54 protein-coding genes, 1 pseudogene and 1 riboswitch (1 of these 56 only partly in view) are annotated in these 55449 nt (G+C 64.8%); of the genes and pseudogenes, 30 read left to right on the forward strand and 25 right to left on the reverse strand.

What is annotated here, in order from left to right; translation table 11 throughout:
* Positions 1 to 233 precede the first annotated feature (233 nt).
* On the reverse strand, positions 234 to 1139 hold the full coding sequence (locus ACLV74_RS20180) for an AEC family transporter (protein ID WP_411881201.1): 906 nt from the start codon (positions 1137 to 1139) through the stop codon (positions 234 to 236).
* Between the two features lie 113 nt (positions 1140 to 1252).
* Here ACLV74_RS20180 and ACLV74_RS20185 point away from each other — a divergent pair, with 113 nt between their 5' ends.
* The 3 genes from ACLV74_RS20185 to ACLV74_RS20195 all read left to right on the forward strand — a co-directional run bounded on the left by ACLV74_RS20185 (position 1253) and on the right by ACLV74_RS20195 (position 4228).
* Entirely contained in the window at positions 1253 to 2233 is a 981-nt protein-coding gene (locus ACLV74_RS20185; RefSeq protein WP_411881202.1) for a tripartite tricarboxylate transporter substrate binding protein BugE, read from the forward strand.
* A 73-nt stretch (positions 2234 to 2306) separates the two neighbouring features.
* Positions 2307 to 3209 carry a site-specific tyrosine recombinase XerD gene (gene xerD / locus ACLV74_RS20190; RefSeq protein ID WP_411881203.1) on the forward strand — a complete coding sequence of 301 codons (903 nt, stop codon included), beginning with the start codon at positions 2307 to 2309 and terminating at the stop codon, positions 3207 to 3209.
* 35 nt (positions 3210 to 3244) lie between these two features.
* Positions 3245 to 4228, forward strand: coding sequence for a Bug family tripartite tricarboxylate transporter substrate binding protein (locus ACLV74_RS20195; RefSeq protein WP_411881204.1), 984 nt, complete (start codon positions 3245 to 3247; stop codon positions 4226 to 4228).
* A gap of 18 nt (positions 4229 to 4246) precedes the next feature.
* Here ACLV74_RS20195 and ACLV74_RS20200 read toward each other — a convergent pair whose 3' ends face one another.
* Positions 4247 to 5530, reverse strand: a complete 1284-nt coding sequence (locus ACLV74_RS20200) for a class I SAM-dependent methyltransferase (RefSeq protein WP_411881205.1) — start codon at positions 5528 to 5530, stop codon at positions 4247 to 4249.
* Positions 5531 to 5969: 439 nt separating this feature from the next.
* Here ACLV74_RS20200 and ACLV74_RS20205 point away from each other — a divergent pair, with 439 nt between their 5' ends.
* Together ACLV74_RS20205 and ACLV74_RS20210 are read left to right on the forward strand one after the other, a co-directional pair.
* Positions 5970 to 6410 carry a hypothetical protein gene (locus ACLV74_RS20205; protein ID WP_411881206.1) on the forward strand — a complete coding sequence of 147 codons (441 nt, stop codon included), beginning with the start codon at positions 5970 to 5972 and terminating at the stop codon, positions 6408 to 6410.
* Positions 6411 to 6487: 77 nt separating this feature from the next.
* A complete protein-coding gene (locus ACLV74_RS20210) occupies positions 6488 to 7060 on the forward strand; it encodes a hypothetical protein (RefSeq protein ID WP_411881207.1) in 573 nt (190 codons plus the stop codon).
* A gap of 63 nt (positions 7061 to 7123) precedes the next feature.
* On the opposite strand, the gene ACLV74_RS20215 is transcribed toward ACLV74_RS20210, so the two are convergent.
* Positions 7124 to 7957: a ferritin-like domain-containing protein gene (locus ACLV74_RS20215; RefSeq protein ID WP_411881208.1), complete on the reverse strand. Its 834-nt coding sequence runs from the start codon at positions 7955 to 7957 to the stop codon at positions 7124 to 7126.
* A gap of 130 nt (positions 7958 to 8087) precedes the next feature.
* On the opposite strand from ACLV74_RS20215, the gene ACLV74_RS20220 reads away from it, so the two are divergent.
* Both ACLV74_RS20220 and ACLV74_RS20225 read left to right on the forward strand, forming a co-directional pair.
* The gene (locus ACLV74_RS20220) at positions 8088 to 8612 is read left to right on the forward strand and encodes a gamma carbonic anhydrase family protein (RefSeq protein WP_411881209.1); all 525 of its coding nucleotides are present in this window, start codon (positions 8088 to 8090) and stop codon (positions 8610 to 8612) included.
* Positions 8613 to 8772: 160 nt separating this feature from the next.
* Positions 8773 to 9741: an Hsp33 family molecular chaperone HslO gene (locus ACLV74_RS20225; RefSeq protein ID WP_411881259.1), complete on the forward strand. Its 969-nt coding sequence runs from the start codon at positions 8773 to 8775 to the stop codon at positions 9739 to 9741.
* Between the two features lie 3 nt (positions 9742 to 9744).
* On the opposite strand, the gene ACLV74_RS20230 is transcribed toward ACLV74_RS20225, so the two are convergent.
* The 7 genes from ACLV74_RS20230 to ACLV74_RS20260 all read right to left on the reverse strand — a co-directional run bounded on the left by ACLV74_RS20230 (position 9745) and on the right by ACLV74_RS20260 (position 15684).
* Positions 9745 to 10200 carry a hypothetical protein gene (locus tag ACLV74_RS20230; protein ID WP_411881210.1) on the reverse strand — a complete coding sequence of 152 codons (456 nt, stop codon included), beginning with the start codon at positions 10198 to 10200 and terminating at the stop codon, positions 9745 to 9747.
* 36 nt (positions 10201 to 10236) lie between these two features.
* Positions 10237 to 10512 (reverse strand): septum formation initiator family protein, encoded by a 276-nt coding sequence (locus ACLV74_RS20235; protein ID WP_411881211.1) that lies wholly within the window; start codon positions 10510 to 10512, stop codon positions 10237 to 10239.
* 15 nt (positions 10513 to 10527) lie between these two features.
* Entirely contained in the window at positions 10528 to 11811 is a 1284-nt protein-coding gene (eno, locus tag ACLV74_RS20240) for a phosphopyruvate hydratase (RefSeq protein ID WP_411881212.1), read from the reverse strand.
* Between the two features lie 64 nt (positions 11812 to 11875).
* Positions 11876 to 12166, reverse strand: a complete 291-nt coding sequence (locus ACLV74_RS20245; RefSeq protein WP_411881213.1) for a DUF1330 domain-containing protein — start codon at positions 12164 to 12166, stop codon at positions 11876 to 11878.
* Positions 12167 to 12240: 74 nt separating this feature from the next.
* Entirely contained in the window at positions 12241 to 13125 is an 885-nt protein-coding gene (locus tag ACLV74_RS20250) for an FkbM family methyltransferase (RefSeq protein ID WP_411881214.1), read from the reverse strand.
* 8 nt (positions 13126 to 13133) lie between these two features.
* The gene (gene kdsA, locus ACLV74_RS20255) at positions 13134 to 13991 is read right to left on the reverse strand and encodes a 3-deoxy-8-phosphooctulonate synthase (protein WP_411881215.1); all 858 of its coding nucleotides are present in this window, start codon (positions 13989 to 13991) and stop codon (positions 13134 to 13136) included.
* A gap of 1 nt (position 13992) precedes the next feature.
* Complete coding sequence (locus ACLV74_RS20260; protein ID WP_411881216.1) at positions 13993 to 15684, reverse strand: CTP synthase; 1692 nt, start codon at positions 15682 to 15684, stop codon at positions 13993 to 13995.
* Between the two features lie 284 nt (positions 15685 to 15968).
* Between ACLV74_RS20260 and coaBC the strand changes: the two genes are divergently transcribed.
* From coaBC to ACLV74_RS20280, 4 genes are all read left to right on the forward strand, one after another.
* The gene (gene coaBC / locus ACLV74_RS20265; RefSeq protein ID WP_411881217.1) at positions 15969 to 17261 is read left to right on the forward strand and encodes a bifunctional phosphopantothenoylcysteine decarboxylase/phosphopantothenate--cysteine ligase CoaBC; all 1293 of its coding nucleotides are present in this window, start codon (positions 15969 to 15971) and stop codon (positions 17259 to 17261) included.
* Positions 17258 to 17686 carry a hypothetical protein gene (locus ACLV74_RS20270; RefSeq protein ID WP_411881218.1) on the forward strand — a complete coding sequence of 143 codons (429 nt, stop codon included), beginning with the start codon at positions 17258 to 17260 and terminating at the stop codon, positions 17684 to 17686. The genes coaBC and ACLV74_RS20270 overlap by 4 nt, the downstream gene beginning before the upstream one ends.
* A 3-nt stretch (positions 17687 to 17689) precedes the next feature.
* Positions 17690 to 18136 (forward strand): dUTP diphosphatase, encoded by a 447-nt coding sequence (gene dut / locus ACLV74_RS20275; protein WP_411881219.1) that lies wholly within the window; start codon positions 17690 to 17692, stop codon positions 18134 to 18136.
* Positions 18137 to 18328: 192 nt separating this feature from the next.
* Positions 18329 to 18898, forward strand: coding sequence for a glycine zipper 2TM domain-containing protein (locus ACLV74_RS20280; protein WP_411881220.1), 570 nt, complete (start codon positions 18329 to 18331; stop codon positions 18896 to 18898).
* 66 nt (positions 18899 to 18964) lie between these two features.
* Here the strand turns inward: ACLV74_RS20280 and ACLV74_RS20285 are convergent, their stop codons facing one another.
* Complete coding sequence (locus ACLV74_RS20285) at positions 18965 to 19489, reverse strand: FKBP-type peptidyl-prolyl cis-trans isomerase (protein ID WP_411881221.1); 525 nt, start codon at positions 19487 to 19489, stop codon at positions 18965 to 18967.
* Positions 19490 to 19503: 14 nt separating this feature from the next.
* Between ACLV74_RS20285 and ACLV74_RS20290 the strand changes: the two genes are divergently transcribed.
* The 3 genes from ACLV74_RS20290 to ACLV74_RS20300 all read left to right on the forward strand — a co-directional run bounded on the left by ACLV74_RS20290 (position 19504) and on the right by ACLV74_RS20300 (position 21710).
* On the forward strand, positions 19504 to 20721 hold the full coding sequence (locus ACLV74_RS20290; RefSeq protein ID WP_411881222.1) for a JmjC domain-containing protein: 1218 nt from the start codon (positions 19504 to 19506) through the stop codon (positions 20719 to 20721).
* 45 nt (positions 20722 to 20766) lie between these two features.
* The gene (locus tag ACLV74_RS20295) at positions 20767 to 21276 is read left to right on the forward strand and encodes a hypothetical protein (protein ID WP_411881223.1); all 510 of its coding nucleotides are present in this window, start codon (positions 20767 to 20769) and stop codon (positions 21274 to 21276) included.
* Between the two features lie 200 nt (positions 21277 to 21476).
* On the forward strand, positions 21477 to 21710 hold the full coding sequence (locus tag ACLV74_RS20300) for a hypothetical protein (protein ID WP_411881224.1): 234 nt from the start codon (positions 21477 to 21479) through the stop codon (positions 21708 to 21710).
* 69 nt (positions 21711 to 21779) lie between these two features.
* Here ACLV74_RS20300 and ACLV74_RS20305 read toward each other — a convergent pair whose 3' ends face one another.
* The 6 genes from ACLV74_RS20305 to ACLV74_RS20330 form a co-directional block, all read right to left on the reverse strand.
* Entirely contained in the window at positions 21780 to 22553 is a 774-nt protein-coding gene (locus tag ACLV74_RS20305; RefSeq protein ID WP_411881225.1) for an MBL fold metallo-hydrolase, read from the reverse strand.
* 42 nt (positions 22554 to 22595) lie between these two features.
* Positions 22596 to 23687, reverse strand: a complete 1092-nt coding sequence (bamC, locus tag ACLV74_RS20310; protein WP_411881226.1) for an outer membrane protein assembly factor BamC — start codon at positions 23685 to 23687, stop codon at positions 22596 to 22598.
* Between the two features lie 87 nt (positions 23688 to 23774).
* Entirely contained in the window at positions 23775 to 24659 is an 885-nt protein-coding gene (dapA, locus tag ACLV74_RS20315; RefSeq protein ID WP_411881227.1) for a 4-hydroxy-tetrahydrodipicolinate synthase, read from the reverse strand.
* A 91-nt stretch (positions 24660 to 24750) separates the two neighbouring features.
* Positions 24751 to 25317, reverse strand: coding sequence for a class I SAM-dependent methyltransferase (locus ACLV74_RS20320; protein ID WP_411881228.1), 567 nt, complete (start codon positions 25315 to 25317; stop codon positions 24751 to 24753).
* A 154-nt stretch (positions 25318 to 25471) separates the two neighbouring features.
* Positions 25472 to 26284 (reverse strand): SDR family oxidoreductase, encoded by an 813-nt coding sequence (locus ACLV74_RS20325; protein WP_411881229.1) that lies wholly within the window; start codon positions 26282 to 26284, stop codon positions 25472 to 25474.
* A gap of 261 nt (positions 26285 to 26545) precedes the next feature.
* Positions 26546 to 27766, reverse strand: a complete 1221-nt coding sequence (locus ACLV74_RS20330) for an MFS transporter (protein ID WP_411881230.1) — start codon at positions 27764 to 27766, stop codon at positions 26546 to 26548.
* Between the two features lie 189 nt (positions 27767 to 27955).
* Here ACLV74_RS20330 and ACLV74_RS20335 point away from each other — a divergent pair, with 189 nt between their 5' ends.
* From ACLV74_RS20335 to parC, 3 genes are all read left to right on the forward strand, one after another.
* A complete protein-coding gene (locus tag ACLV74_RS20335) occupies positions 27956 to 29926 on the forward strand; it encodes a DNA topoisomerase IV subunit B (RefSeq protein ID WP_411881231.1) in 1971 nt (656 codons plus the stop codon).
* Positions 29926 to 30804, forward strand: coding sequence for a lytic transglycosylase domain-containing protein (locus tag ACLV74_RS20340; RefSeq protein WP_411881232.1), 879 nt, complete (start codon positions 29926 to 29928; stop codon positions 30802 to 30804). The genes ACLV74_RS20335 and ACLV74_RS20340 overlap by 1 nt, the downstream gene beginning before the upstream one ends.
* Positions 30805 to 30940: 136 nt before the next feature.
* Positions 30941 to 33298 (forward strand): DNA topoisomerase IV subunit A, encoded by a 2358-nt coding sequence (gene parC / locus ACLV74_RS20345; RefSeq protein WP_411881233.1) that lies wholly within the window; start codon positions 30941 to 30943, stop codon positions 33296 to 33298.
* 37 nt (positions 33299 to 33335) lie between these two features.
* Here parC and ACLV74_RS20350 read toward each other — a convergent pair whose 3' ends face one another.
* The gene (locus tag ACLV74_RS20350; protein WP_411881234.1) at positions 33336 to 33851 is read right to left on the reverse strand and encodes a 6,7-dimethyl-8-ribityllumazine synthase; all 516 of its coding nucleotides are present in this window, start codon (positions 33849 to 33851) and stop codon (positions 33336 to 33338) included.
* Between the two features lie 121 nt (positions 33852 to 33972).
* Positions 33973 to 34129: riboswitch (FMN riboswitch) on the reverse strand.
* 238 nt (positions 34130 to 34367) lie between these two features.
* On the opposite strand from ACLV74_RS20350, the gene ACLV74_RS20355 reads away from it, so the two are divergent.
* The 7 genes from ACLV74_RS20355 (at position 34368) to ACLV74_RS20385 (ending at position 40611) form a co-directional block, all read left to right on the forward strand.
* The gene (locus tag ACLV74_RS20355) at positions 34368 to 35039 is read left to right on the forward strand and encodes an amino acid ABC transporter permease (RefSeq protein WP_411881235.1); all 672 of its coding nucleotides are present in this window, start codon (positions 34368 to 34370) and stop codon (positions 35037 to 35039) included.
* 27 nt (positions 35040 to 35066) lie between these two features.
* Positions 35067 to 35720, forward strand: coding sequence for an amino acid ABC transporter permease (locus ACLV74_RS20360; RefSeq protein ID WP_411881236.1), 654 nt, complete (start codon positions 35067 to 35069; stop codon positions 35718 to 35720).
* A 65-nt stretch (positions 35721 to 35785) separates the two neighbouring features.
* On the forward strand, positions 35786 to 36595 hold the full coding sequence (locus tag ACLV74_RS20365) for a transporter substrate-binding domain-containing protein (protein WP_411881237.1): 810 nt from the start codon (positions 35786 to 35788) through the stop codon (positions 36593 to 36595).
* A gap of 100 nt (positions 36596 to 36695) precedes the next feature.
* A complete protein-coding gene (locus tag ACLV74_RS20370; RefSeq protein WP_411881238.1) occupies positions 36696 to 37487 on the forward strand; it encodes an amino acid ABC transporter ATP-binding protein in 792 nt (263 codons plus the stop codon).
* 102 nt (positions 37488 to 37589) lie between these two features.
* The gene (locus ACLV74_RS20375) at positions 37590 to 38555 is read left to right on the forward strand and encodes a sugar kinase (RefSeq protein ID WP_411881239.1); all 966 of its coding nucleotides are present in this window, start codon (positions 37590 to 37592) and stop codon (positions 38553 to 38555) included.
* An 8-nt stretch (positions 38556 to 38563) separates the two neighbouring features.
* Positions 38564 to 39556 carry a 2-hydroxyacid dehydrogenase gene (locus ACLV74_RS20380; RefSeq protein ID WP_411881240.1) on the forward strand — a complete coding sequence of 331 codons (993 nt, stop codon included), beginning with the start codon at positions 38564 to 38566 and terminating at the stop codon, positions 39554 to 39556.
* Positions 39553 to 40611, forward strand: a complete 1059-nt coding sequence (locus ACLV74_RS20385) for a LacI family DNA-binding transcriptional regulator (RefSeq protein WP_411881241.1) — start codon at positions 39553 to 39555, stop codon at positions 40609 to 40611. Before ACLV74_RS20380 ends, ACLV74_RS20385 begins: the two co-directional genes overlap by 4 nt.
* 36 nt (positions 40612 to 40647) lie before the next feature.
* Here the strand turns inward: ACLV74_RS20385 and ACLV74_RS20390 are convergent, their stop codons facing one another.
* The 6 genes from ACLV74_RS20390 to ACLV74_RS20415 all read right to left on the reverse strand — a co-directional run bounded on the left by ACLV74_RS20390 (position 40648) and on the right by ACLV74_RS20415 (position 50581).
* Entirely contained in the window at positions 40648 to 41034 is a 387-nt protein-coding gene (locus tag ACLV74_RS20390; protein WP_411881242.1) for an RDD family protein, read from the reverse strand.
* Positions 41031 to 41861: a POTRA domain-containing protein gene (locus tag ACLV74_RS20395; protein WP_411881243.1), complete on the reverse strand. Its 831-nt coding sequence runs from the start codon at positions 41859 to 41861 to the stop codon at positions 41031 to 41033. The genes ACLV74_RS20390 and ACLV74_RS20395 overlap by 4 nt, the downstream gene beginning before the upstream one ends.
* A gap of 568 nt (positions 41862 to 42429) precedes the next feature.
* Entirely contained in the window at positions 42430 to 42882 is a 453-nt protein-coding gene (locus ACLV74_RS20400) for a RidA family protein (protein ID WP_411881244.1), read from the reverse strand.
* A gap of 166 nt (positions 42883 to 43048) precedes the next feature.
* Positions 43049 to 43990, reverse strand: coding sequence for a transglutaminase family protein (locus ACLV74_RS20405; RefSeq protein ID WP_411881245.1), 942 nt, complete (start codon positions 43988 to 43990; stop codon positions 43049 to 43051).
* Positions 43991 to 44014: 24 nt separating this feature from the next.
* Positions 44015 to 46843: a circularly permuted type 2 ATP-grasp protein gene (locus ACLV74_RS20410; protein ID WP_411881246.1), complete on the reverse strand. Its 2829-nt coding sequence runs from the start codon at positions 46841 to 46843 to the stop codon at positions 44015 to 44017.
* A 138-nt stretch (positions 46844 to 46981) separates the two neighbouring features.
* Positions 46982 to 50581 (reverse strand): DUF2126 domain-containing protein, encoded by a 3600-nt coding sequence (locus tag ACLV74_RS20415; RefSeq protein WP_411881247.1) that lies wholly within the window; start codon positions 50579 to 50581, stop codon positions 46982 to 46984.
* A gap of 212 nt (positions 50582 to 50793) precedes the next feature.
* Between ACLV74_RS20415 and ACLV74_RS20420 the strand changes: the two genes are divergently transcribed.
* Together ACLV74_RS20420 and ACLV74_RS20425 are read left to right on the forward strand one after the other, a co-directional pair.
* Positions 50794 to 51810: a ComEC/Rec2 family competence protein gene (locus tag ACLV74_RS20420; protein ID WP_411881248.1), complete on the forward strand. Its 1017-nt coding sequence runs from the start codon at positions 50794 to 50796 to the stop codon at positions 51808 to 51810.
* A 149-nt stretch (positions 51811 to 51959) separates the two neighbouring features.
* Positions 51960 to 52334, forward strand: a pseudogene (locus ACLV74_RS20425) (MFS transporter); the annotation flags it as partial.
* A 48-nt stretch (positions 52335 to 52382) separates the two neighbouring features.
* Here ACLV74_RS20425 and ACLV74_RS20430 read toward each other — a convergent pair.
* Complete coding sequence (locus ACLV74_RS20430) at positions 52383 to 52766, reverse strand: helix-turn-helix domain-containing protein (protein ID WP_411881249.1); 384 nt, start codon at positions 52764 to 52766, stop codon at positions 52383 to 52385.
* A 203-nt stretch (positions 52767 to 52969) separates the two neighbouring features.
* On the opposite strand from ACLV74_RS20430, the gene ACLV74_RS20435 reads away from it, so the two are divergent.
* The 4 genes in view from ACLV74_RS20435 to ACLV74_RS20450 are tightly spaced (at most 36 nt apart) and all read left to right on the forward strand, a layout consistent with a single transcriptional unit that may run on beyond the window.
* Positions 52970 to 53449, forward strand: coding sequence for a hypothetical protein (locus tag ACLV74_RS20435; RefSeq protein WP_411881250.1), 480 nt, complete (start codon positions 52970 to 52972; stop codon positions 53447 to 53449).
* 36 nt (positions 53450 to 53485) lie between these two features.
* Entirely contained in the window at positions 53486 to 54295 is an 810-nt protein-coding gene (locus ACLV74_RS20440) for a metallophosphoesterase family protein (RefSeq protein WP_411881251.1), read from the forward strand.
* The gene (locus ACLV74_RS20445) at positions 54292 to 55266 is read left to right on the forward strand and encodes an HAD domain-containing protein (RefSeq protein WP_411881252.1); all 975 of its coding nucleotides are present in this window, start codon (positions 54292 to 54294) and stop codon (positions 55264 to 55266) included. The genes ACLV74_RS20440 and ACLV74_RS20445 overlap by 4 nt, the downstream gene beginning before the upstream one ends.
* Positions 55263 to 55449 carry the 5' portion of a metallophosphoesterase gene (locus ACLV74_RS20450; protein ID WP_411881253.1) on the forward strand. Its footprint extends 644 nt past the window's final position, so only the first 187 of its 831 coding nucleotides appear in the window; its start codon is at positions 55263 to 55265; its stop codon lies off the right edge, out of view. The genes ACLV74_RS20445 and ACLV74_RS20450 overlap by 4 nt, the downstream gene beginning before the upstream one ends.

Genomic DNA, 55449 nt, shown 5'->3' on the forward strand with positions numbered 1-55449 from the left:
AGCACCCTAACCATACAAGCGAAGCGCAGCGTAGCGAGTTTAGCCAGACCCCGGCTGGACCGAGCACCGCAGGTTGCCCGTAGCGAAGCGGAGGGACGCAGGAGCCAGGGTCGCCTTTTCTTTTGCTTACTTTTCTTTGGCGAAGCAAAGAAAAGTGAGTTGCCGCCGGGCAACCCCGGCCAGCAGGATCAAGCAGCGGGCGCGCAGCCGGAGCAAGATCCGGCCCAAAAAACTTACCTGAGCACTGCCAGGGCAAACGGCAAACTGACAACCCCCAGCATGGTCGACAAAGTCACCAAGCCAGCAACATAGCCCCCGTTGTACCCCATGCGAGCAGCCAGCACATAAGCACTCGAGGCCGTCGGCAAGGCAGAGAACGCCAGCAGAATCGTGGTCTGCACCGGCGACAGGTTGAAGGCCCTGGACAGGCCAATCGCCACGATGGGCAGCAGCAGGTGGCGTATCGAGAGCACGGCCACTGTGAGCGTCCTGGATTGCGCCAGATGGGCGAACTGCATGCCGGCGCCGGCCGACATCAGGCCCAGGGCCAGGGAGGCGGCGCCTATGCGGTTCACCGTGGGCTCCAGCCAGAAGGGCATGCTGAAGCCCAGCAGGTTGGCGACGAGGCCGGTGGCGGTGGCCACGATCAGCGGGTTGCGCACGAGCTCGCCCATGAAGCCGCGCTGCGCATGCCTGGCCATGGGCCACACCGCGGCGACGTTGAAGAGCGGCACGCAGACGCCGATCAGCACCGCGATCAGCTGCAGGCCCTGGGCGCCGGCCAGGCGGTCTGCCAGGGCCAGGGCGATGAAGGAGTTGAAACGAAAGGCCACCTGCGCGGCGGCGGCGTGTTCGCGGGCGTCGATGTGGCGGCGCAGCCAGGGCAGGTGCGGCAGGCTGTAGGCCATGGCGATGCCCGCCACGCCCATCAACAGGCCCGCGCCTATCAGGCTGGAGGCGGCGCCCAGGTCCAGCGGGGTTCTCACGATGGAGTGGAACAGCAGCACCGGAAACAAAAAGTAATAAACCAGGCTCTCCACCTTCTCCCAGACCGTGCGGTTGAGGGCGGTGTAGCGGCACACCAGGTAGCCGCAAACGATGAGGGAAAAGTCGGGGAAAAGAAGCTGGGCGTAGTTCACCGGCCCAAGAATAACCGCAATCCCTTCGGGTTTGCCCTTATGCGTAATCCACAACTGGCGGGAACGCTTCTTGCGATTACCATTTCAGCTGTTATTACCGGAAGGACCTGAACATGCAACGTCGTTATCTCTTTGCTTACTCCGTGGTGTCCGCGCTTGCGCTGGGCGCCGCCGCAGGCCCTGCGCTCGCGCAGGGCTACCCCAACAAGGTGATCAAGCTGCAGGTGCCTTTCGCGCCCGGCGGCACCACCGACATCGTGGCCCGCGTGATCGCCGAGCCGCTGGGCAAGGCCCTGGGCCAGAGCGTTATCGTCGAGAACAAGGCCGGCGGCGGCGGCGTGGTCGGCGCGCTGGAAATCGCGCGCACCGTTCCCGACGGCTATACGCTGGGCGTGGCGACGGTGTCGACCACCGCGGCCAACCCGGCCATCAACCCCAAGATCCCGTACAACACGCTGACGGACTTCACGCCCATCACCAATATCGCGGCCACGCCCAACATCATCGCGGTGCACCCGAGCTTTCCGGCGCGCAACTACAAGGAGTTCGTGGCCGAGCTCAAGAAGAACCCCGGCAAGTATTCCTATTCGTCCTCGGGCACGGGCGGCATCGGCCACCTGCAGATGGAGCTTTTCAAGAGCATGTCGGGCACCTTTGTGACCCACATCCCCTACCGCGGCGCGGGCCCGGCCCTGAACGACACGGTGGCCGGCCAGGTCCCGATGATTTTCGACAACCTGCCTTCCGCGCTGCCCTTCATCCAGCAAAAGCGCCTGATCCCCATCGTGGTGGCCGCGCCGCAGCGCCTGGCCGTGCTGCCGGACATCCCGACCTTCAAGGAAGTCGGCCTGGAGCCGGTGAACCGCATGGCCTACTACGGCGTCATCGGCCCCAAGGGCCTGCCGAAGGAAGTGGTCGACAAGGTCAGCGCCGGCGTGAAGAAGTCGCTGGAAGACCCGGCCGTGCGCAAGCGCATCGAAGACACCGGCTCCATCATCATCGGCAACACGCCCGAGCAGTTTACGGAGCAGATCAAGGCCGAATACGCGGTCTACAAAAAAGTCGTGGACACGGCCAAGCTCAAGCTTGACTGAGCTCCACCGGGTTTAAGCCCCCAAGCCGCCGCGCAAGGAATTGCGCGGCGGCTTTTTTTGTTATGGTTGGCCCATGCAAGCCCACAGCCAGTCCAGTATCGACGCGTTCATAGACGCCCTGTGGCTGGAGGACGGCCTGTCGAAAAACACGCTGGCGGCTTACCGCCGGGATCTCTCGCTGTTCGCCGGCTGGCTGGGCTCGGCCGAGCAGGGCGGGCGGGCGCTGGACGCCACGGCCGAAACCGACCTCAACAGCTACTTTTCGGCCCGGCATGCCGCGACCAAGGCGACCTCGGCCAACCGCCGGCTCACGGTGTTCAAGCGCTACTTCCGCTGGGCGTTGCGCGAGCGCCTGATAGAGGCGGACCCGACGCTCAAGCTGCAGTCGGCCAAACAGGCGCTGCGCGTTCCCAAGACGATGAGCGAAGCCCAGGTCGAAACGCTGCTGGCCGCGCCCGACGAGGGCACGCCGCTGGGCCTGCGCGACCGCGCCATGCTGGAGCTGCTGTACGCCAGCGGCCTGCGCGTGAGCGAACTGGTGGGCCTGAAAACCTTTCACCTGAGCCTCAATGAGGGCGTGCTGCGTGTCATGGGCAAGGGCAGCAAGGAGCGCCTCGTGCCTTTCGGCCAGGTGGCGCGGGAGTGGATCGTGAGCTACCTGGCCGAGGCGCGGCCCGCCATCCTGGGCGGGCAGCAGACCGACGACCTGTTCGTCACCGGCCACGGCAAGGGCATGAGCCGCGTGATGTTCTGGATGCTGGTCAAGAAGTACGCGCGAATCGGCGGCATCCATTCACCGCTGTCACCCCACACGCTGCGCCATGCCTTCGCCACGCACCTGCTGAACCACGGCGCCGACCTGCGCGCGGTGCAGATGCTGCTGGGCCACGCCGACATTTCCACCACCACGATTTACACCCACGTGGCGCGAGAGCGGCTGAAAGCGCTGCATGCGCAGCACCACCCGAGGGGCTAGAAAATTTCCCCCACACTTCACCTTTGGAACGTTTTATGTCCGGACTGATTCGACGGCGCAGCGCGGCCGCGCTGCTTGTACTTTTATCGCCCGTAGGCGCGGCCCTGGCCCAGCCGGCCGCGTGGCCGGCTCGCCCGGTTCGCATTGTGGTGGCCTATCCGCCCGGCGGCATCAGCGACAGCGTGGCGCGCGCGCTGGCCGAGAAGCTGGCTACCCAGCTGGGCACGCCGGTGGTGGTGGACAACCGCGGCGGCGCGGGCGGCAGCATAGGCATGGATGCGGTCGCCAAAGCCGCGCCCGACGGCTACACCTTCGGGTTTTCGTCCATCAGCCCGCTGGCGCTGAACCCGCACCTGGGCAAGCAGGCCTACGACCCGGCCCGGGACATCGCCCCTGTCGCCAGCGTGATGTATTCGCCCGTCGTGCTGCTGGCCACGCCCGCCTTTGTCGGCAGGGACTTCAAGGACCTGCTGGCCGCGGCCAAAGCCAAACCAGGCAGCCTGCGCTGGTCGACATCAGGGCTGGCCACCGTTGGGCATCTTGTGCTTGAGCAGGTCGGCCACGGCGCAAAAGTGGAATTCACCCACGTGCCCTACAAAGGCGGCGGCCAGCAACTCACCGACGCGCTGGGCGGGCAGGTGGAGCTGATTTCGACCAACCTCAGCGGCACCGTGATGCAGCACATCCAGTCGGGCAAGCTTCGGCCGCTGGCGGTCGGCGCGCCGGCCCGGGTGGAGACCCTGCCGCAGGTTCCGACCTTTGCCGAACTGGGACTGGCGTCCGCCAATCTCACGTCGCTGTTTGGCGTGTTCGCACCGGCCAAAATACCGCCGGAGGTGCTGCTGCGGCTTAATACCGAGATCAACCAGGCTTTGCGCGCGCCCGAGTTGCGCAAGAAGCTGCTGGATGCCGACAACGTGCCCACCGGCGGCAGCGCGGCGGACTTCGCCCGTCAGATCGCGACCGAGTCGGCCAACAACGCCCGCATCGTGAAAGCCGCGAACATCAAGGCCGAGTGATGCACGGCCGCGGCGCGTTCAGGGTGCGTTGCCGCCTTCGCTGTACATATATGTTCTGTTGAAGGGATAGCCGGACTGGGCGCCGGCCACCGCGGTGTTGTGCACGTCGCCGGAGGGCTTGGCGGCCAGCATCTGATGCAGCGAGATCCAGCCTTGCTCAAAACTCATGGCGCTGCCGGCCAGGTAAAGGCGGTAGGCGCGCAGGGTTTTCTCGGCGCGCTCGGCGCCGCCGTCGCGGGCCAGCACTTCGCGCGCCTCGTCCAGCCTGGCTTCCAGCGAATCCGACCAGTTCCACAGCGTGCGCGCATAGTGCGGCCGCAGGTTTTCGGTGTCCACCATCTCCAGGCCGGCGCGCGACATGTGCTCCAGCACCGCGCTGACGTGCATCAGCTCGCCGCCGGGGAAGATGTATTTTTCGATGAAATCACCCATGCCGGCGCCGAGCTGGCGGTTTTCCAGGCCGCCGGCCGTGATGCCATGGTTCATGACCAGCCCGCCGGGGGCCAGCAGGCGCATGATTTTCTGGAAGTAGCCCGTCATCTTCGCGTGGCCCACGTGCTCGAACATGCCGACGGAGGAGATCTTGTCGAAGGACTGGTCTTCCGGCATGTCGCGGTAGTCGCGCAGTTCCATGCGCACGCGACCGCCCAGGCCTTTTTCCGCGATCAGCCGCTGCACGTGCGCGTGCTGGTTTTTCGACAGGGTGATGCCCGTGGCATCGACGCCGTAGTGCTCGGCCGCCCACATCAGCAGCCCGCCCCAGCCGGCGCCTATGTCCAGGAAGCGCTCGCCGGGCTTGAGCATGAGCTTGCGGCAGATGTGGTCGAGCTTGGCTTCCTGCGCCTGGGCCAGCGACATGGCCTCATCGCGGTAGTAGGCGCAGGAATACACGCGCCGCGGGTCCAGCCACAGCGCGTAAAAGGCGTCGGAGACGTCGTAGTGGAACTGGATCTGCGCCGCGTCCCGCGCATGGGTGTGGGCCGCCAGGGACTTGGCATGGTGCAGCAGGCTGGACCACCAGCCGGTGTCGCTTTGCACCGGGTTGCCGGGCAGCAGCTTGGTCACCGCGCGCATCACGTCGCGCATGGCGCCTTCGAGCTGGAGCTTGCCTTCGACGTAGTCTTCAGCCAGCGCGCCTATCTGGCCGGCCTTGAGGCGGGCGATGCTGGACCAGTGGGAAAACGCGAGCTTGACGGGTGCGTTGGCCGAGCCCAGACGCTGGCCTTGCGGCAGCTGCAGGGCAATGTCCGCGGGCAGGCGCGGCATTTGCGAAGGGATGTCTGGAACCAGGTGCCGGATCATGCGCAACTCCTATTTCAAGAGTTTTGCAGTCTAGCGCCGATCGAAAATCCTTGCCGCCATCCATTTGTAGGAATTTCCCGCAATTTGAGGCTAGGCGGGCCCCAGGAGCGCCAGTTCCTCCTCGTCAAGCCCCGCCCGGTGTCAGGCGTCAAGTTCAGCGGGCGCTTGAGCCGGGGCGCGTCTTGCTGCCTGGCCAGCAGCGCATTCGTCCGGGATGTCTACGGCCTGGGCTCGTCCATATTGGGGAGGCGGCGACCACGCTGTCCACCTAGAATCGCCTGCAGGGGAGCTGGGCCCGTTTTGTCGGGTTGAGCGAAACTCAAAATGAAAAAATCTTTTAATAACAAGCACTTGGCTGGATTTTCAGCGGCCAGGTTACACCGTCGGCGCGATGTTGTTCCGCCGACCGTGCGGAATACATAGCATTGGGCGTCATAACGTGGCCTACACACTTCAAGCTGTTGTCGCAAAGTCCGAGGCCTTTTCCTTGCCGTTGCCTCAGGGGCTTAGGGTCATTCGCCTTCGTGGCGGGATAGACATGCTGCCTCTCAGCGCCCAGGCGCTCAAGATTCATGGCATATCTTTCTGTCCGCTAACCGACGAAGGAGAAGAGGAGCTACCGCAAACGCTTGTGAAGCTTTGCGAACGGTTGAGCAAACAATGCGTGCTTGCCTACATCGAGGCTGAGTTCTTCAGCGGCGCGGGCGCTCAAGCGCATGCTCTCTTCTCGGAAGGCAAAGCAATCGGCCGGCCAGTCGTGTCTGACAGCGCCATCAACCACGCACTTCGCTACCTTGGCGTGGCTAAAGAGGATGCCCACGACGAGTTCGAGTCAGCAGGCCTGGGGAAACACCGCGATACAAACGAATGGGTTGCATGAAGATGTCGCCCAGCACGGCAGTCAAACGGACCTGCAAAAAGCCGCGCAGGCCGCTCACTTCCCCCGTAGAACGCATCATGAAAATATCGACGCTGCTGTCGCTGGTCATGGTCGTCTGCCCGGCATTTGCCCAAGGCTCTCCTGATTGCGCCGCGCAACTTGGCGAGCCTCAGTTTTCCAGCGAACAAAAGTACCTTGTGCAACGGCTTTTGAGCATTGAGCCTCCGCCGGCCAATTCCCCACTCGTTGCCAGGTTTTGGACCCATTGGCCAGTCATTCAGGGCGCAGATAAGGAAGGCCAGATCCGTTGCTGGCGATCAGCCGTTAACGTGCTCGCGAATCTCCAACGTAGTTTTTGGTCTGACGTGACCAATGCGTATCGGAATGGCGATGGATCAATGAGCGTTGAATTGACTACAAACATAACGCGTTTGGCCGACCTTCCCGCTGCAGCGAAAGCCTTGTTGTCGGTACCCGAGGCGTCCGCATATAAGACTCACGCGTCCGAATTTCTGGTTGGGGTTGCCGCACGAAAAGAAGTGGTCTGGATGGGCACAAAAATCCCGCCTCATGTCCTCGACTCATACTTGGATACCGGGAATTGGACGCGGGTGGAGCAGTTTTTTGTGCAGGGCATTGCAGCCCAATGAGTCCGGCAATGCTCTCCGGCTGCGCGTAACGCCTCTCGTGCTGGCGTCAACTTAACTCTTGTCTCAATGGCTTGCCGTTTCGGCCCCCTTCAGCGCGTCAATTTCTTCAGTGCTGAACCCCGCCCGGCGGCGCGCATCCAGGTTCAGCGGGCCCTTGAGGCGGGGCGCCTCGTACTGGCGGGCCAGTAGCGCATAAGTCGTGACCGGCTCCAGCCCGCGCTGGATGCACAGTTCGCGGTACCAGTGGTTGCCGATGGCCACGTGACCGATCTCGTCGGCCAGGATGATGTCCAGGATGTCCACGGCGCGCAGCGCGTGGGGCGTGCCGACTTTGCGCAGCTTGGCCTGCATGGGCGGGGTGGCGTCCAGGCCGCGGGCTTCCAGGGTGCGGGGCACCAGGGCCATGCGGGCCAGCAGGTCGCCCTCTGTCTTGCGGGTCATGTCCCAGAGCCCGGTGTGGGCCGGGAAGTCGCCGTAGTCGTAACCCATGGCCTGCAGCTGGGTGCGCAGCAGGCTGAAGTGGTGCGCCTCCTCGGCGGCGACCTTGAGCCAGTCGAGGTAGTAGGCGCGCGGCATGCCGGGAAAGCGCCAGACCGCGTCCAGGGCCAGGTTGATGGCGTTGAACTCGATGTGGGTCACGGCGTGGAGCAGGGCGGCCAGGCCTTCGGGCGTGAAGGGGGAGCGCTTGGGCACGTCCAAGTGGGAGCGCAGCTCGGGCCGTTCGGGGCAGCCGGGGAGGCCGGCGGGGGCCTGGAGTTCGAGCCGGGCGGCGATGGCCAGGGTGTCCGCCTGGGCCATGGCCTCTTGGGCAAGGCGGACTTTTTGCGCGGGATCGGCCTCCAGCAGCGCCGCCAGCGCCAGCTGGCGCAGTTCGGCGGGGGGATGCGCTGTGCTCATGGGGGAATTGTCGGTGATATGCCTCGGGGAGACAGCGGGCGGGGGGCTCCTTACAATCGGGGCATGCGGGCCGGCTTCACGCCGGCCTCCCTCCCGGACCCCGCTCCCCCCCACCGAATAAACGAAATCCATGGCCCTCTACCAGCTGGACAATCTCACCCCCACCGTTCACGAATCCGCATGGGTGGCCGACAGCGCCCAGGTCCTGGGCAATGTGCACCTGGCCGAGGACAGCAGCGTCTGGTTTGGCGTGGTGATACGCGGCGACACCGACACGATTTCCGTGGGGCGCGGCACCAACATCCAGGACAACAGCGTGCTGCACGCCGACAGGGGCATGCCGCTCACGATCGGCGACAACGTCACGGTCGGCCACCAGGTCATGCTGCACGGCTGCACCATAGGCGAGGGTTCGCTGATCGGCATCCAGGCGGTGGTGCTCAACGGCGCGAAAATCGGCAAGAACTGCCTGGTGGGTGCCGGCTCGCTGGTCACCGAAGGCAAGGAGTTCCCGGACGGCTCCATGATTCTGGGCAGCCCCGCCAAAGCGGTCCGGCAGCTCTCCCCCGAGCAGATAGAGGGTTTAAAAATGAGCGCGAAGCACTATGTAGACAATGCCCGGCGTTACAAGACCGGGTTCAAGAAAATCGCCTGAGCCCCCAGAATGACCAAAACTATCCAATACACACAGAGCGCTAACACCAGCGTTCTTATTCCAGCAGGGGCCGCGGAACCGGCTTCGCCGGGCCGCAGGCGCAGCGGCCCCCTCGGGGGGCAGCGCAGTACACGAAGTGACAAGCGTGGGGGCTCAATCAGTGTCTGAACTTCATAAATTTATCTTTGACGGCCTCCCTGTGCGCGGCATGCTGGTCCGCCTGACCGGCTCCTGGCAGGAAATCCTCAAACGCCGGCAGGCCGCCGGCGGCTATCCTGCGGAAGTCATGGAGTTGCTGGGGGAAATGACGGCCGCCGGCGCCTTGATGCAGAGCAACATCAAGTTCAACGGCGCGCTGATTTTGCAGATCTTCGGCGACGGCCCGGTCAAGCTGGCCGTGGCGGAAGTGCAGCCCGACCTGACCCTGCGCGCCACCGCCACGGTGACCGGCACGGTGGACCCGGGCAGTTCGCTGAGCCAGCTGGTCAACGTGCACAACCAGGGGCGTTGCGCGATCACCCTGGACCCGAAAGACAAGCTGCCGGGGCAGCAGGCCTACCAGGGCGTGGTGCCGCTGTTCGGCGACCAGCGCGAGAAAATCGAAAACCTCGCGGAAGTGCTGGAGCACTACATGCTGCAAAGCGAGCAGCTGGACACCAAGCTGATCCTGGCGGCCGACGGCAACGTTGCCGCGGGCTTGCTGATCCAGCGCCTGCCGGTCAAGGGCCAGGGCAACCTCGAAGGCCAGATGGACCGCGACGCCAACGAAGACCAGATCGGCGTGAACGAAGACTACAAACGCATCGCCATGCTGGCCGGCACGCTCAAGCGCGAAGAGCTGCTGGGCCTGGATGCCGACACCATTTTGCGGCGCCTGTTCTGGGAAGAGCAGGTCACGCGCTTTGAGCCGGCGACGCCGGCCTTTGCCTGCAGCTGTTCGCGCGAGCGCGTGGGCAGCATGCTGCGCAGCCTGGGCACCGACGAGATCGAAAGCATCATTGCCGAGCGCGGCAAGGTGGGCGTGGGCTGCGAGTTTTGCGGTGCGCAGTACGACTTCGACCCGGTGGATGCGGCGCAGCTGTTCACCAGCCAGACCAACCAGCAGCCACCCACGTCCACGGTCCAGTAAGGCTCAGGGTGCGGCGGGGCTGGCGCGTTGCGCCAGCAGGTCGCTGAGCAGGCGGTGTTCGCAGACAGGGTCGCTGCATTTGTCGCAGACCCATACCCAGAGCTTGCTCCTGCCGGCCGGCTGCTGATCCCGCAGGGGCAGTCCCGGTTGCAGGCGTTCCACGGCACCCAGTGCCTGGGCAAGGCGCTGCGGGGCGCTTCCATACAGGACGCAGTAAGCCATGCCGGTGACGGCCAGGGCTGAGCGGATCGCGTGGTCTGCGGCCAGATGGGCCTGTTCCGCCGACTCCAGACCGCATAGCAGCACCAGGTCGTAGCCGGCTGGGACAGCCGAAAATGTGGATGGGTCCGCCACAAGTACGCAAGCACTCCGGCCCGCGCCTTTCAGGGCGAGGTCCAGCGCGGATACCAGCTGGTGTTTCCCGGTGGACGGGGCGCCAGTGACGGCGATGTTCAGCACGGGAAGTGATCCAGCCAGGCCGCGGGCACGCACAGCCTACTTGGTGACCTGGACGAAGATTTCGTTGGGCTTGACCATGCCCAGCTCGCTGCGGGCCTTTTCCTCGACCATTTCCAGGCCTTCCTTCAAGTCCCTGACTTCCGCCGTGAGCTGGTCGTTGGCGACCTGGGCCTGGGCGTTTTTGGCGAGCTGCTCCGTTAGCCGGTGCTGCATCTCGCGCACGCTGGGAATGCTGCCCCGGCCTATCCAGAGTTGCGCATGGAATATCACCAGCAACGCAACCAGGACGGCGGGGACGAGTCTTTTGCCCACGTGCGGCCGCGGCGCTTAGCGGAGGTTGTAGAAGGCCGCGCGGCCCGGGTAGGACGCGACGTCACCCAGGTCTTCTTCGATGCGCAGCAGCTGGTTGTACTTGGCCATGCGGTCCGAGCGCGAGAGCGATCCCGTCTTGATCTGGCCGGCGTTGGTGCCCACGGCGATGTCGGCGATCGTGGTGTCTTCGGTTTCGCCCGAGCGGTGGCTGATCACGGCGGTGTAGCCGGCGCGTTTGGCCATCTCGATGGCGGCGAAGGTTTCCGTCAGGGTGCCGATCTGGTTGATCTTGATCAGGATGGAGTTGGCGATCTGCTTGTCGATGCCTTCCTTGAGGATCTTGGTGTTGGTGACGAACAGGTCGTCGCCGACCAGTTGCACCTTTTTGCCGAGCCGTTCGGTGAGGATTTTCCAGCCGTCCCAGTCGCCTTCGGCCATGCCGTCCTCGATGCTGATGATGGGGTATTTGTCGACCCAGGTCGCCAGGATGTTGGTCCATTCGGTGGCGTCCAGGCTAAGGCCTTCGGCGCCCAGCACGTATTTGCCGTCCTTGTAGAACTCCGACGCGGCGCAATCGAGGCCCAGGGCGATCTGCTCGCCGGCGACGTAGCCGGCGGCATCGATGGCTTCCAGGATCATCTGGATGGCCGCTTCGTGGTTGGTCACGTTGGGGGCAAAGCCGCCTTCGTCGCCCACCGCCACGCTCATGCCCTTGTCGTGCAGGATTTTCTTGAGCGCATGGAAGACTTCGGCGCCGTAACGCACGGCTTCGCGAAAGCTCGGTGCGCCCACGGGGATGATCATCAGTTCCTGCAGGTCCAGGTTGTTGTTGGCGTGCGCACCGCCGTTGACCACGTTCATCATGGGCACCGGCATCTGCATGGCGGCGCTGCCGCCGAAGTAGCGGTACAGGGGCAGGCCGGCTTCTTCCGCCGCAGCGCGGGCCACGGCCATGCTGACGGCCAGCATGGCGTTGGCGCCCAGGCGCGATTTGTTGTCGGTGCCGTCCAGGTCGATCAGCGTGCGGTCCAGGAAGGCCTGTTCGCTGGCGTCCAGGCCGAGAACGGCCTCGGAAATTTCAGTGTTGATGTGCTCGACGGCCTTGAGCACGCCCTTGCCGAGGTAGCGCGACTTGTCGCCGTCGCGCAACTCGATGGCTTCGCGCGAACCGGTGGAGGCGCCCGAAGGGACGGCCGCGCGGCCCATGACGCCGGACTCCAGCAGCACGTCGCATTCGACGGTAGGGTTGCCACGGCTGTCGAGAATTTCGCGGCCGACGATATCAACAATTGCGCTCATTGGGGCTCTTTCAAATCAGGAAATAAAAACTGAAACCAAAACCAAAACTGAAAAACAAAAACGTTTACACGCCTTCGACCAGCACCATGCGCATCACGGCGATGCCCTGGCGAGACTGGCGGGCTGCTTCGTATTCGGCCGACTCATTGAAGGCGCGGGCCTGCTCCATGCTGGGGAACTTCAGCACCACGATGCGGCCGGGCGTCCAGTCGCCTTCCAGCACCTCGATCTTGCCGCCACGCACACACACTTCGGCGCCGTGCGCCTGCATGGCAATGCTAGACAGTTTTTTGTACTGCTCGTATTGTTCGGGGTTCGTAACCGTCACGTTGGCGATGATGTAGGCACTGGGCACGTCGGGCTCCGTTCTTTTTTTGGTGGGCGGGGGCTTGCCCCGGCGTCAAATTCAATCAATCCGCAAGGGCCGCGCTAAAGACGCCGGACCTGCGCGCCGGCCCAAGGCAGGAGTGTATAGCTCATGCTGTCTTCCCTCAGTTCTATGCGGGTGTCGCCGACTTCGGCTTGCGTCAGTCCCTGGACGGACACCCTTTCGACCGGTGTGCACAGCATGTCGATGGAGACGCCGCGAAATACATCCTCGACCTGGCTGCGGTAGTTGGCGGCGTTGAACATGGGCGCCACATAGTAGTAGCAGGCGTAATTGAGCGAGGCCAGGAAGCCGACCAGGTCGTCGCGGTTGCCGGTGGGCCTGCCGGGCACAGGCGATATTTCCAGAAAAAGCACCGGGCGCAGGCGCGTGATGGTGGCTTGCGCGCCCTTGAGCAATTCGAGTTCATAGCCCTCGATGTCCGACTTGAGGAAGTCCAGCCGCTCCAGCTGCAGCTCGTCCACGCTTTTCTGCACGACGCGTTCGGTCTTGTCGTACGAGTGCCGGACCAGCGAGGCGGAGCCAAAATTATTGATGGCTTTCGGGTCGAGCACCGGAAAGTCGATCATGCCGCCGGACGCGCCTATGGCCGTATGGTGCGCGTGCACGTTCAGGCATTCATTGAGCGCCAGGTTGGCGCACAGCAGCTGGTGCGTGTGCCGGTTGGCTTCGAAAGCCAGCACGCTGCCGGTGTCGCCGACCGCACGGGAGAACCAGGTGGTGTGCGAGCCGATGTTGGAGCCGGCTTCCAGCACGGTGTCGCCGGGCCGCACAATCTGGGAAAAGAGGCAGACCTCGGCTTCCGACCACTCGCCGTAGGTTCTCAGGCTATGGCCGATGTAGGTATCGTTCACATTGGTCAGGAAACGGCCGTGCCGGCACTCGTCCAGTCGATACAGCTGCGCGTCCTTGCTGGAACTGCTCATGGTGGGATTCAGGCGGAGAAGTTGTTCTCGAGGTAGCCGTTTTTCTTGGTCACGCGGTCCAGCGCCAGCAGTGTCTCCAGCAGGGCCTTCATGTGCTTGAGCGGCACGGCATTCGGGCCGTCGCTCATGGCCTTGGCCGGGTCCGGATGCGTTTCCATGAACAGGCCGGCCACGCCGACCGCCACCGCGGCGCGTGCCAGCACCGGCACCATCTCGCGCTGGCCGCCGCTGCTGGTGCCGTTGCCGCCGGGCAGCTGCACCGAATGGGTGGCGTCGAACACCACCGGGGCGTTCGTTTCGCGCATGATGGCCAGGCTGCGCATGTCGGACACCAGGTTGTTGTAGCCAAAGCTGGCGCCGCGTTCGCAGGCCATGAAGCTGTCTTCGTTCAAACCTTTTTCGCGCGCGGCGGCACGGGCCTTGTCGATGACGTTCTTCATGTCGCCGGGGGCGAGGAACTGGCCCTTCTTGATGTTGACCGGTTTGCCCGATTGCGCCACCGCGTGGATGAAGTCGGTCTGGCGGCACAGGAAAGCCGGGGTCTGCAGCACGTCGACCACGGAGGCGACGGTGGCGATGTGGGCTTCGGAGTGCACGTCGGTCAGGATGGGCAGGCCCAGCTCGCGCTTGACCTTGGCCAGGATTTCCAGGCCCTTGTCCATGCCGGGGCCGCGAAAGCTGGTGCCGCTGGAACGGTTGGCCTTGTCGTAGCTCGATTTGAAGATGAAGGGAATGCCCAGCGAGGCGGTGATTTCCTTGAGCGTGCCGGCGGTGTCCATCTGCAGTTGCTCGGACTCCACCACGCAGGGGCCGGCGATCAGGAAAAACGGTTGGTCCAGGCCGATATCGAATCCGCAGAGTTTCATGTCAGGCTACCGCTTTCAGGGGTTTTGCAGCGGGTTTGCCGTCCTGGCCCGCGGTGGCGCGGTGCTCGAGCACGGCCGCGATGTAGGCATTGAACAGCGGATGGCCGGCCCACGGCGTGGATTTGAACTCGGGGTGGAACTGCACGCCGACAAACCAGGGATGGACGTCTTGCGGCAGCTCGACGATTTCGGTGAGCTGCTCGCGCTGCGTCAATGCCGAGATGACCAGGCCGGAGGCGCGCAGTGCATCGAGGTAGTTGACGTTGGCTTCATAGCGGTGGCGGTGGCGCTCGGTGACGACGTCGCCGTAAATCTTGTGGGCCAGCGTGCCGGGAGCGACGTCCGAACTCTGCGCGCCCAGGCGCATGGTGCCGCCCAGGTCGGACTTGGCGTCGCGCGTCTTGATGGTGCCGTCGGCGTCTTTCCATTCGGTGATCAGCGCGATCACCGGGTGCGGCGTGGCGGGGTCGAACTCGGTGCTGTTGGCGTCTTTCAGGCCCGCGACGTGGCGCGCGAACTCGATGGTGGCGACCTGCATGCCCAGGCAGATACCGAGGTAGGGCATCTTGTTTTCGCGGGCGAAACGGGCCGCGCAGATCTTGCCCTCGACGCCGCGCACGCCGAAGCCGCCGGGCACCAGGATGCCGTCGAAGCGCGCCAGGCGCGAGACGTTGTCCGCCGTGAGGGTCTCGGAGTCGACGTACTCGATGACCACCTTGGCGTGGTTCTTCATGCCGGCGTGGCGCAGGGCTTCGTTGAGCGACTTGTAGCTGTCGGAGAGGTCGACGTACTTGCCGACCATGGCAATGTGGACTTCGGTCTGGGGGTGCTCGGTCTCATAGACCAGGTCGTCCCAGCGCTTGAGGTTGGCCGGCGGCGTGTTCAGGCGCAGCTTGTCGCAGATCAGGCCGTCCAGGCCCTGCTCGTGCAGCATGCGCGGGACCTTGTAAATCGTGTCGACGTCCCACATGGAGATCACGCCCCATTCGGGAACGTTGGAGAACAGCGAGATTTTTTCGCGTTCTTCGTTGGGGATGCGGCGGTCGGCGCGGCACAGCAGCACGTCGGCCTGGATGCCGATTTCGCGCAGCTGCTTGGCAGTGTGCTGCGTCGGCTTGGTCTTGAGCTCGCCGGCGGCGGCGATCCAGGGGACGTAGCTCAGGTGCACGAAAGCGGTGTTGTTGGCGCCCAGGCGCAGGCTCATCTGGCGCACGGCTTCCAGGAAGGGCAGGGACTCGATGTCGCCGACGGTGCCGCCGATTTCGACGATGGCGACGTCGACCGCGTCGGGGGTTTCATAACCCGCGCCGCGCTTGACGAATTCCTGGATTTCATTGGTGACGTGCGGGATGACCTGCACGGTCTTGCCGAGGTAGTCGCCGCGGCGTTCTTTTTCAAGCACGCTTTTGTAGATCTGGCCGGTGGTGAAATTGTTGGCCTTGCGCATGCGCGTTTCGATGAAACGCTCATAGTGGCCCAGGTCCAGGTCGGTTTCGGCGCCGTCGTCGGTCACGAAAACCTCGCCGTGCTGGAAGGGCGACATCGTGCCCGGATCCACATTCAGGTAGGGATCGAGCTTGATTAAAGTGACTTTGAGGCCTCGCGATTCCAAGATCGCAGCTAAGGAGGCTGAGGCGATTCCCTTGCCCAGGGAAGACACCACACCGCCGGTGACGAAGACAAATTTGGTCATGTCAGGTACGAACCGCAAGTTCGTAGAGGTGGTAAACGGAGATTATACGGGTTGCATGCCGGGATACCCCTTGCAGGGGATACTGAATTTCGATCCAAGGCCATTCGGCTTGCATGGCGACTCGCAACCTTCGCATGGCAGGCCAGTGTTGGCCCCATACAAGCCAGCAGGGGCCGCGGAACCGGCTTTGCCGGGCCGCAGGCGCAGCACCCCCTCGGGGGGCAGCGTATTACGCGAAGCGAAAAGCGTGGGGGCCCTTCCTCAACTGATATACATTGCGGAACATGACGAATCAAGCGACTCCTTTGGGAAACGGCGTGGACGGCGATGAAGCCCTGGACCTGGCCGGAAAGCACATCGTGCTGGGCCTGTCGGGCGGGATTGCCTGTTACAAGGCGGCGGAGCTGTGCCGGGCCTTGATCAAGGCGGGCGCCACGGTGCAGGTGGTCATGACCGAGGCGGCCGAGCAGTTCATCACGGCCGTTACCCTGCAGGCGCTGAGCGGCCGGCCGGTCTACACCAGCCAGTGGGACAACCGCGAAGACAACAACATGGCGCACATCAATTTGTCGCGCGAATCGGATGCCATCCTGATCGCGCCCATGAGCGCCGACTTCATGGCCAAGCTGCTGCACGGGCGCGCCGACGACCTGCTCAGCCTGATGTGCCTGGCCCGTCCCATCGACAAGGTGCCGCTGCTGGTGGCGCCGGCCATGAACCGCGAGATGTACGCGCACCCGGCCACGCAGCGCAACTTTGTGCAGCTGGACGCCGACGGCGCCACGGTGCTGGGCGTGGGCAGCGGTTTCCAGGCCTGCGGCGAGACCGGCGACGGCCGCATGCTGGAGCCGGAACAGATTCTCGAAGACCTGATCGCTTTTTTCGCGCCCAAGGTGCTGGCCGGCCAGCGCGTGCTGGTCACGGCAGGCCCCACCTATGAAGCCATAGACCCGGTGCGCGGCATCACCAACCTGTCCAGCGGCAAGATGGGCTTTGCGATTGCGCGCGCGGCGCGCGAGGCGGGCGCCGACGTCACGCTGGTCGCCGGCCCGGTGAGCCAGCCCACGCCGCGCGGCGTGACGCGCATCGACGTGAGGTCCGCGCAGCAGATGCTGGAGGCGGTGTCGGCGCGGGCACAGGCTGCCAATGTGTTCATCGCCACGGCGGCGGTCGCCGACTGGCGGCCCGCTGCGCCTTCGGCCCAGAAGATCAAGAAAGACGGCTCCGGCCAGGCGCCGCAACTGGCGTTCACCGAAAACCCGGACATCCTGGCCGCCGTGGCCCAATCGGCCGCGGCCCAGGCCGGCCGGCTTTTCTGCGTGGGTTTCGCGGCGGAAAGCCAGGACCTGGCAGAAAACGCCCAGGCCAAGCGCCTGCGCAAACAGGTGCCGCTGCTGGTCGGCAACATCGGCCCCGACACCTTCGGCCAGGACCACAACGCGCTGCTGCTGGTGGATGCGAAAGGCAGCACCGCGCTGCCCCGGGCATCCAAGCTTTCGCTGGCGCGGCAGCTGGTGCGCGAGATTGCCGCCCGGATGGCGGCCGGGCCATCACATGGAAAGGCGGCTGCACCATGAATCACCCCTCGGACACCCCGCCTGACGGCGATTTCGCCAGCTATGTGGAGCGCTTGACGGGCGCCAATGCGGCGGCGGGCGCGCGTGAGGATTTGCTCAAGCCCCAGGCCGGCCCCTCCAGCAACCCGCGGTTTTCAGCGAGTTCGGGTACGCCTTCGGTGAAGGCGGCGCTGGCGCCTTTGGCCGGTGTATCTTTCCTGACCCACGTCAAATGGGTGGTGGCGTTGTGGATCGCCACCCAGGCGCTCTCCGAGGTGCTGCCCGGCGCGGGCTTTCTGTTCCTGCCCGCGCTGGTGGCTTACGGTGCGTGGGTGGTCTTCAAGGCCAACCGCAACTCCTCGGGCGCGCTGGTGCAGCGCCTGCGAGAGCTGGCCCGGCAGGCAGCCGAAGAGGCGCAAAAAAATCAACAACCGAAGAAAAAATAATTCATGCTCATCGACGTCAAGATTCTCGACCCGCGCCTTCAGGGCAACCTCCCCGCCTATGCCACGCCCGGCAGCGCCGGCCTTGACCTGCGCGCCTGCCTGGAGGCGCCCCTGACGCTGGCCGCCAATGCCTGGCAGCTGGTGCCCACGGGCATCGCCATCTACCTGCACAACCCCGGCTATGCCGCGCTGATCCTGCCGCGCTCCGGCCTGGGCCACAAGCACGGCATCGTGTTGGGCAACCTGGTGGGGCTGATCGACAGCGACTACCAGGGGCAGTTGATGGTGAGCGCCTGGAACCGCAGCGACGTGCCTTTCACCATTGAGCCCATGGAGCGCATCGCGCAACTGATGATCGTGCCGGTGGTGCAGGCGCAGTTCAATGTGGTCACCGAGTTTCCCGCCAGCGAACGCGGCGAGGGCGGCTACGGCTCCACCGGCAAGGCCTGAGTTCCGGCGTCTCGCGCGTGCCTGGGGCCAGGGAGCAGGTGGGGGTTTTCCTACAACCCCTGCAACAAGGCTCCCACGTTGCGACAGGCCCATTCCCCACCCGGATTTCGCCGGCGTGTGTCCTTAATAAGCCATGAGAGTTGCCGTGCACGTGGTGCCGGGATCTCATGAACTTATTAACAGGAGAGACTCATGCGAAACACATCCCGCTTTATTTCATCGGCTTCCGTGGTGTTGGTGCTGGCCGGCCTGGCGGCCTGCGCGCCCATGAGCACTACGACGTCGGACGCGAACTATCCCGCGACCTACCCGAACACCGCCAGCTATCCTAACCAGACCTATCCCGCCGGCACCTACCCTGCGGGCACTTACCCCGCCGGCACCTACCCTGCCAACCAGCAGGGCCAGAACCGCTACATTGAATACGGCCGCGTCAGCAACGTTGAAGTGTTCCGTACGCAGGAACAGGCCAAGGGCTCGGGCATAGGCGCCATCCTCGGCGGTGTGGCCGGCGCTGTGGTGGGCCACCAGATCGGCGGCGGAACCGGCAAAGATGTTGCCACTGTCGCAGGTGCCGTCGGCGGTGCCGTTGCCGGCAATGCCATCGAGAAAAGCCGTAATACCGGCGCGGTTCGTGAAACCTATCGCGTATCCGTCACGCTCGACAACGGCACCGGCCGCGCCTATGACGTGCCGGCCACGGGCGACCTGCGCATTGGTGACCGCGTGAGGATTGAGAACGGCATGCTGTACCGCATGTAAGCAGGGAGGCCAAAAAAGGCGAGGGGCGGCTCCGGTACTACCGGCGCCGCCCCTTTTTTTGCGCGCTCAGTGCAAGGTTCCGCTTCCGGGTGAGAGAGGCTCAAGCTTGAAGAAGCCGGTGCCGAGTGAGCCCTGGCCGATTTCATCTTCGGTGGCTTCGCGCACGGATTCGACCTTGACCGCCAGCCGGATGGCGATGCCCGCCAAGGGATGGTTGCCGTCCAGCACCACATGGTCGGGATAAATTTCGGTCACCGTGTAGATGTGCTCCGGCGGTGCCTGCCCGCTCCCGCCCTTCGGAAGGGCGGCGCCGTCGAAGGTCATGCCTTCTTCGAGTTCGGCCGGAAAAATTTTGCGCGGTTCGAGGAACACGCGATTTTCGTCGTAGTCACCAAAGGCGTCTTCGGGTTCCAGGTGCAGTTCAAGCCGGTCGCCGGCTTCGTGGCCTTGCAGGGCTTCCTCGATCTTGGCCAGCAGGTCGTCGCCTCCCAGCAGGAACTCAATCGGCTCGTCCAGTTCGTCCAGCACATCGCCCAGGGTGTCTTTCAGCGTCCATGTCAGGGCAACGACGCATTGCGGGGTGATTTTCATCCGACAATTGTCCCATGGATGTAAACCAATCTCTAGCGCTCCTTGCCGGCCTGAGCCCGGCGCAATTCATGCGCCGGCACTGGCAGAAAAAGCCGCTCCTGGTGCGCCAGGCCGTACCCGGATTCCGTCCTGTGCTGAGCCGCGCTGAACTGTTCAAGCTGGCGGCCGGTGAACAGGTGGAGTCGCGCCTGATCGTCCAGCAGGCCAAGGGCTGGCGCATGAAGCAGGGGCCTTTTGCCCCGCGAAGCCTGCCGCCGCTGAGCCAGAAAGCCTGGACCCTGCTGGTGCAGGGTGTGGATTTGCATGACGCCGGCGCGTATGCCTTGCTGCAGCAGTTCCGCTTCGTCCCCGATGCGCGGCTTGATGATTTGATGATCTCGTTTGCGACGGCGGGCGGCGGCGTGGGGCCGCATTTCGACAGCTATGACGTTTTCCTGCTGCAGGCCAGCGGGCGCCGGCGCTGGAAGATAGGGCGGCAAAAAGACCTGACCCTGCAGGAAGGCGTTCCGCTGAAGATTCTGCAGAATTTCGAGCCCGAGCAGGAGTTCGTGCTGGAAGCGGGCGACATGCTCTACCTGCCTCCGCGTTATGCGCATGACGGCGTCGCCGAAGCTGCCGTTGCGGGTGATGGCAAGGCGGCCGACTGCATGACCTACTCGATCGGCTTCAGGGCGCCGGGCCGAGGCGAACTGGCCGCGGAGCTGCTGCAGCGCCTGGCTGAATTCAGCGAAGACGGCGAGGAGGAAGGCACGCCGGCCGCTCGCCGTGGCGCCAAGGCGCCCGACATGTACCGCGACCCCGGACAGGATGCGACGGCAACACCGGCGGCATTGCCGGCGGACCTGGCTGCCTTCGCCGTCCAGGCCGTGCAGGACGCGCTGAAGGACCCGCTGGCACTGGGCTGCGCCCTGGGCGAGTACATGACCGAGCCCAAGCCTTCCGTGTGGTTTGACGAGGCCGCGGGGGAGTGGGATGACCCTGCCGCGCGGGCGGGACGCGCCGGCATCCAGCTTGATGCGCGCACGCGCATGATGTATGACGCCGATCATGTGTTTATCAACGGCGAGAGCTACCGCGCCAAGGGCGCAGACGCAACGCTGATGCGCCGCCTGGCCGACAGCCGCGGCCTGGCGCCGCAGGAGTTGCGAAAAGCCGGCGCCTCCGCGATGGCCCTGCTCGCGGATTGGCATGACGCCGGCTGGCTGCGGCAGGCGCCGCCTGAGAGTTCCTGACCCCGGGTCATCATCTGTTTTCCACACTTGCCAAGGAGACGCTTCATGGACACTGAAACATCACCCATCCCGCAAGCTTTACCGGAAGGCCGTTTCACCGGGCTCACGGAGTTCACGGACATGATTCGCCAGGCATTCGCAGTGGCGGCGCAGCAGGGCTGGCGTGAAATCATCGTGTGCGACCCGGATTTCCAGGACTGGCCGCTGGGGGAGCGTGTGGTGGTGCAGGCCTTGAACGACTGGTCCAAAACCGGCCGCAAGTTCACGATGCTGGCGAGGAATTACGACGAAGTGCTTAGAAAGCATGCCCGTTTCGTGACATGGCGGCGAACCTGGGCGCACATCGTGGAATGCCGCGCCAATGCATCGGCCGCTGCCGATGAAACGCCCAGTGCCTTGCTGGGACCCGGCTGGGTCTTTGAGCGCCTGGACCTGCAGCGTTGCACGGGTGTCGCCGGGTCCGAACCGGCCCGGCGTGTCGCGTTGAGGGAGCGGCTGAACGAGCGCTTGCTGAAAAGCTCACCGGCCTTTCCCGCGACCACGCTGGGGCTCTAGCAGAGGCTGTCAGCAGGCCGTCAGCGCTCCTGTTTGTCAACTCAGGGTTACCCGGCCTTGTGCTATCCGGCATATAATTTAAAGCTGGGTAGAAAGAGCTCGAGTCCTTTCCCCGGTCAAAAATAACTTGAATTCCGGTTTGGGTTTCTTTTGGCAATTTCCGGAAATTGTTTTCTTAAATATCATCAAGGATCGTAAAAATGAACAAGTCTCTCGTTTTGGCAGCCATCGTTGCCGCTATTGCACTGGCTGCTTGCGGCAAAAAAGAAGAAGCTCCAGCACCTGCGCCAGCCGCCGCTGCTCCAGCACCTGCTGCCGACGCTTCCGCACCAGCCGCTGCCGCATCGGCACCCGCTGCTGACGCATCCGCTCCTCCATCTGCTGACGCAGCTGCTGCCGCCGCTACCTCTGCTGCTGCCAGCGCCGCGAAGTAATTCTTCAGCGAGTTTAAAAAAGCCGCCGCGAGGCGGCTTTTTTTATGGCCACCAGTTTTTCGGCGCGGCTCAGATGTGAAGCCAGGGAGTGCCGGCGTCGGGCCTTGCCACAACGATGTCGTGCGCGCCGCATGACAGCGCCTCGGCCATCAGTTCCTGGACCAGCGCGGGCCGGTTGTTTTGCGCGCTCAGGTGCGCGGCCACGAAGTGCTTCAAACCCCCGTGAATGACGGCACGCGCGATGTCCGCCGCCGCGGTGTTGGAGAGATGGCCGTACTGGCCGCCCACGCGCCGCTTTAAAAAGGGCGGGTAAGACGACTGCGCCAGCATGTCCGTGTCGTGGTTGCATTCGAGCAGCAGGGCGTCGCAGGCCGTCAAATGTTCCATGACATGCGCCGTGGCGTGTCCGAGGTCCGTCAGGATGCCCAGCTTGGCCGAGCCGTCGGTGCAGGTGAGCTGCAGCGGCTCCCTGGCGTCGTGCGGCACCGTGAACGGCGTGATCTGCATGCCCCCCAGGTCTATGGCTTTGCCGTCGCGCGCGGTGTGCAGCAAACCGTCGAAATCCGGTGCGCCGATGGCGGCATGCGTGCCGTGGCTCATCCAGACGGGAATGCGGTAGCGCAGCGAGAGTGAGCGGGCGCAACCTATATGGTCGCCGTGCTCGTGCGTGATGAACACCGCATGGATGTCTTCAGGCTGTAGCCCGGCCTCGCCGAGGCGGGCGCTCAGGTGCTTGAGGCCCAGTCCGCAATCGATGAGAACGCGCATGGGCGCGATGCCCATGGATTCGACCACGGTACAGTTTCCCGAACTGCCGCTGCCCAGGCTTTTGAACCTCAACATGGGCGTCGCAATCGCAGTTCGGGCTCGGGCGGCAAGCCTGGATTACTTGAGGTCGTCGGCGATCACCTGCACGATGCGCTGGGCATTGGCAGAGGATTCCGCGGCGCCCTGGGCATTGAGAACGGAGACCGTGGTGCTTTCACCCTGGCTCTTGACGGCGATGCGGTACTTCAGGGGCGGCACGGCGGCCGGCGAGCCGCTGAACAGCTTGCTGAAGAAGCCGGGCTCGGTCTTCGTCACAGGTTCGACGTAGCGCACGAAGTAGGTGCCCTGGCTGCGGTCGCGGTCTTCAACGGTGAAGCCGGTGCGGTCCAGCGCCAGGCCGACACGGCGCCAGGCGCGTTCAAAGCCTTCGTCGATCTGCACGACGGGCAGGTTGTTGACGGTGGCAATCCGGGACGTCTGTTTGGTGGCGCCAGCGGCGACGAGGGCTTTGGACTCTTCTTGCGATACGCCCAGCTTGACCATCAGGCGGCGCAGGAACTCGGCTTCGAGCTCCGGATCGGCGGGGCGGGGCTGCCAGACCGTGCTGTCGCCGCTGGTGGCGCTACCGTTCTTCGCGCCGGTAATGACTTCCACCATGCCGCGATGGCTAACGTAGATTTCGGTGCCGCCATCGGGGCGGCGCTCCAGCCGCGTGCGGAACTTGTCGCGCTCGCCGGTGGAATAGAGCCCGTCGAAGACCTTGCCGATCGCGCTGCGGATAAAGTCCTGCGGCAGCTTGGCGCGGTTCTCGGCGTAGTCGGTTTCCATGATGCCGAGGTTTTCCTGGTCCTGGGCCAGCAGGAAACCGCTTTCCAGCCAGAAATCGCGAACGGGGTTCCAGAGTTTGTCGGCCGGGCGGTTCACGACGAGCCAGCGCTGGGTGCCCGAGCGTTCAATCCGTACGTCGCCGACATTGGCGGCGGCGGTTTGCACGGCCTGCGTGGGCTGGGCCGTCTGGTAGCTGCTCGCGGACACCGCCGTGCCTGGCACCACATAGCGGGTTTCGCGGCTGAGCTGGGTCAGGTCGGGCGGGATGTCCAGGGAAGGACCTTTGGCGCCGCTGGTTTTGTAATCGACGCGCTCGCCTTCCATCACGTCCTTGATGGAGGAGCAGCCGGCGAGCAGGCCCAGGGCAAGCAGCGCGGACACGGCTGCGGCGCTCCGGGCTTTTGAAAATGCAGGACGTGTTGGCGATATCTTCACTTGGGGGTTCCCTTAAAAATCAGATCAGGCAAATCAAATCAGGCCGCAGGCGCGCAGTGCGCTTTCCACGGCCGCTTCGTTCGAGGTCTCCAGCGGCGTCATGGGCAGGCGCAGCGTGCCGCCGCAAAGACCCATCCGGGCCATGGCCCATTTGACGGGAATCGGGTTGGCTTCGATAAACAGGTTTCGGTGCAGCGGCAGCAGTTTGAACTGCAGTTCCATGGCGCGGCGTGTGTCGCCCGCCACGGCGGCGACGCACAGCTCGTGCATGAGCCGGGGCGCCACGTTGGCCGTCACGCTGACGTTGCCCTGGCCGCCGCAAAGCATCAGCGCCACGGCGGTCGGGTCGTCGCCCGAATACACGGCAAAGCCCTTGGGCACTTCCTTGATCAGCCACTGCGCGCGCTCGATGTTGCCGGTGGCTTCCTTGATGCCGACGATGCCGGGCACCTGGGCCAGGCGCAGCACGGTGGCATGCGCCATATCGGCCACGCTGCGGCCGGGCACGTTGTACAGCACGGTGGGCAAGTCACCCACGGCTTCGGCGATGGCCTTGAAGTGCCGGTACTGGCCTTCCTGGGTGGGCTTGTTGTAATAGGGGACGACCTGCAGCTGGCAGTCGGCGCCCACCTGTTTGGCGAACCTGGCGAGCTCGATCGCTTCGGCGGTCGAATTGGCGCCGCAGCCGGCCATGATGGGCACGCGTTTTTTCGCCTGCTCGACTGAAACACGGATGATTTCGCAGTGCTCCTCGACGTTGACGGTCGGGGATTCGCCGGTCGTGCCGACCACGCCTATGCAGTCGGTGCCTTCGGCGATGTGCCAGTCCACCAGTTTGCGCAGGGTGGGGTAATCTACGCTGCCGTCATCATGCAAGGGTGTTGCCAGTGCAACGATGCTGCCAGTAATGGGTTTCATGCTTTGCTTGTAAACGTTCGCGGCTGGGAGGGCTTGGCCGAAATACCGCCGGGCCGGCCCCGAAAAGCCAATCCTGCATTCTACCCAGACCCTAAGGCAGCTGATAACGCGGTGGGGCGGGCAAACCCGCAGTCGCGGCCGCCTGGCGGACGGCGGCGATGCGCTGGACGAAGCGCGGCGGGTTTTCATGAAAACCCTCCTCGAAGGCCACCACCCGCAAGCCGGCGCAGATTTCCAGCAATTCACCGGTACGCAGCAGGAAATCGGGCCGCGACGGCTTGCCCACGGTCTCATTGCCTTGCGTAAAAGTTTCGTAAATCAGCACACCGCCCGCCGCCAGGCTGCCCAGCAGCGTGGGCAGAAGCGGCCGCCACAGGTAATTGGTGACGACCACCGCGTCGAACCGGCGGCCCGCAAAAGGCCAGGGTCCGGCTTCAATGTCTGCGACCGCGGCCTCGAATGCCTGGGCAGGCAGGGATGCGGCCGTGAAAGCCATGGCTTCCTGTGAGCGATCCACCAGGACCAGTGGGTGGTTTCGCTGGTGAAACCAGCGGGCGTGTCGGCCGTGCCCGCAAGCGACGTCCAGCACCGTGCCGCGCTCGGGGACCAGGTGCGACCAGCGCTGCACCCAGCCGGAGGGATCTTCATTACCGTGCATAGGTCAGGTGCGCTTAAATAGCGAGCCATCTAAAGCTCGCGGGAGGGTTCTATTCCAGCAGGGGCCGCGGAACCGGCTTTGCCGGGCCGCAGGCGCAGCGGCCCCCTCGAGGGGCAGCGCAGTACACGAAGTGACAAGCGTGGGGGCCATATTTTTAAAGCGGCTTTACCTCATCCTTGAGCGCGGCCAGCGCCATCGATTCGACCCGGCCGGGGGCGATCAGCTTGAGCCAGCGGCCCAGCTTGCCTTTGGCCGTCATGACGACCTCGCGGTCGCGGCGCGCCATGCCCTGCAGGATCAGCCGCGCGCATTCTTCCACGCTCATGGCGTCGTCTTCCTTCAGCCCGCTGGACCCCGCGGCCACGCCCGCCGCATTGAAGCCGCGGTGGCGGATGTGGGTGGCGACCACGCCCGGGTAGGCGGTGGTCACGCTGACGCCGGCGCTCTTCATTTCGGCGCGCAGCGCTTCAAAAAAGCCCACCATGGCGAATTTGGTGGCGCTGTAGGCCGTGCGGCCCGGCACGCCGATCAGCCCGGCCAGGCTGGAGACGGCCACGATGCTGCCGTGGCGCAGCTTCAAATAAGGCAGGGCGGCGTGGGTGCACCAGACGCTGCCCCACAGGTTGATGCGCATCAACTGCTCATACCAGCCCAGGTCGTGGGCCTTGACGTCTTCAAACAGGGCCTGGGCCGACATGCCGGCGTTGTTGATCAGCGCGTCGATGTGGCCGAAGCGGCCGACGGCCGCGTCCACCAGGTGGCGGCACTGGGATTCGACGGACACGTCGGTCTTGACGACCAGCGTCTGCGCGCCGAGCGCGGCGCATTGGCCGGCGACCTCGTGCAGCAGCGATTCATTGCGAGCGGCCAGTACCAGCGCGACGCCGGCGCCGTGGGTCTTGGCCAGCTGCCGCGCCATTTCGGCGCCTATGCCGTCCGATGCGCCGGTGATGATGATGGTTTTCATGGTGCTCTCCCGTTCTTTTGGGGCTACGGCCCCGATCACCCAAAAATTCGGCTCTCACTGGCATAGAGACGTTCACAAAACCCGGCGAAGCGGTCCTGGCCAGGCGGCGCAACACCGCCAGGAGGGTTTTGTGGACGTCTCTAGAAGCAGGCCCAGATCTGGTTGGCGAGTGTGAACAGGAATTCCGGCCGTGTGTAGAGGGCAAACACCCCCAGCGACGCGATGACCGCGAGCGCCCACAGGCCGGCTTTTTTGGCCATGTCAGGCCCCTTGCGGCACGCCGCCGCGTGCGATCGGCGCTTCGCGCACCGGCAGGTTCACCAGGGCGGCGAAGACGCCGAGCGCAATGGCGATATACCAGACGATGTCGTAGCTGCCGGTGCGGTCATAGAGATAGCCGCCCAGCCAGACGCCCATGAAGGAACCGATCTGGTGGCTGAAGAAAATAAAGCCGCCCAGCATGGAGAGATGCTGGATGCCGAAGATCTGCGCCACCACGGCGTTGGTCGGCGGGATGGTCGACAGCCACAGCAGGCCCATCAGGCTGGCGAAGATGTAGACGCTCAGCGGGCTCAGGGGCGCCGCGATGAACACGGCGATCACCACCGCGCGGGAGAGGTAAATCGTCGCCAGGATTTTCCGCTTGGCGATTTTCTGGCCCAGCGAGCCGGCAATGTAGGTGCCGAAGACGTTGAACAGGCCGATCAGCGCCAGCGCGTAGCTGGCCACCTGCGGCGACAGTCCCTTGTCCTTGAGGTAGCTGGGCATGTGCACGCCGATGAACACCACCTGGAAGCCGCAGACGAAGTAGCCCGCCATCAGCAACTGGAAGCTCGGGTACTTGAAGGCCTCGCGCAGCGCCTGGCCTATGGTCTGCTCGCGTTTGGCGGGCTGGCCGCCGGCAAAGCCGCCTTCCCGCAGGCCCAGCGCCAGCGGCGCGATCAGCAGCACCGCGCCGCCGAGCACCAGCAGCGCCTCTTTCCACCCCAGGCCGCTGATCAGGAAGCCTTCCACCGGCACCATCAGGAACTGGCCGAAGGAGCCGGCCGCCGCGGCCACACCCATGGCCCAGGAACGTTTGTCGGCCGAAATGTTGCGGCCGATCACGCCGTAGATGACGGCATAGGTGGTCCCGGCCTGCGCGGCGCCAATCAGCACCCCGGCCGTCATGGTGAACAGAAAGCCCGTGGGCGACAGCGCCATGCCCACCAGGCCCAGCGCGTACAGCAGGGCGCCCACCACGATCACGCGGGAGGCGCCGAAGCGGTCGGCCGCCATGCCGGCGAAGATGCCGAACACGCCCCAGGACAGGTTTTGCACCGCCAGCGCGAAGGCAAAGGTCTCGCGCGTCCAGCCCTGGGCCTGGGTGATGGGCTGCAGCCACAGCCCGAAGCCGTGGCGTATGCCCATGGACAGCGTGACGATCGTGGCGCCGCAGATCAGCACCTGGAGCATCGAGAGTTTTTTGGTTTCGGAGGTCATGGGCTGGGTCGCCGAAGGCGGCGAAAAAGGAGGTGAAACAGCGGGAGGCCCGCGATTCTTCGACTGTAACGAAAATGGCGAAGCGCTGCCGCAACCGCCCTTGTTCCGACACTGGAATCAGTCGGGCTGTACGTTCATACAGTGACTTTTGCGGCCCGGACTACAATTGCGCCAATTCTTTCATCTGCCATGGCCGACAAACTACCCAACGATTATTCCGAAGGCTCGATCCGCGTGCTCAAGGGCCTGGAGCCCGTCAAGCAGCGCCCGGGCATGTACACGCGCACCGACAACCCCCTGCACATCATCCAGGAGGTGCTGGACAACTCCGCCGACGAGGCCCTGGCCGGCTACGGCAAAAAGATCAAGGTCACGCTGCACACCGACGGCTCGGTCAGCATCGACGACGACGGCCGCGGCATTCCCTTCGGCCTGCACCCGGAAGAAAAGGTGCCGGTCATCGAGATCGTCTACACCCGGCTGCATGCCGGCGGCAAGTTCGACAAGGGCAAGGGCGGCGCCTACAGCTTCTCGGGCGGCCTGCACGGCGTGGGCGTCAGCGTGACCAACGCGCTGTCCAAACGGCTGGAAGTCACCTCCTACCGCGAAGGCATGGTGGCCCGCCTGGTGTTCTCGGGCGGCGACGTCATCGAGAAGCTGGACCTGCGCAAAAACGGCGAAGGCGACCGCAAGACCGGCACCACCGTGCGCGCCTGGCCCGACGCCAAGTACTTCGAGTCGTCGGCACTGCCCATGGCCGAGCTTACGCACCTGCTGCGCAGCAAGGCCGTGCTCATGCCCGGCGTCACCGTCACGCTGACCAACGAGAAGACCAAAGACGTCCAGACCTGGTCCTACAAAGGCGGCCTGCGCGATTACCTGATGCAGACGCTGACCGGTGACCCGGTCATCCCGATGTTCGAAGGCGAGGGCTTTGCCGACGCCCAGCACGACAGCTTTGCCGAAGGCGAGGGCGCCCAGTGGTGCGTGGCCTTCACCGAAGACGGCCAGCCGGTGCGCGAGAGCTACGTCAACCTGATCCCGACAAGTGCCGGCGGCACCCATGAAAGCGGCCTGCGCGACGGCCTGTTCAATGCCGTCAAGAGTTTTATCGACCTGCATTCGCTGCTGCCCAAGGGCGTCAAGCTGTTGCCCGAAGACGTTTTTGCCCGCGCCAGCTACGTGCTCAGCGCCAAGGTGCTGGACCCGCAATTCCAGGGCCAGATCAAGGAGCGCCTCAATTCCCGCGACGCCGTGCGCCTGGTTTCCAGCTTTGTGCGGCCCACCATGGAGCTGTGGCTCAACCAGCACGTCGACTACGGCCGCAAGCTGGCCGAACTCGCCATCAAGGCCGCCCAAACCCGCCAGAAAGCCGGCCAGAAGGTCGAAAAACGCAAGGGTTCCGGTGTCGCCGTGCTGCCCGGCAAGCTCACCGACTGTGAAAGCCGCGACCTGGCGCACAACGAAGTCTTCCTGGTCGAGGGCGATTCGGCCGGCGGCAGCGCCAAGATGGGTCGCAACAAGGAAAGCCAGGCCATCCTGCCGCTGCGCGGCAAGGTGCTCAACACCTGGGAGGTCGAGCGCGACCGCCTGTTCGCCAACACCGAAATCCACGACATCGCGGTCGCCATCGGCGTCGACCCGCACGGCCCGAACGACACGCCCGACCTCTCCGGCCTGCGCTACGGCAAGGTCTGCATCCTGAGCGATGCCGACGTGGACGGCTCCCACATCCAGGTGCTGCTTTTGACCCTCTTTTTCCGCCATTTCCCTAAATTGATCGAATCGGGTAATGTCTATGTGGCGCGGCCGCCGCTTTTCCGGGTCGATGCGCCCGCGCGCGGTAAAAAGCCCGCTTCCAAGGTTTATGCCCTTGATGAAGGCGAATTGACCGCCATATTGGATAAATTACGCAAAGACGGCGTGCGCGAAGGCGCCTGGAGCATCAGCCGCTTCAAGGGCCTGGGTGAAATGAGTGCGGAACAACTCTGGGAAACCACACTCAATCCGGATACCCGCCGTTTGTTGCCCGTGCAACTGGGCAACCAGGATTTCCTGCAAACCGAGAGCCTGATCACCAAGCTGATGGGCAAGGGCGAAGCCGCGGCGCGCCGCGAACTGATGGAGTTGCACGGTGACGCCGTGGAAATTGATATTTGATGAGCCTGCCTGAGACCTTTTATTCCTTGTTGCGGCGGCCCCTGCGCGCGCTGGGCCTGCCCTTGATGGCCATGGGCCTGGCCGCGCTGTTCGCCGCGCCCGCCCATGCCGACATCTGGGGCTATGTGGACAAGGACGGCATCGCGCATTTTTCGGCCGCGCGGCTCGATGAGCGCTATGAGCTGTTCTTCCGCGGCGGTGAAAGCTTCAGCGCCGGCGACAACACAGGCCGAAGCGGCAGGGCCGTGGGCAACGGCGCCAGCCGCGCCACCGGTGTGGCCGCGGCGCCGCCCAAGCTGCTGGCTTACTTCGACGTGTCGCCCAACTACAAGGCCGTCAAGCACCTGCTGCGCGAAGCCTCCGCCACGCACGGCATCGATTACGAACTGCTGCAGGCGCTGATCGCCACCGAATCGGGCTTCAATACCCAGGCCGTCTCGCCCAAGGGCGCGGTCGGCCTGATGCAGCTGATCCCGCCGACGGCCGAGCGCTACGGCGTGCGGGCCAGCAAGGATTCCACGGTCCACAAAAAGCTCACCGACCCCAAGACCAACATCCGGGCCGGCTCCAGCTACCTCAGCGACCTGATCGCCATGTTCCCGGGCCAGCTCGAGCTGGCCATTGCCGCCTACAACGCCGGCGAGGGCGCCGTGCAGCGCGCGGGCAACAAGATTCCCAACTATCCCGAGACCAAAAACTACGTCAAGACCGTGATGCAGCTCTACAACCACCTCAAGCCGCCCAGCATGATGGGCGGGTCCGGCGGCGGCGGCCGCGTTCGCATGGAGATGATGGGCGGCACCACCGGCCGCGCCAACATGGTGCCGACCACGGTGGCGTCCACCGCCGCGCCGGAGCTTCCACCCGAGCGGAACTGAGGCCCATGCAGCCGGCGTTTCGCCGGAACATCCGGCAGCGCTGAAAAGCGGCGCCCCTTTTTTTCATAATCCCGTACCGGCCGCGCTGAAGCGCGCCGGCCCGGCATAAACCGACTTAGCCCCAAGCCAAATCACGATGGATGATCTTTTCACACCGGACGCAGTCGCCCCCCTTCCCGAACCCGCCGACCAGGATTCGCTCGCCGCGTACGCGCAGCGCGCCTACCTTGAATACGCGCTCAGCGTCGTCAAGGGCAGGGCCTTGCCCGACGTCTGCGACGGCCAGAAGCCGGTGCAGCGCCGCATCCTTTTCAGCATGTCGCGCATGGGCCTGGGCTTTGGCGGTGCCAATGGCGCCAGCGGGGCCAAACCGGTCAAGAGCGCCCGCGTGGTCGGCGACGTGCTCGGCAAATACCACCCGCACGGCGACCAGGCGGCCTACGACGCCATGGTGCGCATGGCGCAGGACTTCAGCCAGCGCTACCCGCTGGTCGACGGCCAGGGCAATTTCGGCTCGCGCGACGGCGACGGCGCGGCGGCCATGCGCTACACCGAGGCGCGCCTGGCGCGCATTACGACGCTGCTGCTCGACGAACTCGACGAAGGCACGGTCGACTTCGTGCCCAATTACGACGGGTCGTTTGAAGAGCCGCGCCAGCTGCCCGCGCGCCTGCCCTTCACACTGCTCAACGGCGCCAGCGGCATTGCCGTGGGCCTGGCCACCGAAATCCCCAGCCACAACCTGCGCGAGGTGGCCGACGCCTGCGTGGCCCTCATCAAGACGCCCAAGCTCAGCGATGAAGAGCTGTTCACGCTGATCGCCGGGCCCGACTACCCGGGCGGCGGGCAGATCATTTCCAGCAGCGCGGAAATCGCGGCGGCCTACAGCACCGGCCGCGGCTCGCTCAAGGTGCGCGCGCGCTGGAAGATAGAGGAACTCGCGCGCGGACAGTGGCAACTGGTGGTGCAGGAGCTGCCGCCCGGCGTCAGCACCCAGCGCGTGCTGGAAGAAATCGAAGAGCTCACCAACCCGAAAATCAAGGCCGGCAAAAAAGCCCTGAGCCAGGACCAGGTGCAGCTCAAGCAGACCATCCTGGCCGTGCTCGACGTGGTGCGCGACGAGTCCAGCAAGGACGCCGCCGTGCGCCTGGTGTTCGAGCCCAAGACCAGCAAGATCAGCCAGTCCGAACTCATCAACACCCTGCTGGCCAACACCAGCCTGGAAAGCTCCTCGCCCATCAACCTGACCATGGTCGGGCTGGACGGCAAGCCCACGCAGAAAAACCTGCGCCAGATACTGGCCGAGTGGATTGAATTCCGCCAGACCACGGTGCAAAAGCGCTCGCAGCATCGCCTCGACAAAGTGCTGGACCGCATCCACATCCTCGAAGGCCGGCAGCTGGTGCTGCTCAACATCGACGAGGTGATCGCCATCATCCGCCAGGCGGACGAGCCCAAGGCCGCGCTGATTGAACGCTTCAAGCTCAGCGACCGCCAGGCCGAGGACATTCTTGAAATCCGCCTGCGCCAGCTTGCGCGGCTTGAAGCCATCAAGATCGAGCAGGAGCTCAAAAACCTGCGTGAAGAGCAGGGCCGGCTTGAGGAAATCCTCGGCAGCCCGGCCGCGCTCAAGCGCCTGCTGGTCAAGGAGATCGAGGCCGACGCCAAGCAGTTCGCCGATGCGCGCCGCACGCTGATCCAGGCCGAGAAAAAAGCCGTGCTCGAAGTCAAGGTGCTCGACGAACCCGTGACCGTGGTTATCAGCGACAGGGGCTGGGTGCGCGCGCGCAGCGGCCACGGCCATGACCCGGCGGGCTTTGCCTTCAAGGCCGGCGACGGCCTGTACGGCACCTATGAATGCCGCACCGTCGACACGCTGCTGGCCTTCGGCTCGCGCGGCCGGATTTATTCGGTGCCGGTGTCCCTGCTGCCCGGCGCGCGCGGCGACGGCCAGCCGATCACCACGCTGATCGACCTGGAATCCGGCACGCAGCTGGTGCACTACTTCGCGGGCCCGGCCAACGCGGCGCTGCTGCTCAGCGCCAGCGGCGGCTACGGTTTCCTGGCCACGGTCGAGAACATGACGTCCCGCCTCAAGGCCGGCAAGGCCTTCATCAGCTGCGCCGAAGGCGAAACCATCTGCAGGCCCTCGCACGCGGCCTTCGGCAGCGGCACGACGCCTCTGGTGCCCGCCACGCACGTGGCCTGCGCCTCCACGGGCGGCCGCATCCTGACCTTTGAAATCGGCGAGCTGAAAATGCAGTCCGCCGGCGGGCGCGGCCTGATGCTGATAGACCTCGAAGCCAAGGACACCCTGGCCGGCGCTGCGGCCTACACCCGCAGCGTGAAGATCGAAGGCATAGGCCGCGGCGGCAAGGCGCGCGAAGAAACGCTGGAAATCCGCACGCTCAACAATGCCCGCGCCGCGCGCGCGCGCAAAGGCAAGGCGGCCGACCTGGGCTTCAAGCCCACCGGCATCACGCGCGTCGAATAAGCGCCATGCCCGCCGCCGGAAGGGGGCGGGCGTTTCCTCAGGCCGCGAGCAGCGATTCGAGTTTCTTCAGGCCCGCCACCGTCTCCAGGCAGGCCTGCGCCACTTCCTTGCCCTTGGTCAGGAAGTGCGCGGTGAAGAACTTGCGATGCTCTTCATGTTCATGGAAATGCTGCGGCGTCAGCACTGCGGAAAACACCGGCACGCCGGTTTCCAGCTGTATGCCCATCAGCGCGCTGATCACCGCATCGGCGACGAACTCGTGGCGGTAGATGCCGCCGTCCACCACCAGCCCGCAGCAGACCACACCTGCATAACGGCCCGACTGCGCGAGTTTTTTCGCGTGCAGCGGGATCTCGAAGGCGCCCGGCACTTCAAAGGTGTCTATGGATTCGGCGCCCACGCCCTGCCGGGCCATTTCGGCGAGGAACGCGCCGCGCCCCTGGTCCACGATGTCTTCGTGCCAGGACGACTGGATAAAGGCGAAACGCGCCTTGGGAGCGCCACCGGAATGGATGGCGGAAGGGGAAGCAACTGAACTGTTTGTCTGACTCATGGATGGCCTCTGTAGGTGTTACCAGAATCAGGGCGCACGAGCCTGCGGCCAGCCGCAGGCGCGCAGGCAGCCGCTGCGAGAACCGCAACAGCCACAGGCGCCCACGGCACAGCCGTTTGCATCGCGCTCTCTTTCATCCGGACTGTGACCGTCGGCTTCGGAGTTGAACCGAATCTGCTGACCCCGCCCCTCGGTGAAGAGGGGCGGGCGCTCGCGGGCTGATGCAGTTGCCTGCAAACACCGCCGGTGGGGAATTTCACCCCGCCCTGAGAACGCTGCTCCGGCACAAGGCCGGAACCTGTGAAGTTTAAGTCCTGCGGCATTGCGCCGTCCGCCGCGGGCCGGCTGCCCCGCCGGGCCGTGCGGATTTGAGAGGGCTCCCAACGCAATAGGGGTGATGCGTGTGGGGGAATCCGGGTTTCCCCTATGGGTCTATGAAACCGGTTTCATACAATCAGGTCTTTGATTGAAAACCGCGTGCGGCCCGGCCGACCCGACCTGCGCACGCTCCTGTTCATGAATTACCAATTCCAGTTCGATGCCGTTTTTGCCGCCTGGCCGCTGCTGCTCAAAGGCACGTGGATCACCATCCAGCTGTCCCTCATTGCCACGGCGCTGGGCCTCATCGTCGCCATCGTGTGCGCCTGGGGCAAGACCTCCGGGCCGGCGTGGCTGCGCTTCATCATCAACGCCTACATCGAGGTGATTCGCAACACGCCCTTCCTGGTCCAGCTGTTTTTCTTTTTCTTCGCCCTGCCGGCCATAGGACTGCGCTGGTCGCCCTACACGTCGGCGCTCACCGCGATGGTGATCAACCTCGGCGCCTACGCCACCGAAATCATCCGCGCGGGCATCGAGTCCATTCCCAAGGGCCAGATCGAAGCGGGCCGCGCGCTCAACCTCAAGCCCTGGGAAATCTTCCGCTTCGTCATTATCAAGCCCGCGCTCAAGGCCATCTACCCGGCGCTGACCAGCCAGTTCATCCTGCTGATGCTCAGCTCGGCGGTGGTGTCCGTGATCTCGGCCGACGACCTGACCTCGGTCGCCGCCAACCTGCAGTCGCAAACCTTCCGCAGCTTTGAGATCTACATCGTGGTGGCCGCGATTTACCTGGCGCTGGCGCTGGCCTTCTCGGGCCTGTTCAAGCTGATCTACCGGCACACGCTCAACTACCCGGACCGCCGATAGGCCAGCGAAACACCCCAAGAACACATCATGCGTACCTTCGGTTTTCCTGAATTCCTTTTCATCCTTGAAGCGGCCAAGTGGACGCTGGCCCTGTCGGCCATCGCCTTCATAGGCGGCGCGTTGCTGGGCCTGGTGATGGCGCTGGCGCGCACCTCCGACAACAAGCCGCTGCGCGCCGCCGCCGTGGTCTACATCCAGGTGTTCCAGGGCACGCCGCTGCTGCTGCAACTCTTCCTGATCTTTTTCGGCGCGCCCATCCTCGGGCTGGACATCAACCCGTGGATTGCCGCCGGCGCGGCGCTGATCCTCAACAGCGCGGCCTTCCTGGCGGAGATCTGGCGCGGCTGCATCGAGGCCGTTCCGGCGGGCCAGGTCGAAGCCGCAAAAGCCCTCAACCTCAAGTACTTCGCACGCATGCGCGACGTGGTCCTGCCGCAGGCTTTCAAGATCGCGGTGCCGCCCACGGTCGGTTATGTGGTGCAGATCATCAAGGGCACCTCGCTGGCCGCCATCATCGGTTTTGCCGAAATCACGCGCGCCGGCCAGATCATCAACAACGCGACCTTCCAGCCGCTGTACGTGTTCACCAGCGTGGCCGCGATCTATTTCGTGATCTGCTGGCCGCTGTCGCTGCTGGCCGCGCGCATGGAGCGCCGCCAGGCCCTGGCCACCGCGCGCTGACCCTGGTGACCGCACGCAAGACTTTTCCCCGTTCCCGTTCCCCGCAAACCCAAGGAGACTTTGACATGACCCGTTCCCTCACCACCCGCCGTTTTGCCACCGGCGCGATCGCCGCCCTGAGCCTGGGCGCCGCGCTGACCGCATTCGCGCCTTTCGCCGCCGCACAGTCCGTCGCGGACCTGAAGAAAAAAGGCGAGATCACCATCGGCATGCTGGTGGACTTCCCGCCCTACGGCACCACCAATGCGCAAAACCAGCCGGACGGCTACGACGCCGACGTGGCGAAGCTGCTGGGCAAGGACTGGGGTGTCAAGGTCAACATCGTCCCCGTCACCGGCCCCAACCGCATTCCTTTCCTGCTGACCAACAAGGTCGACCTGCTGGTGGCTTCGCTGGCCATCACGCCCGAGCGCGCCAAGCAGGTCCAGTTCTCGCATCCCTATGCCGCCGCCACCATCGTGCTGTACGGCAAAACCGCCACCACCATCAAGTCCGCCGCCGACCTGAAGCCGCTGCGCGTGGGTGTGGCCCGTGCCTCGACGCAAGACATCGCCGTGACCAAGGCCGCCCCTGAAGGCACCGAAATCCGCCGCTTCGACGACGACGCATCCGCCATGCAGGCGCTGCTGTCGGGCCAGGTCGATGCCATCGGCTGCTCGGTCACCGTGGCCGCGCAGATCGCCAAGCGCGCACCCGCCAACACCTATGAAAACAAGTTCACCCTGGTGCAACAGGCCATGGGCATTGCCGTGCGCCCCGGCCAGGACGACGTGCTGAAAAGCGTGAACGAATTCGTCGCCAAAAACACCGCCAACGGCGAGCTCAACAAGCTCTACCAGAAGTGGCTGGGCGCCGACCTGCCCAAGCTGAACTAAGCCGAACTGAACCGGGCACCGAACTTCGTCCGCTGCGCAGCGGGCGAAGGGTGCCGGGCAGTTGAACGACTGAGCCATTGAACGATTGAAAGCAGAGAGCATGACGGAAAAAGCCATCACACCGACCGGGCAGGACGGCAACGCCGAACCCATCATCCGCATGGAAGCGGTGAACAAATGGTACGGCGAGTTCCAGGTCCTCGCGGACATAGACCTGACCGTCCGGGCCGGCGAGCGCATCGTGATCTGCGGGCCCTCGGGCTCCGGCAAATCCACGCTGATCCGCTGCATCAACCGGCTGGAGACCGTGCAGAAGGGCCGCATCGTCGTGGACGGCATAGACCTCACGGCCGGCGGGAAAAACGTCGACTCGGTGCGCGCTGAAGTCGGCATGGTGTTCCAGCAGTTCAACCTGTTTCCGCACCTGACCATCCTGGAGAACTGCACGCTGGCGCCCATGCGCTCGCGCAACATGAGCCAGGCCGAGGCGGAAGAAGTCGCGATGAAATACCTCACGCGCGTGCGCATTCCGGAACAGGCCAAAAAGTATCCGAGCCAGCTGTCCGGCGGGCAGCAGCAACGCGTGGCGATTGCGCGCGCGCTGTGCATGTCGCCCAAAATCATGTTGTTTGATGAACCCACTTCGGCGCTGGACCCCGAGATGGTCAAGGAAGTGCTGGACACCATGATCGGCCTGGCCGAAGACGGCATGACCATGCTCTGCGTCACGCATGAAATGGGTTTTGCCCGCAGCGTGGCCGACCGCGTGATCTTCATGGCCGAGGGCGGCATCGTCGAACAGGCGCCTCCGGCCGAGTTCTTCAGCAACCCGCAACACGAAAAAACACGCCAGTTCCTGGGCCAGATCCTCAGCTCGCACCAGGCGCATTGAGGCTGGTTCCGTCTGGTTTCGCGTGCCCTTGAATTCTCCTGACCGGTAACGAGATCGTTGCCGTCCCCCGCGCAAGCCGCGCGCATCCGCAACGCCTGAAGCATGACATCACCCTCCGATCCCGTTACCGCATTCGACGTTGCCCTGTTCGGCGAAGCCATGCTGCTGCTGGTCGCCGACAAGCCCGGCCCGATTGAAAACGCCACGTCTTTTTTCAAGCGCACGGCCGGCGCCGAAACCAATGCCGCCATCGGCCTGTCGCGCCTTGGGCTGAAGGTCGGCTGGGCCAGCCGCCTCGGCACCGACTCCATGGGCCGCGCCTTGCTGGCCACCATGCAAGCCGAAGGCATCGATTGCTCGCATGTGATCTGCGACGCATCGCAGCGCACCGGCTTCCAGTTCAAAGGGAGGGTGACCGACGGCAGCGATCCCCCGGTGGAATACCACCGCAAGGGCTCGGCCGCCAGCCACATGGGGCCGGCCGACGTCGATGAAGACTGGCTGCGTTCGGCGCGCCACCTGCATGCCACCGGCGTGTTCGCCGCCATCTCCGCGACCAGCCTGCAGGCCGCGCACAAGACGCTGGACGTGATGCGCGCCGCCGGCCGGACGGTTTCGTTCGACACCAACCTGCGGCCCACGCTGTGGCCGTCGACGGAAGTGATGCGCCGCGAGATCAATGCGCTGGCGGCCAAGGCCGACTGGGTGTTGCCGGGCATAGAGGAAGGCCTGTTGCTCACGGGCCATGACAAGCCCGAAGCCGTCGCGAAGTTCTACCGTGACCAGGGCGCCAAGCTGGTGGTCGTCAAGCTGGGCGCCGCCGGCGCGTACTACGACAGCGACACGGCCGGCACCGGCTACGTCCAAGGCTTCCCGGTTGCCGAGGTCATCGACACCGTAGGCGCGGGTGATGGATTCGCCGCGGGTGTGGTCAGCGCCTTGCTCGAGGGCCTGGACGTGCCGGCGGCCGTGCGCCGCGGCGCCTGGATAGGCGCGCGGGCGGTGCAGGTGCTGGGCGACACCGAAGGCTTGCCGACGCGCGCGCAACTCGAAGAGGCCGGGCTGTGACCCCAAGCGTGGCGCCAAACGGAGAGCGGAAAACGGTTGTCGTTTTTCGCGAGCTGCCCGCGGACCAGCTGGCGCGCCTGCAGCAGGCGCATGAAGTCATCGTCGCCGACCCGCGCCGGGACGCGCAGGCTTTTCGCGCCGCGCTACCCGCAGCCCACGGCCTGATCGGCTCCAGCCTGCGCATAGACGCCGCGATGCTGGACAGCGCACCCCGACTCGAAGTGATTTCCAGCATCTCCGTCGGCGTCGACAACTACCCGCTGGCCGAGCTGCAGCGCCGCAGCATCCTGCTGTGCCACACGCCCGGCGTGCTCGACGAAACCGTCGCCGACACGGTGTTTGTCCTGCTGATGGCCACCAGCCGCCGCGTGGTGGAGCTGTCCAACCTCGTGCGCCAGGGGAACTGGACAAAGAATATCGGCGAGGAGCTGTTCGGCTTCGACGTGCACGGCAAGACGCTGGGCCTGCTGGGCTTCGGCCGCATCGGCCAGGCGATTGCCCGCCGCGCCGCGCTGGGTTTCGGCATGCCGGTGCTTTACCATGCGCGCCGGCCGGTCGACTTGGCCGTGCAGGCCCCCGAGCTGCAGGGCCGCGCCGTCCGCGCCGAACTCGATGAGCTGCTGGCGCGCTCCGACTTTGTGGTGGCCATGCTGCCGCTGTCGGACGCCACGCGCGGCATGGTGGACGCCGGCATGTTCGCGCGCATGAAGCCGGGGGCCGTCTTCATCAACGGCGGTCGCGGCGCCACGGTGCGCGAAGCCGACCTGCTGGCCGCGCTGGACAGCGGCAGCCTGCGCGCCGCCGGCCTCGACGTGTTTGAAACCGAGCCGCTGCCCATGGATTCCGCGCTGCGCCTGCACCCGCGTGTCACGCCGCTGCCGCACATCGGCTCGGCCACCCACGAAACCCGCCACGCCATGGCGGAGCTGGCCACTACCAACCTGCTGCAGGCCCTGGCCGGCGAACGGCCCGCTGCAACCTTCGACACGGCCGCGCCATGAGCACACGCGCGCCGCGCGCAAAGCCCGCCCCCGCCGCCGGCAGGCGCCCCACCATAGGAGACGTGGCCGCGGCGGCTGGCGTCTCCAAGGCCACCGTCTCGCGCTTTTTCAACCACCGCGAGCGGCTGCTGAGCCCCGACATCCAGGCGCGCGTCGAAGCCGCCATCGCCACGCTGGGCTACTCGCCCAACCCCATGGCCCAGGCGCTGAGCCGCGGCAACTCGCGTCTCATAGGCCTCATCGTGGCCGACATCACCAACCCGTATTCCGTCGCGGTGTTGCGCGGGGCCGAGAAGGCCTGCCAGGACGCCGGCTACCTGGTGATCCTGTTCAACCTCGGCAACGAGAGCGGCCGCGAGCGCGAGGCGCTGGACGCGCTGGCCGGCTACCGGGTCGACGGTTTTATCCTCAACACGCTGGGCCGCGGCACCGGCGTGGTCGATGCGGTGGCCCTGCACGGCAAGCCGGCGGTGCTGGTCGACCGCCGCCACGCCGGCATGCAGGCGGATTTTGTGTCGCTGGACAACCCCGGCGCCATGGCCCTGGCCTGTGAGCATTTGCTGGACGGCGGCTACCGCGAATTGCTGTACATCACCGAGCCCAAAAACGACGTCAGCACCCGCCGCGAACGCGCGGCCGCCTTCAACGCCTGCCTGGCCGCGCACGCGCCGCGCGTCACGGGCAGCGTCTTCGAGAGCGAAGAGGGCGACCACGACGGGCTCGACGACGCTTTGCACGCGCTGCACGGGCGGGCCCGGCGGGGCCGGCCTGTAGCCGCCATCGCCGGCAATGCCGTGGTCACGCTGCGCGTCGCCGCCGCCATGGCCCGCCTGCAGAAAAATTTCGGCGCCGACATGGGCTTTGTCGGCTTCGACGACCCCGAATGGGCGCCCCTGATAGGCCCCGGCCTCACCACCATCGCCCAGCCCACCGACGAACTCGGCCGCAGCGCCGCGCATTGCCTGATTGAACGGCTGCAGGGCCTGGATGACGCGCCGCGGCAGCTGTTGCTGCCGGGGGCGCTCAAGGTGCGGGGTTCATCGCGCTCCGTGTAACTTGGGCTTGCTGCTGACGGTGCCCCTGGCTCGCTTTTAGTCAGCCTGACCCTGCTGAACCACTTTGGTCGATGCCAGAAAATCGCCCAGCCTGCGCCTTTGCTTCCCGAAAATGAAGATGGCATCAAAAATGCCCAGCACCATGAGCGGCGCGTTTCGGAGCACTGACTGCCAGTATTTGCACGGCTGGTTGGTTTGGACATCCACCACGGCAGTTTTTGTCAGCATCTTGCCAAGGCTTTGCCCTTTCGGGAAACCATCGCACAAGAGCAGATAAAGTGCCCACGCGATGAATATCACCCATGTGGGGAGGCCCAGCACATCGGCAATCTGGTATGCCACTACTGCGAGGACCAAGGCGGCCAGGCCGTCTACGAATTGCGCGTTGAATCTTTGACTGAGGGATGCGAGAGGTTTATTCATGGGATACAGGGGCACCAGTTGTCATAGGACAGCGTGAGGCCGCCCTGGTATTTTCCGGTGGCCTTGGTGCCGCTGTCGTCCAGGGACAGGGATGTCCGGAACGGTTGCGCCTGCTGGTAGCGGATGACCAGGTCGCTGCGGCCGGGAATCCCCTGGACCGGCTCGACCACAATCTCGGCCTGGGCGCTGGGCACGCGCCTGAAGTTCTCGATGGCTTGCTCCATATCGCGCAGGTTCAGGATGTCGCCGGGCTTGATGGGGAGCGCGTTCCGGGCATTGCCGCGCGGACTCACGGGTTCGGCAAAGCGGATGGCGTGGACGCGGCCGGGAACGATAGTGAAGCTGAGCGCCTGGCTGGCTTTGAGGTCTTGCTGCGCGAGCAGGACGGCCGTGGTGGTGTAGCCGCGCGCCACCACCGCGTCCTGCACGCGCCGGGTGAGCAGGTCTATGCCGGCGGTGCCTATGCAGCGCCGCAGCGGCGAGTCGTCATGGTCCGGGCCATCCAATGCCTTGAGCGCCCACTCCCAGTCCGATACAGGGCTGGGGTCGCCTGCGATGACGTTCAGGCCGATCTGGCGAATGACAATGCAGGGCGTCTCGCTCTCAAGCTTTGCGGCTTTGGCGGACGGGGCGGCTGACTTGAGTTCGTCGCGTGTGCTCTCCTGCTGCCGGCGCAAGGCGCGTTCGCGCTCCTGGGCCCGGTTCTGCGCATCGGCATCGTCCCGGTTACGTTGCTGCTGCTCCGCCGGCGGCAATGCCCGCTGCGGGGCGGATTGGGCGTTGGCCGCATGAGGCAGGGCCAGCGCCATGGCGGCGAGGAACGACAAGCGTCGCCCACGCCTTTGTTTTTTGAAATGACCTTCCTCCACCAACGAACTCCCTGGGATTTTTTCGAGTCATGGACTCATGTTTTTTGAACCGGGCGAAGCGTAGGTTGCAAAAGCCCGAGATGCCATGAAAAACCATGCGAAAAATACCGAAAAATCCACCCCTGATTCGTTCCCTCACAAAGGCATTTCAGAGAGAAAAACACGTGTCTCGCCATTCGGACTTTTGTCCGCGACGTTCTCGGTTTATTGACAGGGTGATTGACTGGCGCGGCAATTCAGTGTTTTGAATTGCGCGCACGAGTTCAGGCTGGAGGATCAGTTTCTGGAGAGATTTTCCGGACGGGTTTTTTTGACAACCCGAACGGTATGTGAATTTCTCACGCGCACGCGGCGCGAATGTCCGATCCAGGACATTTCATGTTTGATTTATCAAACTTGATTCGTCGTCAACGACGGCGGGGCGATCGTGGCGTGCCCCGCATAGCCCGACAGTCACCGGGCTGTTGAATGGCGGTGAAGCCCGGCCCGTTTGGGGAACCCCTACGGACCCTTCAGCTGAACGGGTTCAGCCGACTTCGGCAATCAGCTCGATTTCAACGCAGGCGCCCATGGGAATCTGCGCCACGCCGAAAGCACTGCGCGCGTGTTTGCCGGCGTCGCCGAAGATTTCGGCGAAGAGTTCGCTGGCGCCGTTGGTGACCAGGTGCTGTTCGGTGAAGTCGCCGGTCGAGTTGACCAGGCTCATGAGTTTGACGATGCGCTTGACCTTGCCCAGGCCGACGGCGGCTTCCAGCGTGCCCATCAGGTCGATGGCGACGGCGCGCGCGGCGGCCTTGCCTTCTTTGGTGCTCATGTTTTTGCCCAGCTGGCCGGTGTGGACCTTGCCGTCTTTCTTGGCGATGTGGCCGCTCAGGAAGACCAGGTTGCCGGTCTGCACGAAAGGCAGGTAGGCGGCGGCCGGCGTTGCCACGGCGGGCAGGGTGATGTTCAGTGCTTTCAGCTTGTCGTAGGCGCTCATGGTGTTCCCTTTGGTTGAAGGCGGTTCCCGCGGGCAGGCGGGTGTGCAGGGAATTGTAGGGCGGGGCCCGCCGGCGCGCGGGCCTGTTGCGGCATGAAAGGAAGTGATGAAGCGATGCGGGGCGGCGGCCGGGCCGGACGAAAGTCGCCGCGCGGGAAACCCGCGCTCAGTCCGCCGTAGCCGTCCCGGCCGACAGCGCGTCGGTGGCGGCCAGGGGCGCCACCGTCACGGCCACGTCCAGGATGTGCTGCGCGCCGCCGCGTATCACGCCGCGCATGGGGGACACGTCCAGGAAGTCGCGGCCCGTGGCCAGGGTGACGTAGTCTTCGCCCGGCGCGCGGTTGTTGGTGGGGTCGAAGTCCAGCCAGGTGCCCAGGCCCGGGCAATAGACCGAAGCCCAGGCATGCGAGGCGTCGCTGCCGACCAGGCGCGGCCGGCCGGGCGGCGGGCTGGTGAGCAGGTAGCCGCTCACGTAGCGCGCCGGCAAACCCATGGCGCGGCAGCAGGCCACCATGATGTGGGCGAAATCCTGGCACACGCCTTTGCCTTGCCTGAGCGCTTCGAGCGCCGGTGTGTTGACCTCGGTGCTTTCGCTTTCATAGGTCATGGTGTCGTGGATGCGCTCCATCAGGTCGCGCGCCGCCTCGGGCAGCGGCCTGCCGGGCAGGAAGCTGGGCCGGGCGAATTCGACAAAGGCGTCGTCGCGCGGCACATAGGGCGAGGCGAAGAGGAATTCAGAGGCGCTGTCGTAGGCCGCGCCGGCGCGGTAGCGGAACTGCTCGCGCACCTGTTCCCAGGAAGGCGAGGCGGCCCGGCTGGTGGAGAGCGAGGCTTCGGACTGCAGCGGGTTGGCCACCGAGGTGGAGACCACGCTGTCGGCAATGACGGTGAGGCTTTCATGCGCGGACTGCAGTGAAAAATAGCTGCGCGTGTTGCCGTAGACGTCCACGGTGTCGCACAGCTGCACCGGCGCCGGATCGATGCGCAAGTCATAGCGCAGCAGGTTCTGGCCGTTGCGGCTGGCGGGTTTGAGGTGCACCACGTGATGGGCGTTTACCACCGCCGGCGCATAGCGGTAACGGGTTTCGTGGACGACGTGAAGCAGCATGGGGAACTCCGCTCGGCTTGGGGCTCAGGCGCCCAGGCTCTGGCTGCCGGATGCGGCATGGCTGAAGTAGCGGCGGCTCAGGGTGTCCGACAGCTCCAGCGCGGCGTCGCAGCATTGCTGCAGCAGGTCGACCAGGCGGGCGTCCTGGCAGCCGCCGTTTTCTTCGCCATCTTTTTCGCCGCCTTCTTCGCGCCCGGCGCCGTCGTCATGGTTGGCGGCCGGTGCGCCGGCGCACAGGTCGGCCAGCGCCCAGCTGCCGGGGTCGGGCAGTTCCATGGCGAGCTCGGGCATGTCGCCGGGCGCGCTGCCGGCCAGCTTGGCCAGGCGGCCGCGCAGGGTCTGCACCACCCAGCCCAGCGAGCGCGGGTTGTCGCGGTCCAGCACCAGCAAATCGAGCAGGGCCGGGATGTCGCGGCGCTGCTGGTACTGCGCGTGGAAGGTGATGGTGCTGTCGAACAGCGCCACCATGGCGTTGAAGCCGCCTTCCTCGAAGACCGAGCCGGTGTCAAAACCGCGCACCAGCGCGCCGGCCAGGGTGTTGAGCCGCTCGATGAGCCGCCCCACGCTGAGCAGGCGCCAGCCGTCGTCGCGGGTCATGCGGTCGGTCTGCGCGCCCGTCATGGCCGACAGGAAAGCGCTGGCCGATTCGAGCGCGCGCAGCGCCTCGACGGAGGAGTATTCAAGCAGGTACTGGCTGGGAGGGCTGGACGGGGCGGACTGGCTCTGGCTTTGCCCGCCCTGGCTTTGTGATTGCGTCTGGCCCACGGCGCTGAACACCGCGCAGCGCTGGAAGAAATCGGCCTCGGTGCGCACGATCATGTGCCACTGTTCCTGCGACAGGCGCTCGCGCACGGCCGAGGCCGCGCTCTTGAGCGCGCGCAGGTTGTAGCCCACGCTGGCGGCTTGCTCGGTGTCGGCCAGGTTGGCGATCAGGGCGCGTTCAAAGACGCGGCGCGCATGCGTGGCCGGCGGCACGGTGTCCAGCACCAGCGCGTTGCCGACGGCCATGCTGGTCAGCCAGGCGAGCAGCGGTTGCGAGGTCTGGTCTTCGCCGCCCAGGCATTGCAGCGTGATCTGCGCCAGGCGCGTGGAGTTTTCGGCGCGCTCGGTGTAGCGGCCCAGCCAGAAAAGGTTTTCGGCCGCGCGGCTGGTGACGGGCGGGCGGTGGCGCAGCGGCGCCGTGGCCCAGGCGGGCGCGGGCTGCTCGGCGCGCGGGGCCGCGGCCTTGTTGGCAGTGGAATCGCCCAGCACCCACACGTCGGCGCTGCTGCCGCCGTGCTGCATCGACGACATGTTTTCATTCTTGCCGGCCAGGCGCGCCAGCCCGCCCGGCAGCACCTGCCAGGAGCCCTTGCCATCGGCCACGGCGAAGACGCGCAGCATGGCCGAGCGCGGGGAGACGCGCTCGCCCTGCCAGGTCGGCGTCTGCGGCAGCGGCAGGTAGGCCTGCACGGTGTAGTCCTCGCCGCGGCGCACGATGCGGCCGGCCCATTCGTCGAGCGCGCGGCGCGACAGCGTGTGGCCTATCACCGAATCCATGCCCGAGCCGGGGTAGGTCGGCTTGATCACGCAGTCCTTGAGCTGGCCCAGCACGTCCTGCAGCACGGCCTGCTCGCCGCACCACCAGGTCGCCAGCGAGGGCAGGGCCAGGGTTTCGCCCAGCAGATGCCGCGACAGCGCGGGCAGAAAGCCCAGCAGCGCGCTGGATTCGAGGAAAGCCGAGCCTGGGGTGTTGACCACCAGCACATTGCCGGCGCGTATGACCTGCAGCAGGCCGGGCACGCCCAGCGTGGAGTCCGAGCGCAGCTCCAGCGGGTCGAGGAATTCGTCGTCCAGGCGCTTGAGCAGCCCGTGCACCCGCTCCAGGCCGCGCAGGGTTTTGAGGTAAAGCTTGTCGTCGCGCACCAGCAGGTCGCTGCCCTCGACCAGCGTCAGGCCCAGGAAGCGCGCGAGGTAGGCATGCTCGAAATAGGTTTCGTTGTAAGGCCCCGGCGTCAGCAGCACGACGCGGCTTTCCTCGCTGCCGTCGCCCGGGCTCATGGCCTTGAGGCCATCCACCAGCGCCTTGTACGAGGCGGCCAGGCGCTCGACCTTCATCTCGCGGAAGGCTTCGGGGAAGAGCAGCGAAATCGTGAGGCGGTTTTCCAGCAGGTAGCCCAGGCCCGAGGGCGCCTGCGTGCGCTGCGAGACCACGGACCAGCGGCCGTCGGGGCCGTGCGCGATGTCGAAGGCGGCAATGTGCAGATAGGTGCCGCCGGCCGGCTGCACGCCCTGCATGCCGCGCAGGTAGCCCGGGTGGGCATGCACCAGCGCGCTGGGCAAGAGGCCTTTGGACAGCAACTCCTGCGGGCCGTAGATGTCGGCCATGACACGGTCCAGCAGGCGGGCGCGCTGCTGGATGCCGGCCTCGATCTGCGCCCAGTCGGCGGCCGACACCATCATGGGGAACAAGTCCAGCGCCCAGGGCCGCTGCGGGCCGTTGGCGTCGGCGTAGACGTTGTAGGTCACGCCGTTGTCGCGGATCTGGCGCCGCAGGTTGGCGGTGCGGTGGTTCAGGTCGTAAAAACCGTCGGCGCCCAGGAAGTTGAAAAAACGCGTCCAGTCGGGCGACAGCGTTTCGTCCGTGGCGGCCGGGGCTTCGGCTGGAGGGGCGGCGGTTTCAGGCACGCTGCCGGCCGCGCGCAAGGCGGGTTGGGCCGGCGCGGCGGCTTCCACGGGTGCCGGGCCTTCGGAGACACGGCCCCGCAACTCGTCAAAATGCCCCGCCGCCGCATGCGGGGCCAGCGCGGCGGCCAGGGCGCAGGGGGATTCGAGCGCCTGGCCGGCAAAAAGGGACTGGGTGTTATTTTCCACGTGCTGCAAGTATGCCTGCGGCCCGGAGGCGCAAAAGCTCAATGAAGGGGCGTTTCACGGCCCAAACGGCTATTTATGCCGCTTGGGCATGCAAATGTTGCAGCCATAAGACAGGCGGGCAACCTGTCTTATGGGCCTTCAGCGCAAGTCCAGCGTGAACGGAAACTCGCGGCTGGCCTGCGCCGGCGCCACGCGCATCTTGCCGGGCGTGTGGCCCATGCGGAAAAAGCGCGTGAGGCGGCGGCTTTCAGCCTCGTACGAGTTGACCGGCAGCGTGTCGTAGTTGCGCCCGCCCGGGTGGGCCACGTGGTACTGGCAGCCGCCCAGCGAGCGCTCCATCCAGGTATCGACGATGTCGAAGGTCAGCGGCGCATGCACGCCTATCGAGGGGTGCAGGGCCGAAGGCGGGTTCCAGGCCTTGTAGCGCACGCCGGCCACGTATTCGCCGACGCGGCCCGTGCTTTGCAGCGGCAGGGCGCGGCCGTTGACGGTGACGACGTAGCGGTTGTCGTTGAGGCCGGTGACGTGCACCTCGATGCGCTCCAGCGACGAATCGACATAGCGCACGGTGCCGCCGGCCGAGCCTTCCTCGCCCATCACATGCCAGGGCTCCAGCGCGCTGCGCAAGGTCAGCTCAATGCTGTTGGACTTGACCTGGCCGATGAGCGGGAAGCGGAACTCGAAGTGGGGCTCGAACCAGGCCATGTCGAAGGGGTAGCCGGCCTCGCGCAATTCGGTCAGCACGTCCTCGAAATCCATGCGGATAAAGCCGGGCAGCAGGAAGCGGTCGTGCAGCTCGGTGCCCCAGCGCGTGACGCGGCCGTGGTAGGGCTTGTTCCAGAAGCGCGCCACCAGTGCGCGCAGCAGCAGTTGCTGGGCGATGCTCATGCGCGCGTGCGGCGGCATCTCGAAGGCGCGCAACTCCAGCAGGCCCAGGCGGCCGGTGGTGGAGTCGGGCGAGTACATCTTGTCGATACAGAACTCGCTGCGGTGCGTGTTGCCGGTGACGTCGACCAGGATGTTGCGCAGCGTGCGGTCCACCAGCCAGGGAGGCATGTCGGCGCCGTATTTCTTGCGGTTGTTCTCTATCTCGCGCAGCGCGATTTCGAGCTCGTAGAGCTGGTCGTTGCGGGCTTCGTCCACACGCGGGGCCTGGCTGGTCGGGCCAATGAACATGCCCGAGAACAGGTAGCTCAGCGAGGGGTGGTTGTGCCAGTAGGCGATCAGGCTGGCCAGCACCTCGGGCTTGCGCAGGAAGGGGCTGTCGGCGGGCGTGGCGCCGCCCAGCACGAAGTGGTTGCCGCCGCCGGTGCCGGTGTGGCGGCCGTCGGTCATGAACTTTTCGGCCGACAGGCGCGTCTCGTGGGCGATCTTGTAGAGGAACTCGGTGTGCGCCACCAGCTCGCCCCAGTTGTAGGCCGGGTGGATGTTGACCTCGATGACGCCCGGGTCGGGCGTGACCTGCAGCATTTTCAGGCGCGGGTCGCGCGGCGGCGGATAGCCTTCGAGCACGATGCTCACGCCCAGCGATTGCGCCGTGGCTTCCACCGCGGCCAGCAGGTCCAGGTAGTCTTCGAGGCGCTCCATGGGCGGCATGAAGACATAGATCGCGCCGGTTTCGCCGCGGCCCGATTTGTTGGCCTTGCTGTCGGGGTCGGCCTTGGGTTTGTCTTTTTCCTTGGGGCCGTTGGCGCGCGACGGGTCGCGCACCTCGACGCACAGCGCCGTGCGCGTGAGCCAGGCGGCCGATTCAAAGGGCTTGGGCGCGCGGTCGTCGATGGGCGCCGCGGCCTCCGCGGCCGGTTTGCCGTCCGCGCCCGGGGTGCCGGTATTGCCCAGCGGCCGGAACTGCAAAATGCGGCTGGCCTGCGTCAGCGCGGTGTTGCCCGTCATGTAGCGCGCCATGTACTGCGCCAGCGAACCGGCGCTGCCGCCCATGGAAGGGGCTGCCGGCGTGGCGCCCCTGGCCGCGCTGAAGCTGCCGTTGTAGCGTGCGGCCATCGCCGAGGCGGCCGGCAGGTCCTGCCGCGGAGCGAAGGGGTCGGACTCGATCATGTAGGGGTAGTCGGTCTTGGACACCCAGGGCACGGAATCGAGCGGCAGGCGGTAGCCCATGGGCGAATCGCCCGGCATCAGGTACATGCGCTCTTCGCGGAAGAACCAGGGGCCGGTGGTCCATTTCGGGCCGGCCAGCGACGGCGAGGCGCCGGCGTTTCGCTGCTTGAGCTGCTCCTTGGTCTGCAGCGGCAGCACGTAGCCCACGACGGAATCCAGGCCCTGCATGAAGACGCGGCGCAGGCGCTCGCGCTCCATGGCGTCGTCCAGTTTCGAATCAAACGGGTCGACGTTGACCGGCAGCCGGCGTTCGCGCCAGAGGTAGTACCAGGTGTCTTCATAACCCGGCGTGATGTAGGTGGTGGCCAGGCCCAGCTTGCCGGCCAGCGTCTGCACGAAGCGCTGCGCGTCGGCGCTGGTGTAGTTGCAGGGCTGGCGCTCGTCGGCGAAGAGGGCCGGGTTCTGCCAGATGGGCTGGCCGTCCTTGCGCCAGAAAATGCTCAGCGCCCAGCGCGGCAACTGCTCGCCCGGGTACCACTTGCCCTGGCCGAAATGCAGGAAGCCGCCTTCGCCGTATTCGGCGCGCAGCTTTTGCACGAGCTCGGTCGCGTAGCCGCGCTTGGTCGGGCCCAGCGCGTCGATGTTCCATTCAGCCGCGTCGCGGTCGGTGGTGGCCACAAAGGTCGGCTCGCCGCCCATGGTCAGGCGCACGTCGCCGGCGGCCAGGTCCTTGTCGACCTTTTCGCCGAGCGCCAGCACCTCCTGCCATTGCTCCTCGGTGTAGGGCTTGGTCACGCGCGGGGATTCGTAAATGCGCTGCACCGCCATGTGGTGTTCGAACTCGACTTCGGACTTGTCGACGCCGCCTTCGACGGGCGCGGCGCTGGATGGCTCGGGGGTGCAGGCCAGCGGGATGTGGCCTTCGCCCGCCATCAGGCCCGAGGTCGGGTCCAGGCCCACCCAGCCGGCGCCGGGCAGGAACACCTCGCACCAGGCGTGCAGGTCGGTGAAGTCGGTTTCGGCGCCGCTGGGGCCGTCTATGGATTTGACGTCGGCCTTGAGCTGTATCAGGTAGCCCGAGACAAAACGCGCGGCCAGGCCCATGTGGCGCAGCAGCTGCACCAGCAGCCATCCCGTGTCGCGGCAGGAGCCGCAGGCCAGGCGCAGGGTCTCTTCGGGCGTCTGCACGCCCGGCTCCATGCGGATGGAGTACTTGATGTCCGACTGCAGGCCCTGGTTCAGGCCCACCAGGAAGTCGATGGTGCGCTTGGGCGTGCGGTCGATTTTGTCGAGGTAGCGCTTGAGCAGCGGCGTTACCGGCTGGGTCGCCAGGTAGGGCGCCAGTTCGCGGGCCTGCAGCGCGTTGTAGGCGAAGGGGAATTCCTCGGCAGCCGGTTCCAGGAAGAAGTCAAAGGGGTTGAACACCGCCATTTCGACGACCAGGTCTACCGTGACCTTGAACTCGCGCGTCGGCTCGGGAAACACCAGGCGGGCCTGGTAGTTGGCAAACGGGTCCTGCTGCCAGTTGATGAAATGCCCGGCGGGCTCAACCCTGAGGGAATAGGACAGCACCTGCGTGCGGCTGTGCGGTGCGGGCCGCAGGCGGACCACCTGGGGGCCGAGTTTCACCAGGCGGTCGTACTTGTAATGGGTGATGTGGCTCAGGGCGACATGGATGGACAAGGCAACCTCGCTTAAAAAATAACAGGGGGCAAGGACCGCCACATCAAGCGGTCGGGTTCAGAACAGGTTCTTACAGCTTACCCGGATTTGGCTGTCTTTCTGAAAGCAAGAGCTGCGCCATATGCAGAGTTTGCATGGCGCGCCGTCGGCTCTTTGTGTCGCGCTCCCGTTAAACAGCTTCTAAAAAAGCAAAAAAAGAAGGGGAGGCGGCTTTGACGCGAGCTGTATCACGAGGGGCGCGGCGACAAGCCGTAAGCCCCGGGCCTGTTCTGGCCGGTTTCATCGCGGGCATCGCCCTGCAATTGCAGCAGCCCGCCTTGTGGCCGCAACAGGCGTATGCCGCGTGCGCCTTGCCGGCTTGCGTGGCGGCGGGGCTTTGGTGGGGCTTTGGCGGGCGCGCGGCAGGGGCTTCGTGTGGCAGGGCGATGCTGGCGTTCGGCCTGGCGGCGCTGCTGGGCTTTGGCTCGGCCGGCTGGCGGGCCGGGGCTTTTCAGGCCGGCGCGCTGGACCCGGCCCTCGAGGGCCGCGACATCGAGGTCACCGGCAGCGTGCCGGCCATGCCGCAACCGGGTGAAGACGGGCTGCGCTTTCGCCTCGATGTCGACTCCGCCCGCCTGGACGGCCGGACAGTCACACTGCCGCCGCAGATCCTGCTGGGCTGGTATTCGGGCTTTGCCGGGCGCGAGGCCCGCTCCCCGGCGCAGAGCGTGCAGGACGCCGACCCCTTCGAGGCGGCGCTGGCCCTGCAGCGCCAGCCGCAGCCCCTGCGCGCCGGGGAGCGCTGGCGCATGACGGTGCGGCTCAAGGCGCCGCACGGCAACAGCAACCCGCACGGTTTTGACTACGAGCTGTGGCTGTGGGAGCAGGGCATACAGGCCACCGGCTATGTGCGCGCCGGCGCCAACGATGCGCCGCCCGCCAGGCTCTCCAGCAGCTGGCAACACCCGATTGAGCAGGCCCGGCAGGCGGTGCGCGACGCGATTTTTGAGCGCGTGAGCGACCGCCAATGGGCCGGTGTCATCGCCGCGCTGGTGGTGGGCGACCAGAACGCCATCGAGCGCGCCGACTGGGACGTGTTTCGCGCCACGGGCGTCGCGCATTTGATGAGCATTTCCGGCTTGCACATCACGTACCGGTTTGTTGTCAGGGTATGGACATGGCTAAAACGCCCCGTGGATCCTAGCGTTTCAGGAATTTCAGCCATGTCCATGAAGAACACAAGTTTTTAGGACAAATAGTCAATATTTTGTCCATAGGCATTCGGCTTGCCTAGCTGCACGAGGCGTTCCTTCAACTCTTTTTCTGAGTCATCAGGACATGGACCTCCTTTAAAACTTCATTAAGAAGCGCATCAGCGTTCTTGGGATGGTTGAGGTCAACATACAGCTGGCACTGGATCTTTCTGGTCAACCTGCCGATAGGCGCCGCGGTGTTTGCGCTGTGCGTCATGCTGCTGCCCGGCGGCAAGGGCCAGGCCGGTAATGCGAAGCTGGACGTGTGGGGCGCCATCACCGTTACTACCTCGCTGATGCTGGCGGTGTACGGCATCGTCAACGGCAATGAAGCGGGCTGGCTGTCGGGCCAGACGCTGGGCCTGCTGGGCGTGGCCGCCGTTCTGATGGCCATCTTCCTGGTCATCGAGTCCAAAGTGAAGACGCCGCTGGTGCCACTGGCCATGTTCCGCCTGCGCAATGTGGCAACCGCCAATGTGGTGGGCGTGCTGTGGGCGGCGGCCATGTTTGCCTGGTTCTTCAATCTATCTGGATGGTTCTAACTGTTAACGTTAGAACGACGTTCAGAGTCATTCTTGTTTTCGGCGACTGCAGGGTAAATCGCCCACCTGTCGCTTTTGGAGAAGTTGGGCGAAATCCATCAGCAATCGTTGATCAGCGATGGCTAAGCCGTCCATGATTGCCGTAAGCCTGCGAGCTTGATCGTTCGGCAGCGTGCTTGTTGCTACCAGCAGGTCGCTCATACCCACATCAAGTGCGTCCGCAATAACCCATAGGCGTTCAAGTGAAGGCATGGAAATGCCACGTTCAAACCGAGAGACGGTTTCTGCGTCGACCTCAACCAAGCCCGCAAGTTCGTCCTGAGTCAGCTTGCCTAGCTTGCGCCGCTCCGCAATAGCAGCACCCAATCTCCGTCGAAGGTCTTCAGGAAGTTCCCTTTTCTTACGTTGCACATCACATCCTTTAATACGGATGAAAGTGTTGACAATCGACGTCGTATGTAGAATGATCTAATTTGTTGTAAGGCAACAAATTAGATCTATATTGCGATTGAAAATTGCAGGCCGAACCGCCTTGAGGAGGCTCTGCAACTGGCTGGACTGAACGCAATTGGGTATCTGGCGCGCTAGACCTTCCCGATAAGCCGGCTGTCTATATGGCCAAAACCCATGAATTCAACATGTTCGTTACTCACAAGCAGCACAAAGCGCCATTGAACCCTTTTGGGGATGGACTGACTCATTGGCGGGCCGCGGAGCTTGCCCTTCAACGACCCTGGTTCCTTGTGTCGATCAGTCAACCAGATTCCATTGACGATGACTCCTTCCGAGTGAGCCGAACGATATTGGTTTCCAACATCGCGGACGTGGAGGGGTTGGCTCAAATGGAGGTGACGAGTCAGCTGCAGCTTGACTCGGTATTCATCGTCACCCCCGGACACTTCAACGGCACCAGTCAATGGAAGATGGAACCTTTGCGGGCGGTCTGGAGGGCTGAAGAGCCGTCGGAGGTCGGCCAGTTGGCCGACATTTACGAGACGGCAGAGGGAGTGACGTATGCCGACTCGATGCTAGCCACACCGGTCAAGCGGCTGCGCAAAAAAGTTCTCCACCGCACCTTTCCTTTGCAGCAATAGCCTTGCGCTTCGTACTTGAATCTCCGTGCACAAAGTATGGATCGACGTACCTGCAATCTCGGTAATGAAGCTGTGCCCCTCCCTGCCGACATCGTTTTATTCTGCGGCGACCCGCACGGACAGTTCGCCCGCATCCTGCGGGCTGCGGGTAAGTTGCGCGCCTCAGCAGTCATCTTGCTGGGTGACATGGAGCCGGCGCGGCCGCTGCACGAGGAGTTGGCAGCGATTGCCGACAAGCTCTGGTACATCCACGGCAATCATGACACCGACAGCGAGCGCAACTGGAACCACCTCTGGGGCAGCAAGCTCGCGGATCGAAACCTCGATGGCCGGGTGGTGACTTTGCCCAATGGGCTCCGGATCGCCGGCTTGAGTGGCGTATTTCGGGAAGGCGTCTGGTATCCAACCTTGCCTACTCCGCCAAAGTTCCGCAATCGCCAAGAGCATATCCAGGCCACACCCACGCAAGACCGGTGGCAAGGCGGCGTGCCGCGCAAACACTGGTCAAGCATTTATCCGGACGAACTGGATCGCTTATCTCTCATGCGAGCAGACATTCTCGTCACTCACGAAGCGCCGGGTTATCACAACAACGGCTTCGAAATCCTGGACACCCTGGCGCAAAGCATGGGCGTCAAAGTTGCCGTTCACGGCCACCACCACGACAACCTGGACAGCTCCGATCGTTGGCGTCGGCAGGGCTTCAGGAGTTTTGGCGTCGGCTTGCGAGGCATCATCGCCATCGACGCGGACGGAAACGCCACCGTGATCATTCCAGGCGAATTGGACGCGCAAAGGGACTTCCGGCAAAAGTACCTGGACGTTTTCAAGAACGCGCCGCCATGAGCCCGATTCTCTTTCTTGACTTCGACGGGGTGCTGCATCCGGAGCCATGCCTGGCTGACAAGGCTCTGTCCCAGCTCCCCCTCGTGGAGGCAATCCTGCGGGACTTCCCTTCTGTCGAAATCGTCATTTCCTCAGCCTGGCGCCTCGATTGGTGGAACGAAGGTGAAGCGGTTGCTGTATCGAACATGCGCCAGCACTTTTCTCCAGACATCGCATCACGGGTCATCGGAGTCACGCCATTTTTAGGCCGGCGTGAATCGCGGGGTCTGGCTCCCCTGCCATACCCGCGCGAGGCCGAATGCCTGAAATGGCTTAAATCGAATCGGCCCGCCTGGACTCCCTGGATGGTTTTGGATGACCGCGCATGGTGGTTCTCACCCGGCAGCGTCAATCTCATGGTGGTCAATAGGGACGACGGATTCATGCCTTCCGACGAAGACGTGTTCCGCCAGCACTTGACGCGGATCACGAGGCAACCGATGGACACCCGTAAGGAATATATGACCCTGTTTCTTGACTTCGATGGCGTCCTGCATCCAGACGTTTGCCATAGGGAGAGCAGATTTTGTAACCGCGATCGGCTCCAGAAAATCTTGCGAGATTTCCCGGAGGTCGACATCGTGTTGACAACAACCTGGCGCCTTCGCTTTCCATTGGACTCTGCAGGTGACACCCTGAAGCATTATTTTTCATACGACATATCCGAGCGCATCGTCGGGGTCACGCCTGATTCCAGAAATCTGGACCCCAGGCAGTTTCCGGACGGCCTGGAACTTTACCCGCGGGAATGGGAGTGCATCGCCTGGTTGCGCGCCAACCGGCCTTACAGCCCGCACTGGCTGGCCCTGGACGACAAGGCGTATCTGTTTCGCCCGTTTTGCAAGAACCTGATGACCATCAATCCCGCGACGGGGTTTGTCGGCCCGGACGGGCGCCGGTTGCGTGAGCTGCTACGGAAACACTTTCAATGAAAATCCTGCTCCTGTCCGACCTGCACGTTGAGTTCGCGCCCTTTGTGCCCGATCCGACGGCCGTCGACGCAGCTGATGTCATCGTACTGGCGGGGGACATCAGCACTGGCACCCAAGGGTTGGCCTGGGCGAACAAGACTTTTCCCGGCAAGCCCATCATCTACATCGCCGGCAACCATGAGT

Origin of the sequence: Polaromonas sp. YR568, assembly GCF_943369415.1 — a bacterium.
GTDB lineage: Bacteria > Pseudomonadota > Gammaproteobacteria > Burkholderiales > Burkholderiaceae_C > Polaromonas.

Excerpts from the sequence above, each read along its gene's own strand:
- ACLV74_RS20185 (WP_411881202.1), top strand. The coding sequence starts at position 1,253 with ATGCAACGTCGTTATCTCTTTGCTTACTCCGTGGTGTCCGCGCTTGCG.
- xerD (WP_411881203.1), top strand. The coding sequence starts at position 2,307 with ATGCAAGCCCACAGCCAGTCCAGTATCGACGCGTTCATAGACGCCCTG.
- ACLV74_RS20195 (WP_411881204.1), top strand. The coding sequence starts at position 3,245 with ATGTCCGGACTGATTCGACGGCGCAGCGCGGCCGCGCTGCTTGTACTT.
- ACLV74_RS20200 (WP_411881205.1), bottom strand. The coding sequence starts at position 5,530 with ATGATCCGGCACCTGGTTCCAGACATCCCTTCGCAAATGCCGCGCCTG.
- ACLV74_RS20210 (WP_411881207.1), top strand. The coding sequence starts at position 6,488 with ATGAAAATATCGACGCTGCTGTCGCTGGTCATGGTCGTCTGCCCGGCA.
- ACLV74_RS20215 (WP_411881208.1), bottom strand. The coding sequence starts at position 7,957 with ATGAGCACAGCGCATCCCCCCGCCGAACTGCGCCAGCTGGCGCTGGCG.
- ACLV74_RS20220 (WP_411881209.1), top strand. The coding sequence starts at position 8,088 with ATGGCCCTCTACCAGCTGGACAATCTCACCCCCACCGTTCACGAATCC.
- eno (WP_411881212.1), bottom strand. The coding sequence starts at position 11,811 with ATGAGCGCAATTGTTGATATCGTCGGCCGCGAAATTCTCGACAGCCGT.
- ACLV74_RS20250 (WP_411881214.1), bottom strand. The coding sequence starts at position 13,125 with ATGAGCAGTTCCAGCAAGGACGCGCAGCTGTATCGACTGGACGAGTGC.
- kdsA (WP_411881215.1), bottom strand. The coding sequence starts at position 13,991 with ATGAAACTCTGCGGATTCGATATCGGCCTGGACCAACCGTTTTTCCTG.
- ACLV74_RS20260 (WP_411881216.1), bottom strand. The coding sequence starts at position 15,684 with ATGACCAAATTTGTCTTCGTCACCGGCGGTGTGGTGTCTTCCCTGGGC.
- coaBC (WP_411881217.1), top strand. The coding sequence starts at position 15,969 with ATGACGAATCAAGCGACTCCTTTGGGAAACGGCGTGGACGGCGATGAA.
- ACLV74_RS20270 (WP_411881218.1), top strand. The coding sequence starts at position 17,258 with ATGAATCACCCCTCGGACACCCCGCCTGACGGCGATTTCGCCAGCTAT.
- dut (WP_411881219.1), top strand. The coding sequence starts at position 17,690 with ATGCTCATCGACGTCAAGATTCTCGACCCGCGCCTTCAGGGCAACCTC.
- ACLV74_RS20280 (WP_411881220.1), top strand. The coding sequence starts at position 18,329 with ATGCGAAACACATCCCGCTTTATTTCATCGGCTTCCGTGGTGTTGGTG.
- ACLV74_RS20285 (WP_411881221.1), bottom strand. The coding sequence starts at position 19,489 with ATGAAAATCACCCCGCAATGCGTCGTTGCCCTGACATGGACGCTGAAA.
- ACLV74_RS20290 (WP_411881222.1), top strand. The coding sequence starts at position 19,504 with ATGGATGTAAACCAATCTCTAGCGCTCCTTGCCGGCCTGAGCCCGGCG.
- ACLV74_RS20295 (WP_411881223.1), top strand. The coding sequence starts at position 20,767 with ATGGACACTGAAACATCACCCATCCCGCAAGCTTTACCGGAAGGCCGT.
- ACLV74_RS20300 (WP_411881224.1), top strand. The coding sequence starts at position 21,477 with ATGAACAAGTCTCTCGTTTTGGCAGCCATCGTTGCCGCTATTGCACTG.
- ACLV74_RS20305 (WP_411881225.1), bottom strand. The coding sequence starts at position 22,553 with ATGTTGAGGTTCAAAAGCCTGGGCAGCGGCAGTTCGGGAAACTGTACC.
- dapA (WP_411881227.1), bottom strand. The coding sequence starts at position 24,659 with ATGAAACCCATTACTGGCAGCATCGTTGCACTGGCAACACCCTTGCAT.
- ACLV74_RS20320 (WP_411881228.1), bottom strand. The coding sequence starts at position 25,317 with ATGCACGGTAATGAAGATCCCTCCGGCTGGGTGCAGCGCTGGTCGCAC.
- ACLV74_RS20325 (WP_411881229.1), bottom strand. The coding sequence starts at position 26,284 with ATGAAAACCATCATCATCACCGGCGCATCGGACGGCATAGGCGCCGAA.
- ACLV74_RS20330 (WP_411881230.1), bottom strand. The coding sequence starts at position 27,766 with ATGACCTCCGAAACCAAAAAACTCTCGATGCTCCAGGTGCTGATCTGC.
- ACLV74_RS20335 (WP_411881231.1), top strand. The coding sequence starts at position 27,956 with ATGGCCGACAAACTACCCAACGATTATTCCGAAGGCTCGATCCGCGTG.
- ACLV74_RS20340 (WP_411881232.1), top strand. The coding sequence starts at position 29,926 with ATGAGCCTGCCTGAGACCTTTTATTCCTTGTTGCGGCGGCCCCTGCGC.
- parC (WP_411881233.1), top strand. The coding sequence starts at position 30,941 with ATGGATGATCTTTTCACACCGGACGCAGTCGCCCCCCTTCCCGAACCC.
- ACLV74_RS20350 (WP_411881234.1), bottom strand. The coding sequence starts at position 33,851 with ATGAGTCAGACAAACAGTTCAGTTGCTTCCCCTTCCGCCATCCATTCC.
- ACLV74_RS20355 (WP_411881235.1), top strand. The coding sequence starts at position 34,368 with ATGAATTACCAATTCCAGTTCGATGCCGTTTTTGCCGCCTGGCCGCTG.
- ACLV74_RS20360 (WP_411881236.1), top strand. The coding sequence starts at position 35,067 with ATGCGTACCTTCGGTTTTCCTGAATTCCTTTTCATCCTTGAAGCGGCC.
- ACLV74_RS20365 (WP_411881237.1), top strand. The coding sequence starts at position 35,786 with ATGACCCGTTCCCTCACCACCCGCCGTTTTGCCACCGGCGCGATCGCC.
- ACLV74_RS20370 (WP_411881238.1), top strand. The coding sequence starts at position 36,696 with ATGACGGAAAAAGCCATCACACCGACCGGGCAGGACGGCAACGCCGAA.
- ACLV74_RS20375 (WP_411881239.1), top strand. The coding sequence starts at position 37,590 with ATGACATCACCCTCCGATCCCGTTACCGCATTCGACGTTGCCCTGTTC.
- ACLV74_RS20385 (WP_411881241.1), top strand. The coding sequence starts at position 39,553 with ATGAGCACACGCGCGCCGCGCGCAAAGCCCGCCCCCGCCGCCGGCAGG.
- ACLV74_RS20390 (WP_411881242.1), bottom strand. The coding sequence starts at position 41,034 with ATGAATAAACCTCTCGCATCCCTCAGTCAAAGATTCAACGCGCAATTC.
- ACLV74_RS20400 (WP_411881244.1), bottom strand. The coding sequence starts at position 42,882 with ATGAGCGCCTACGACAAGCTGAAAGCACTGAACATCACCCTGCCCGCC.
- ACLV74_RS20405 (WP_411881245.1), bottom strand. The coding sequence starts at position 43,990 with ATGCTGCTTCACGTCGTCCACGAAACCCGTTACCGCTATGCGCCGGCG.
- ACLV74_RS20435 (WP_411881250.1), top strand. The coding sequence starts at position 52,970 with ATGGCCAAAACCCATGAATTCAACATGTTCGTTACTCACAAGCAGCAC.
- ACLV74_RS20440 (WP_411881251.1), top strand. The coding sequence starts at position 53,486 with ATGGATCGACGTACCTGCAATCTCGGTAATGAAGCTGTGCCCCTCCCT.
- ACLV74_RS20445 (WP_411881252.1), top strand. The coding sequence starts at position 54,292 with ATGAGCCCGATTCTCTTTCTTGACTTCGACGGGGTGCTGCATCCGGAG.